Annotated in this window: 57 protein-coding genes and 2 riboswitches (2 of these 59 only partly in view); of the genes, 17 read left to right on the forward strand and 40 right to left on the reverse strand. The window is 73.3% G+C overall.

Annotated elements, in window-relative coordinates:
* The 10 genes from dinB to ACFYL4_RS00580 all read right to left on the reverse strand — a co-directional run.
* On the reverse strand, positions 1 to 76 hold the start of the coding sequence (gene dinB, locus ACFYL4_RS00535) for a DNA polymerase IV (RefSeq protein WP_357757084.1). Its footprint begins 1,211 nt before the window's first position; the window shows 76 of its 1,287 coding nt (coding positions 1-76); the start codon lies at positions 74 to 76; the stop codon falls past the left edge of the window.
* Between the two features lie 41 nt (positions 77 to 117).
* On the reverse strand, positions 118 to 915 hold the full coding sequence (locus ACFYL4_RS00540) for a methyltransferase domain-containing protein (RefSeq protein ID WP_357757087.1): 798 nt from the start codon (positions 913 to 915) through the stop codon (positions 118 to 120).
* A gap of 44 nt (positions 916 to 959) precedes the next feature.
* On the reverse strand, positions 960 to 1,373 hold the full coding sequence (nusB, locus tag ACFYL4_RS00545; protein WP_357757089.1) for a transcription antitermination factor NusB: 414 nt from the start codon (positions 1,371 to 1,373) through the stop codon (positions 960 to 962).
* Complete coding sequence (gene efp / locus ACFYL4_RS00550; protein WP_357757091.1) at positions 1,373 to 1,936, reverse strand: elongation factor P; 564 nt, start codon at positions 1,934 to 1,936, stop codon at positions 1,373 to 1,375. Before efp ends, nusB begins: the two co-directional genes overlap by 1 nt.
* Before the next feature lie 161 nt (positions 1,937 to 2,097).
* The gene (gene aroB / locus ACFYL4_RS00555; RefSeq protein ID WP_387515353.1) at positions 2,098 to 3,180 is read right to left on the reverse strand and encodes a 3-dehydroquinate synthase; all 1,083 of its coding nucleotides are present in this window, start codon (positions 3,178 to 3,180) and stop codon (positions 2,098 to 2,100) included.
* Entirely contained in the window at positions 3,177 to 3,680 is a 504-nt protein-coding gene (locus ACFYL4_RS00560; RefSeq protein WP_357757390.1) for a shikimate kinase, read from the reverse strand. Before ACFYL4_RS00560 ends, aroB begins: the two co-directional genes overlap by 4 nt.
* Positions 3,681 to 3,997: 317 nt before the next feature.
* Positions 3,998 to 5,179: a chorismate synthase gene (gene aroC / locus ACFYL4_RS00565; protein ID WP_387515354.1), complete on the reverse strand. Its 1,182-nt coding sequence runs from the start codon at positions 5,177 to 5,179 to the stop codon at positions 3,998 to 4,000.
* Between the two features lie 45 nt (positions 5,180 to 5,224).
* Positions 5,225 to 6,205 (reverse strand): prepilin peptidase, encoded by a 981-nt coding sequence (locus ACFYL4_RS00570; RefSeq protein ID WP_387515356.1) that lies wholly within the window; start codon positions 6,203 to 6,205, stop codon positions 5,225 to 5,227.
* A 67-nt stretch (positions 6,206 to 6,272) separates the two neighbouring features.
* Positions 6,273 to 6,980 (reverse strand): SseB family protein, encoded by a 708-nt coding sequence (locus ACFYL4_RS00575; RefSeq protein WP_387515358.1) that lies wholly within the window; start codon positions 6,978 to 6,980, stop codon positions 6,273 to 6,275.
* Positions 6,981 to 7,172: 192 nt separating this feature from the next.
* Entirely contained in the window at positions 7,173 to 7,622 is a 450-nt protein-coding gene (locus ACFYL4_RS00580) for a MarR family transcriptional regulator (RefSeq protein WP_357757106.1), read from the reverse strand.
* 162 nt (positions 7,623 to 7,784) lie between these two features.
* On the opposite strand from ACFYL4_RS00580, the gene ACFYL4_RS00585 reads away from it, so the two are divergent.
* From ACFYL4_RS00585 to ACFYL4_RS00600, 4 genes are all read left to right on the forward strand, one after another.
* Positions 7,785 to 8,327 carry a YceI family protein gene (locus ACFYL4_RS00585; RefSeq protein WP_357757109.1) on the forward strand — a complete coding sequence of 181 codons (543 nt, stop codon included), beginning with the start codon at positions 7,785 to 7,787 and terminating at the stop codon, positions 8,325 to 8,327.
* Between the two features lie 211 nt (positions 8,328 to 8,538).
* Complete coding sequence (locus ACFYL4_RS00590) at positions 8,539 to 8,796, forward strand: DUF2470 domain-containing protein (RefSeq protein ID WP_387515941.1); 258 nt, start codon at positions 8,539 to 8,541, stop codon at positions 8,794 to 8,796.
* Positions 8,797 to 9,049: 253 nt separating this feature from the next.
* Positions 9,050 to 11,800: a serine/threonine-protein kinase gene (locus ACFYL4_RS00595; RefSeq protein WP_387515943.1), complete on the forward strand. Its 2,751-nt coding sequence runs from the start codon at positions 9,050 to 9,052 to the stop codon at positions 11,798 to 11,800.
* A 42-nt stretch (positions 11,801 to 11,842) separates the two neighbouring features.
* The gene (locus ACFYL4_RS00600; protein ID WP_387515360.1) at positions 11,843 to 12,832 is read left to right on the forward strand and encodes an aldose 1-epimerase family protein; all 990 of its coding nucleotides are present in this window, start codon (positions 11,843 to 11,845) and stop codon (positions 12,830 to 12,832) included.
* Here ACFYL4_RS00600 and ACFYL4_RS00605 read toward each other — a convergent pair whose 3' ends face one another.
* The 9 genes from ACFYL4_RS00605 to rpe all read right to left on the reverse strand — a co-directional run bounded on the left by ACFYL4_RS00605 (position 12,833) and on the right by rpe (position 21,168).
* On the reverse strand, positions 12,833 to 13,684 hold the full coding sequence (locus tag ACFYL4_RS00605) for an SAM-dependent methyltransferase (protein WP_387515362.1): 852 nt from the start codon (positions 13,682 to 13,684) through the stop codon (positions 12,833 to 12,835). It abuts the gene before it with no gap.
* A 130-nt stretch (positions 13,685 to 13,814) separates the two neighbouring features.
* Positions 13,815 to 14,387, reverse strand: a complete 573-nt coding sequence (locus ACFYL4_RS00610) for an NTP transferase domain-containing protein (RefSeq protein WP_387515945.1) — start codon at positions 14,385 to 14,387, stop codon at positions 13,815 to 13,817.
* A 164-nt stretch (positions 14,388 to 14,551) separates the two neighbouring features.
* Positions 14,552 to 15,718, reverse strand: coding sequence for an XdhC/CoxI family protein (locus ACFYL4_RS00615; protein ID WP_357757120.1), 1,167 nt, complete (start codon positions 15,716 to 15,718; stop codon positions 14,552 to 14,554).
* Between the two features lie 133 nt (positions 15,719 to 15,851).
* Positions 15,852 to 16,361, reverse strand: coding sequence for a PH domain-containing protein (locus tag ACFYL4_RS00620; RefSeq protein WP_387515947.1), 510 nt, complete (start codon positions 16,359 to 16,361; stop codon positions 15,852 to 15,854).
* Positions 16,362 to 16,431: 70 nt separating this feature from the next.
* Entirely contained in the window at positions 16,432 to 16,905 is a 474-nt protein-coding gene (gene ribH, locus ACFYL4_RS00625; RefSeq protein ID WP_357757125.1) for a 6,7-dimethyl-8-ribityllumazine synthase, read from the reverse strand.
* A 65-nt stretch (positions 16,906 to 16,970) separates the two neighbouring features.
* Entirely contained in the window at positions 16,971 to 18,257 is a 1,287-nt protein-coding gene (locus ACFYL4_RS00630; RefSeq protein ID WP_357757128.1) for a bifunctional 3,4-dihydroxy-2-butanone-4-phosphate synthase/GTP cyclohydrolase II, read from the reverse strand.
* Positions 18,258 to 18,309: 52 nt separating this feature from the next.
* On the reverse strand, positions 18,310 to 18,954 hold the full coding sequence (locus ACFYL4_RS00635) for a riboflavin synthase (protein WP_387515365.1): 645 nt from the start codon (positions 18,952 to 18,954) through the stop codon (positions 18,310 to 18,312).
* 115 nt (positions 18,955 to 19,069) lie between these two features.
* Positions 19,070 to 19,200, reverse strand: a riboswitch (FMN riboswitch).
* Between the two features lie 70 nt (positions 19,201 to 19,270).
* Complete coding sequence (locus ACFYL4_RS00640) at positions 19,271 to 20,284, reverse strand: phosphatase PAP2 family protein (RefSeq protein WP_387515949.1); 1,014 nt, start codon at positions 20,282 to 20,284, stop codon at positions 19,271 to 19,273.
* A gap of 203 nt (positions 20,285 to 20,487) precedes the next feature.
* A complete protein-coding gene (gene rpe, locus ACFYL4_RS00645; protein ID WP_357757134.1) occupies positions 20,488 to 21,168 on the reverse strand; it encodes a ribulose-phosphate 3-epimerase in 681 nt (226 codons plus the stop codon).
* 69 nt (positions 21,169 to 21,237) lie between these two features.
* On the opposite strand from rpe, the gene ACFYL4_RS00650 reads away from it, so the two are divergent.
* Positions 21,238 to 21,624 (forward strand): hypothetical protein, encoded by a 387-nt coding sequence (locus ACFYL4_RS00650; RefSeq protein ID WP_387515367.1) that lies wholly within the window; start codon positions 21,238 to 21,240, stop codon positions 21,622 to 21,624.
* An 80-nt stretch (positions 21,625 to 21,704) separates the two neighbouring features.
* On the opposite strand, the gene ACFYL4_RS00655 is transcribed toward ACFYL4_RS00650, so the two are convergent.
* Both ACFYL4_RS00655 and fmt read right to left on the reverse strand, forming a co-directional pair.
* Positions 21,705 to 23,168, reverse strand: a complete 1,464-nt coding sequence (locus ACFYL4_RS00655; RefSeq protein ID WP_387515369.1) for an RsmB/NOP family class I SAM-dependent RNA methyltransferase — start codon at positions 23,166 to 23,168, stop codon at positions 21,705 to 21,707.
* 76 nt (positions 23,169 to 23,244) lie between these two features.
* Positions 23,245 to 24,180: a methionyl-tRNA formyltransferase gene (gene fmt, locus ACFYL4_RS00660; protein WP_387515371.1), complete on the reverse strand. Its 936-nt coding sequence runs from the start codon at positions 24,178 to 24,180 to the stop codon at positions 23,245 to 23,247.
* A gap of 109 nt (positions 24,181 to 24,289) precedes the next feature.
* On the opposite strand from fmt, the gene ACFYL4_RS00665 reads away from it, so the two are divergent.
* Positions 24,290 to 26,371, forward strand: a complete 2,082-nt coding sequence (locus tag ACFYL4_RS00665) for a primosomal protein N' (RefSeq protein WP_387515373.1) — start codon at positions 24,290 to 24,292, stop codon at positions 26,369 to 26,371.
* Positions 26,372 to 26,601: 230 nt separating this feature from the next.
* Here the strand turns inward: ACFYL4_RS00665 and ACFYL4_RS00670 are convergent, their stop codons facing one another.
* From ACFYL4_RS00670 to ACFYL4_RS00680, 3 genes are all read right to left on the reverse strand, one after another.
* The gene (locus ACFYL4_RS00670) at positions 26,602 to 27,171 is read right to left on the reverse strand and encodes a DinB family protein (RefSeq protein ID WP_357757148.1); all 570 of its coding nucleotides are present in this window, start codon (positions 27,169 to 27,171) and stop codon (positions 26,602 to 26,604) included.
* Complete coding sequence (locus ACFYL4_RS00675; protein ID WP_357757150.1) at positions 27,162 to 27,836, reverse strand: SAM-dependent methyltransferase; 675 nt, start codon at positions 27,834 to 27,836, stop codon at positions 27,162 to 27,164. The genes ACFYL4_RS00670 and ACFYL4_RS00675 overlap by 10 nt, the downstream gene beginning before the upstream one ends.
* A gap of 289 nt (positions 27,837 to 28,125) precedes the next feature.
* Complete coding sequence (locus tag ACFYL4_RS00680; RefSeq protein WP_387515376.1) at positions 28,126 to 29,514, reverse strand: aminotransferase class V-fold PLP-dependent enzyme; 1,389 nt, start codon at positions 29,512 to 29,514, stop codon at positions 28,126 to 28,128.
* A 60-nt stretch (positions 29,515 to 29,574) separates the two neighbouring features.
* Positions 29,575 to 29,689: riboswitch (SAM riboswitch) on the reverse strand.
* 217 nt (positions 29,690 to 29,906) lie between these two features.
* Between ACFYL4_RS00680 and ACFYL4_RS00685 the strand changes: the two genes are divergently transcribed.
* The 4 genes from ACFYL4_RS00685 (at position 29,907) to ACFYL4_RS00700 (ending at position 33,404) form a co-directional block, all read left to right on the forward strand.
* Entirely contained in the window at positions 29,907 to 30,317 is a 411-nt protein-coding gene (locus ACFYL4_RS00685) for a DUF3870 domain-containing protein (protein WP_357757156.1), read from the forward strand.
* A gap of 6 nt (positions 30,318 to 30,323) precedes the next feature.
* Entirely contained in the window at positions 30,324 to 31,604 is a 1,281-nt protein-coding gene (locus ACFYL4_RS00690; protein ID WP_387515378.1) for a CaiB/BaiF CoA transferase family protein, read from the forward strand.
* 59 nt (positions 31,605 to 31,663) lie between these two features.
* Positions 31,664 to 32,857 carry an acyl-CoA dehydrogenase family protein gene (locus tag ACFYL4_RS00695; protein ID WP_387515380.1) on the forward strand — a complete coding sequence of 398 codons (1,194 nt, stop codon included), beginning with the start codon at positions 31,664 to 31,666 and terminating at the stop codon, positions 32,855 to 32,857.
* A gap of 79 nt (positions 32,858 to 32,936) precedes the next feature.
* The gene (locus ACFYL4_RS00700; protein ID WP_357757164.1) at positions 32,937 to 33,404 is read left to right on the forward strand and encodes a nitroreductase/quinone reductase family protein; all 468 of its coding nucleotides are present in this window, start codon (positions 32,937 to 32,939) and stop codon (positions 33,402 to 33,404) included.
* A gap of 65 nt (positions 33,405 to 33,469) precedes the next feature.
* Here the strand turns inward: ACFYL4_RS00700 and ACFYL4_RS00705 are convergent, their stop codons facing one another.
* The 7 genes from ACFYL4_RS00705 to ruvC form a co-directional block, all read right to left on the reverse strand.
* A complete protein-coding gene (locus ACFYL4_RS00705; protein WP_387515382.1) occupies positions 33,470 to 34,387 on the reverse strand; it encodes a GNAT family N-acetyltransferase in 918 nt (305 codons plus the stop codon).
* A gap of 109 nt (positions 34,388 to 34,496) precedes the next feature.
* Positions 34,497 to 36,680, reverse strand: coding sequence for a RelA/SpoT family protein (locus tag ACFYL4_RS00710; protein WP_387515951.1), 2,184 nt, complete (start codon positions 36,678 to 36,680; stop codon positions 34,497 to 34,499).
* Positions 36,681 to 37,282: 602 nt separating this feature from the next.
* Positions 37,283 to 37,840: an adenine phosphoribosyltransferase gene (locus tag ACFYL4_RS00715; RefSeq protein ID WP_357757170.1), complete on the reverse strand. Its 558-nt coding sequence runs from the start codon at positions 37,838 to 37,840 to the stop codon at positions 37,283 to 37,285.
* A 149-nt stretch (positions 37,841 to 37,989) separates the two neighbouring features.
* Positions 37,990 to 38,355, reverse strand: a complete 366-nt coding sequence (gene yajC / locus ACFYL4_RS00720; protein ID WP_357757172.1) for a preprotein translocase subunit YajC — start codon at positions 38,353 to 38,355, stop codon at positions 37,990 to 37,992.
* A 278-nt stretch (positions 38,356 to 38,633) separates the two neighbouring features.
* Complete coding sequence (ruvB, locus tag ACFYL4_RS00725; RefSeq protein ID WP_387515385.1) at positions 38,634 to 39,707, reverse strand: Holliday junction branch migration DNA helicase RuvB; 1,074 nt, start codon at positions 39,705 to 39,707, stop codon at positions 38,634 to 38,636.
* 30 nt (positions 39,708 to 39,737) lie between these two features.
* Positions 39,738 to 40,355: a Holliday junction branch migration protein RuvA gene (ruvA, locus tag ACFYL4_RS00730; RefSeq protein WP_387515387.1), complete on the reverse strand. Its 618-nt coding sequence runs from the start codon at positions 40,353 to 40,355 to the stop codon at positions 39,738 to 39,740.
* Positions 40,356 to 40,447: 92 nt separating this feature from the next.
* On the reverse strand, positions 40,448 to 40,996 hold the full coding sequence (gene ruvC, locus ACFYL4_RS00735; protein WP_357757180.1) for a crossover junction endodeoxyribonuclease RuvC: 549 nt from the start codon (positions 40,994 to 40,996) through the stop codon (positions 40,448 to 40,450).
* 209 nt (positions 40,997 to 41,205) lie between these two features.
* Here ruvC and ACFYL4_RS00740 point away from each other — a divergent pair, with 209 nt between their 5' ends.
* The 5 genes from ACFYL4_RS00740 to ACFYL4_RS00760 all read left to right on the forward strand — a co-directional run bounded on the left by ACFYL4_RS00740 (position 41,206) and on the right by ACFYL4_RS00760 (position 46,193).
* Positions 41,206 to 42,033: an NUDIX domain-containing protein gene (locus tag ACFYL4_RS00740; RefSeq protein WP_387515390.1), complete on the forward strand. Its 828-nt coding sequence runs from the start codon at positions 41,206 to 41,208 to the stop codon at positions 42,031 to 42,033.
* Positions 42,034 to 42,098: 65 nt separating this feature from the next.
* A complete protein-coding gene (locus ACFYL4_RS00745) occupies positions 42,099 to 43,217 on the forward strand; it encodes a molecular chaperone DnaJ (RefSeq protein ID WP_387515392.1) in 1,119 nt (372 codons plus the stop codon).
* A gap of 125 nt (positions 43,218 to 43,342) precedes the next feature.
* Entirely contained in the window at positions 43,343 to 44,329 is a 987-nt protein-coding gene (locus tag ACFYL4_RS00750) for a hypothetical protein (RefSeq protein WP_387515394.1), read from the forward strand.
* On the forward strand, positions 44,326 to 45,720 hold the full coding sequence (locus ACFYL4_RS00755; protein ID WP_387515396.1) for an adenylosuccinate synthetase: 1,395 nt from the start codon (positions 44,326 to 44,328) through the stop codon (positions 45,718 to 45,720). Before ACFYL4_RS00750 ends, ACFYL4_RS00755 begins: the two co-directional genes overlap by 4 nt.
* 47 nt (positions 45,721 to 45,767) lie before the next feature.
* Positions 45,768 to 46,193 carry a PPOX class F420-dependent oxidoreductase gene (locus ACFYL4_RS00760; protein ID WP_387515398.1) on the forward strand — a complete coding sequence of 142 codons (426 nt, stop codon included), beginning with the start codon at positions 45,768 to 45,770 and terminating at the stop codon, positions 46,191 to 46,193.
* Between the two features lie 9 nt (positions 46,194 to 46,202).
* On the opposite strand, the gene ACFYL4_RS00765 is transcribed toward ACFYL4_RS00760, so the two are convergent.
* Positions 46,203 to 47,111 carry a LysR family transcriptional regulator gene (locus tag ACFYL4_RS00765; protein WP_387515400.1) on the reverse strand — a complete coding sequence of 303 codons (909 nt, stop codon included), beginning with the start codon at positions 47,109 to 47,111 and terminating at the stop codon, positions 46,203 to 46,205.
* Positions 47,112 to 47,194: 83 nt separating this feature from the next.
* Between ACFYL4_RS00765 and ACFYL4_RS00770 the strand changes: the two genes are divergently transcribed.
* A complete protein-coding gene (locus tag ACFYL4_RS00770; protein WP_387515402.1) occupies positions 47,195 to 48,094 on the forward strand; it encodes an alpha/beta fold hydrolase in 900 nt (299 codons plus the stop codon).
* Positions 48,095 to 48,144: 50 nt separating this feature from the next.
* The gene (locus tag ACFYL4_RS00775; RefSeq protein ID WP_387515403.1) at positions 48,145 to 49,203 is read left to right on the forward strand and encodes a tartrate dehydrogenase; all 1,059 of its coding nucleotides are present in this window, start codon (positions 48,145 to 48,147) and stop codon (positions 49,201 to 49,203) included.
* Positions 49,204 to 49,288: 85 nt separating this feature from the next.
* On the opposite strand, the gene ACFYL4_RS00780 is transcribed toward ACFYL4_RS00775, so the two are convergent.
* The 8 genes from ACFYL4_RS00780 to ACFYL4_RS00815 form a co-directional block, all read right to left on the reverse strand.
* Entirely contained in the window at positions 49,289 to 50,035 is a 747-nt protein-coding gene (locus tag ACFYL4_RS00780) for a YebC/PmpR family DNA-binding transcriptional regulator (RefSeq protein WP_357757204.1), read from the reverse strand.
* On the reverse strand, positions 50,032 to 50,640 hold the full coding sequence (pdxT, locus tag ACFYL4_RS00785; protein ID WP_387515405.1) for a pyridoxal 5'-phosphate synthase glutaminase subunit PdxT: 609 nt from the start codon (positions 50,638 to 50,640) through the stop codon (positions 50,032 to 50,034). The genes ACFYL4_RS00780 and pdxT overlap by 4 nt, the downstream gene beginning before the upstream one ends.
* A 45-nt stretch (positions 50,641 to 50,685) precedes the next feature.
* Entirely contained in the window at positions 50,686 to 51,597 is a 912-nt protein-coding gene (gene pdxS / locus ACFYL4_RS00790; RefSeq protein WP_387515406.1) for a pyridoxal 5'-phosphate synthase lyase subunit PdxS, read from the reverse strand.
* Positions 51,598 to 51,761: 164 nt separating this feature from the next.
* Positions 51,762 to 52,256, reverse strand: coding sequence for a hypothetical protein (locus tag ACFYL4_RS00795; RefSeq protein ID WP_357757403.1), 495 nt, complete (start codon positions 52,254 to 52,256; stop codon positions 51,762 to 51,764).
* Positions 52,257 to 52,279: 23 nt separating this feature from the next.
* Complete coding sequence (locus ACFYL4_RS00800; RefSeq protein WP_387515408.1) at positions 52,280 to 53,440, reverse strand: glycosyltransferase family 4 protein; 1,161 nt, start codon at positions 53,438 to 53,440, stop codon at positions 52,280 to 52,282.
* Positions 53,441 to 53,510: 70 nt separating this feature from the next.
* On the reverse strand, positions 53,511 to 54,449 hold the full coding sequence (locus tag ACFYL4_RS00805; RefSeq protein ID WP_387515410.1) for a phosphatidylinositol mannoside acyltransferase: 939 nt from the start codon (positions 54,447 to 54,449) through the stop codon (positions 53,511 to 53,513).
* 37 nt (positions 54,450 to 54,486) lie between these two features.
* Positions 54,487 to 55,116 (reverse strand): phosphatidylinositol phosphate synthase, encoded by a 630-nt coding sequence (gene pgsA / locus ACFYL4_RS00810; protein ID WP_357757406.1) that lies wholly within the window; start codon positions 55,114 to 55,116, stop codon positions 54,487 to 54,489.
* 132 nt (positions 55,117 to 55,248) lie between these two features.
* Positions 55,249 to 55,757 carry the 3' portion of an HIT domain-containing protein gene (locus ACFYL4_RS00815; RefSeq protein WP_357757217.1) on the reverse strand. The gene runs 67 nt beyond the window's last position, so the window shows 509 of its 576 coding nt (coding positions 68-576); its start codon lies off the right edge, out of view — the gene reads right to left on this strand; the stop codon is at positions 55,249 to 55,251.

Raw genomic sequence — 55,757 nt, forward strand, 5'->3', positions numbered from 1 at the left:
GCCCCAGGGGAGCGATCCCCTCGGAGGTGACCACACCCCGCAGAGCGGCACCGCGCTCCAGTTGACGTCGGCTCATACGCCCAGGCTATGCCCTGATCAGGACGGCCCGTTCCCGCCCTACGGCTTCAGCGCGACGACGTGCAGCTGGGTGGCGACGCCGGTCAGCTCCGGATGGTCGGCGGCGGCCCGCTCCAGCTCCACCAGCTGCTGCCCGGCCTGGGCGTCGCCCTCCCAGGCGTGCCCGGGCAGGATGTCGGCGAACACCCGCACCCCGCGCACACTCTCGCCGGTCAGACCCGAACGGCCGATCAGCTCGAGGAGCTGCTGACGGGTGAACCGGCGCGGCATGGGATCGGCGCCGCCCCAACGGCCGTCGGGGTCCTCCAGCAGGTGCCGTGCCTCGGTGATGTGCCCGGCCAGGACCCGGTGCAGGGCCCCGGCGACGGCGTTGGTGACCAGCAGGCTGACCGCGCCGCCGGGTCGGGTGACACCGGCGACGTCGGCCAACGCGGCGGCGGGGTCGTCGACGTACTCCAGCACGTTGTGCACCAGCACGAGGTCGGCGCTGGCGGCCGGGAAGAGCGAGGCCAGGTCCCGGGTCTCCCCCTGGACCCCACGCACCACGACGCCGCTCTCGGCCGCGCGGCGCTCCAGGGCCGCCAGGGAGTCCGGGCTGGGCTCGACGACGGTCACGCGGTGACCGAGTTCGGCGAGCGGAACGGCGACACCGCCGGTACCACCGCCCGCGTCGACGATCTCCAGGGGCTCACCATCGAAGAGACGGTCCAGCAACCGCGAGAGGGCGTCCCACACCACGGCGGTCCGGGCCGCGTTGGCCGCCCGCGCGGGGCCGGCCGCGCCGCCCGTACCGAAACCGCTCGCGGCGGTCGCGTGCGTGCCGCTCCTGTCAGTCACCTGCGTTCCCTCAATCAGCTAGTGCCCGGCCTCGGTGCGAGGTCTCAGAGCGAGAGCGTCGCCTTGTTCTCCATCAGCCTGGACAACAGTCCGCTGATGAAGTTGGGCGACTCGTCGGTGGAGAGCTCCTTGGCGACACCGACCGCCTCGGCGATCGCCACGCCGTCCGGGATGTCCTCGGCCCACAGGAGCTCGTAGGCGCCCATCCGGAGGATGTTGCGGTCGACGACCGGCATGCGCTCCAGGGTCCACCCGATGGCGTACTCGTCCAGGAGCGCGTCGATGCGCTCGCGCCGCTCGTCCACGGAGCGGGCCAGCAGCTCGGTGAACTCGTTGATCGGCGGTTCGGGCTGGGCTCGGCGACGCCTGATGACGTCCTCCACCGAGGTGGAGCGCACCTCGGCCTCGTAGAGGACCTCGACCGCGCGCCGACGTGCCTTGCGCCGTGCACCACTCATCAGTTGACACGCCCGAGGTAGTCACCCGTGCGGGTGTCGACCTTGACGCGCTCGCCGGTGGTGACGAACAGGGGGACCTGGATGGTGGCGCCGGTCTGGACCTTGGCGGGCTTGGTGCCGCCCGTGGAGCGGTCGCCCTGGACGCCCGGGTCGGTCTCGGAGATCTCCAGCTCCACGGCGGCGGGCATCTCGATGTAGAGCGGGTTGCCCTCGTTGGTGGCCACCGTGACCTTGGTGTTCTCCAGCAGGAAGCCCTTGGCGTCGCCGACCACGGCGTCGCTGACCGGGATCTGGTCGTAGGTCTGGGTGTCCATGAAGATGAAGGAGTCACCGTCGTGGTACAGGTACTCCATGTCGCGCCGGTCGACGCTGGCGAACTCGACCTTGGAGCCCGCGTTGAAGGTCTTGTCGACGATCTTGCCCGTGAGGACGTTCTTGAGCTTGGTACGGACGAACGCGCCGCCCTTGCCCGGCTTGACGTGCTGGAACTCCAGGACGTTCCAGAGGACGCCGCCGTCGAGCCGCAGGGTCGTGCCGTTCTTGATGTCGTTCGTCGTGGCCACTTCGGTCGTCTCTCCCAGGGGTGTGACACGTCGGAGACCGGACACGGTGGTCCGGTCGGTGGTCAGTGGGGCGAGGCGCGGTTCCCGTGGCGGCCCTCGGCCGTGCCGGTCCGGTGCCCGGGCACTCCTCGCCTTCGGTCAGTCTAGTGGCTTCCGAGGACTCAGGAACCGTCCACGACCGCCTGGTAGGCGCCGTCGAGCAGCTCGGGGGCGGGTCCGCTGAGGATCGCGGGACGGGCCAGACCGTCCAGGACGACGAAGCGGAGCGTGGCCCCGCGGGCCTTCTTGTCCACAGCCATGGTGGCGCGCAGCTCCGGCCAGGCCTCGGCCGAGTAGCTGACGGGCAGGCCCACCGAGGTGAGCAGGGAGCGGTGCCGCCGCACCAGCGCCTCGTCGATCCGACCGTCCAGACGGGCCATCTCGGCCACGAACACCATGCCGATGGAGACGGCGTGGCCGTGCCGGAACGTGTAGTTCTCGGCGCGCTCGACAGCGTGCCCGAGGGTGTGGCCGTAGTTGAGGATCTCGCGACGGCCGCTCTCCCTGAGGTCGCCGGAGACGACGTCGGCCTTGACCCGGATGGCGCGTTCGATGAGTTCGCGGGTGTGGCCTCCCTCGGGCCGGGCCGCGCCTTCGGGGTCGTCCTCGACCAGGTCGCAGATGACGGGGTCCGCGATGAACCCGGCCTTGATGATCTCGGCGACCCCGCCGACGTAGTCCGCCCGTGGCAGGCTCGGCAGGGTGGCCAGGTCGCACAGGACTCCGGCCGGGGGGTGGAAGGCTCCGACGAGGTTCTTGCCCTCGGGGGTGTTGATGCCGGTCTTGCCGCCCACGGCGGCGTCCACCATGCCCAGCAGGGTGGTGGGGACCAGGACCGAGCGCACCCCGCGCAGCCAGGTGGCGGCGACGAACCCGGCCAGGTCGGTGGCGGCCCCGCCGCCCACGCCCACCACCGCGTCGGTACGGGTGAAGTTGGCCGCGCCCAGCCGCGACCACAGGTCGGCGGCGACGGCGGCGGTCTTGGCGGCCTCGCCGTCGGGGACCGGCATGGGCCGGACGCGGTACCCCGCCTCCTCCAGGACCCCGACCACCGGGCGGGCGATCTCGCCCAGGCCCTCGGGGTGGATGACGGCCACCTGGGCGGCGCCGCCGACCAGGGAGGGGAGTTCGGAGAGGACGCCGGTGCCGATCACCACGTCGTAGCGTCCGGCGGGCTCGCCCACGCCGATGCGGGTGACGGTCACTGGGCGGCCCTCCCGGCGGGGAGGGAGGCGACGATGACGTCCACGATCTCCTCGGGGTGGTAGTCGGTGGTGGGGACGGTGACCGAGGCCAGGCCCTCGTACACGGGGAGGCGCTCGTTGAGGAGCTTGCGCAGCTGGGTGCGGGGGTTACCGGCCAGGAGGGGGCGGGCTACGTCCATGCCGACGCGCTTGGCGGCCTCGCCGAACTCCACCTGGAGGTAGACCACGTGGTGGTCGGCCAGGTCCCTGCGGGTGTCCTCGTCCAGGACCGCGCCGCCGCCGACCGCGATGACACCGTCCCAGGCGCGCAACCCCTCCGCGACGACCTCGCGCTCCAGGGCGCGGAAGCGCTCCTCCCCGTCCTGGACGAAGATGTCGCCGATGGGCTTGCCCGCACGCCTCTCGATCTCGGTGTCGGTGCACAACAGGTCGGTGTCCAGCCGACGGGCCAGGGCCTCGCCGACGGTGGACTTGCCCGAACCGGGCGAACCGATGAGCACCGCGATCGCTCTTGCCACGCTCTGCCTACCTCTGGGGGTCATCCCCGCGTGCGCGGGGAACGTTTCCGACCGCCTGCTCGAAGGCGCGCCTGACGGCGGGTCCCTCACCGCGCACGGGGAGCAGGCTCTGTCCCACCAACGCTACCGGTTGTCGCGGGGCGCGTCCCCACGTGCGCGGGGGACCACCAGAGCCGGCCCCGGGAGTGCTCGTTCCCGGGGACCACCCCTCAACGCGTGCGCGGGCCCCCGGGCGGTGGGCTCATCCGCCCAGCACACCGGCCCGCGCTCCGGGGAGGGCGGGCCGGTGTGGGGTGGTGCTAGCGGATCGCCAGCGCGTCCAGGTAGCCCCGGAGGTTACGGGCGGTCTCGGAGACCGAGTCGCCGCCGAACTTCTCGATGGCGGCCTCGGCGATGACCAGCGCCACCATGGACTCGGCGACCACACCGGCGGCCGGGACGGCGGTGACGTCGCTGCGCTGGTGGTGGGCCTTGGTGGGCTCTCCGGTCTCGGTGTCGATGGTGTCCAGCGCCTTGGGCACCGTGGCGATGGGCTTCATCGCGGCGCGCACCCGCAGCGGGTCGCCGGTGGACATGCCGCCCTCGACCCCTCCGGCGCGGTTGGTGCGGCGGCGGACGCCGTCGGGACCGGGCTCGATCTCGTCGTGGGCCTGCGAACCCCGGCGGGCGGCGGTCCGGAAACCGTCCCCGACCTCCACGCCCTTGATGGCCTGGATGCCCATGAGGGCACCGGCCAGACGGGAGTCCAGGCGGCGGTCCCAGTGCACGTGGCTGCCCAGGCCGGGCGGCAGTCCGTAGGCGAGCACCTCGACGACGCCGCCCAGAGTGTCCCCGGACTTCCTGGTGTCGTCGACCTCCTCGACCATGCGCGCGCTGGTCGCGGCGTCGAAGCAGCGCAGCGGGTCCTCGTCGATGGCGGCGAGGTCCTCGGGGCGGGGCTCGGGCGCGCCCTCGGGAACGCCGACGGGGCCCATGGAGACCACGTGGCTCAGGATCTCGACGCCGAGCGCCTCACGGCAGAACCGCCGGGCGACCTCGCCGACCGCGACCCGGGCCGCGGTCTCACGGGCGCTGGCGCGCTCCAGGATCGGCCGGGACTCCACGTGCCCGTACTTCTGCATGCCGACGAGGTCGGCGTGCCCGGGCCGGGGGCGGGTGAGCGGCGCGTTGCGCGCCATGCCGTCCAGTTCCTCGGCGGGAACCGGGTCGGGCGACATCACCTTCTCCCACTTGGGCCACTCGGAGTTTGCGACCTCGATCGCGACCGGCCCACCCTGGGTGAGGCCGTGCCGGATGCCCCCGATGACGGAGACCTGGTCCTTCTCGAACTTCATCCGGGCGCCCCGACCGTACCCGGCGCGACGGCGGAGCAGCGCGGCGGCGATGTCGTCAGAGGTGACGGACACACCGGCCGGAAGGCCCTCCAGGATCGCGACGAGTGCAGGTCCGTGGGACTCCCCCGCGGTCAGCCAACGCAACATGGCACCGATCCTCCCACGGATCGGGGGCGGGCGTGGTCACCGGGTTCAGGCTTGGGGAAGCAGGGGGTGACCGGCCAGGACGGTGGCGAGGGTGGCGGCGAGCATGAACGGGCCGAGCGGCAGGGGGTCGGCCCGGGTGATCCGGCGCAGGAGCAGCAGGGCCAGGCCGAGCAGGGAGAAGGCCGCGAAGGCCCAGAAGGCGGCGGCCAGGGCGCCGACCGGACCGGCGGCCCAGCCCGCGTACAGACCGGTGAGTCCGGAGAGCTTGACGTCTCCGAAGCCGAGCCCCCCGGGTCTGATCCGCCACATGAGCCAGTACAGGACCGTGACGAGCACCATGCCCACCAGGGCCCCGGACCCGCGCTCCGGGTCGGGCCCGGACGGCGGGAGGAGCACCGACGCGGCCAGCAGGAGCGCGGCGACCGGGTAGGCGGGGGCGACGAGGGCGTCGGGCAGTCGCATGACCCGCAGGTCGACGGCGGACAGCGGCACACCGAGGGCGACGAACCAGAGCACGGCGAGCAGGCCGAAGGGCGTCCACTCGGCGAGGTGGGCGGGGGCGACGGCTCCGACCAGCGCGAACAGCAGGGCCGTGGTGGCGACGACGGCCGGTTGGGAGCGGACGGGCACCGCGCAGTGGGGGCAGGGCCCACCGCGTCGGAACGCGCGCGCGGCGGGGACCGGCAGCCCGCGGGCGAAGGGGACGCGGATCAGGCAGTGCGGGCAGCGGGGCGGCGGGGGGCCGTCCGGTGTCGCACCGGGGTCGGGGGCGCTCGTGGCGGTGGCGGCGGACGCGCTCGGCGCGTCGGGCGCGCCTACGGGGTCGCCGCCCCCTCCTGTGGCAGCGTCCTGTTGGGGAGCGGCCCGCCCCGGCGGCCCGGCGGGTTCGGGCGGCCCCGCGGGGCCGAAGAGGTGGACCAGGCGACCGCCGACGCGGCCGACCGCCAGTCCCGCGACGAGGAGGACGGCGGCGGTGAGGGCCGCCCGCGCCGTGGGGGACGACGCGAGCTCCAGGGGGGTGGACATGTTCGGAAACTACCTGCTGGCGGCGGTCGGCGACAGGGTGTCGGGCCACCTGTGCACAACCCCGGGGTCAGGTGTCGTCGCGCCGGGCCCGCACGACCGCGCTCAGCTCCACCCCGCCGGGCAGCACGTGCTGGAGTTCGGATCCGAGCCGCTCGGCGACGCGGCGCAGCGACTCGTCGTCGCGCTCCTCCAGTTCGAGCCGGATGCCGAGGTCCGCGCGTTCGGAGGCGTGGACCCGCACGCGTTCCACACCGAACTCGGCGTGGGTGACGCGATAGATGATCGACAGCACCTGCGGGTCGTCCTGGGGTTCGGGAACCGAGCCCTTCTCAGCGAGCACGGTGAGGAAGCGCCCCTGGATCGTGTGCGGGACCGGCCCGGACACGTCGATCACCAGCGCGTCGGCGTTCTCCTCCAGGGTGGCCTTGCAGGCGTCCCGGGTGGTGAAGGGGACCGGCCGGGCGTCCGGCCGCCAGCGCCGGACCGCGTCCACGGAGGTGAAGGCCAGGACCCCCCTGCGACCGTCCTTGCCGGTCATGATGGGGATGGCCACCTCGCTGTTCTTGTCCTTGGTGAGCCCTCCCGCGCCCTCCTCGGTCTCGGTGGCCACCGCCACCACCGGGATGAGGACCCGGGACCCGCCGAGGGCGGTCAGGACCTGGCGGTCGCCGGTCCGGCCCGCCGCGTGCTCGCGCAGGGCCGTCTCGACGGCCGGGTCGGCGCTGCCGTCGTCGTCGCGGAAGTTCTGGGCGCCGGTGATCGATGGTCTGCTCACGTGTTCCGACTCTACCCGGGGCGCGTGTCCGTGCCGGGGTCCCCTCTCGGACAGAACCATGTGACCTCTCCCCTGTCGGCGCCGTGCGGGGCGGCCGCCCCGCGGGGGTGCGCGCGTTCGGCGGCCCGCCCCGGGTACCAGCCTGGCAGGGTCGCGCCCGGGGGACGGCGGTTTCGGGGAGTTCGGGCTGGATTAGGGCCGCGTGCCGCCGAGGGTGGCGACGATCCCCCTGAGCTGGCCGACCTGTTCCGGGCTGAGACGGTCGAACATCAGCGCCCGCACCCGGGTGGCGTGTCCGGGGGCGGCCTCGCGCAGGGCGGCGACCCCGTCGTCGGTGAGGACCGCCCACAGCCCGCGCCGGTCGTCGGCGCAGCTCTCCCGGCGCACGTGGCCGTCGCGTTCGAGGCGGGCGACCTGGTGGGACAGGCGGCTCTTGGAGACGATGACGGACTCGGCCAGGTCGCGCATGCGCATGCGCTGGTCGGGGGCCTCGGAGAGGTGGGCGAGGATGCCGTACTCGATGAGGGTGAGACCGTCGCGGGTCCGCAGGTCGTGTTCGAGCTCGTCGTAGATCCAGGCGTTCATGCGCAGGAAACCGCGCCAGACGTGCTGTTCGTCGGCGTCGAGCCAGGCCTTCTCCATGGCTCGATTCTAGGGCGTGGACCCCCGTGGCCCTTGCGTGTTCGAGAACGAACACCTAAACTACTTCCCAGGAAGATACTTCTCGGGTAGTTTGTTGCCAGTCAGGGAACAACTCGGAGAACGGCCCTCGACCGAGGCCGTCCGCACACAGGGAGAGACACCATGGCCGCTCAGGAACTCAAGCCCGGCACCTGGAAGATCGACGCCGCGCACAGCATCGTCGGCTTCTCCGTCCGCCACATGATGGTGAGCAAGGTGCGCGGCCGCTTCGAGAGGTTCGACGCCACGCTGACCGTGCCCGAGGACCCCACCCAGTCCTCCGTCGAGGCGAGCATCGACGCCAGCTCCATCAACACCGACAACGCCGACCGCGACAACCACATCCGGTCCAACGACTTCTTCGAGGCCGACCACCACCCGGAGTTCAGCTTCCGCTCCACCGGCCTGGAGGCCCGCGGCGAGGACTTCGTCCTCAAGGGCGACCTGACCATCAAGAAGAACACGCACCCGGTCGAGCTGGCCCTGGAGTTCAACGGCTCCACGGTCGACCCCTACGGCCTGGACCGCGCCGGGTTCGCCGCGACCACCACCATCAGCCGCAAGAAGTTCGGCGTCGACATCGAGATGCCCATGGACGGCGGCGGCGTGGTCGTCGGCGACAAGATCTCCATCGAGATCGACGCCGAGTTCACCCGAGAGGCCTGAGCCGCACCGGCTCCGGCCGGAACGGCGCCCCGACCCGGGGGTTTTGACGACACTCCGTCGTCAAGCCGGTGAGGGCTCGGATATCGTCGACGGGGGAGGGTCCAACGACCCTCCCCCGTCTCGTACGTACCGGCCGGTCCCGGACCGCAGGAGGAGCACCGTGCAGCCCCAACCCTTCGCCCCCGAGGTCGTCACCGCCGTCACCGCGCACATGAACGGCGACCACCCGGAGGACACCCTGGTCATCTGCCGCGCCCTGGGCGGGCGCCCCGAGGCCACCTCGGCACGCATGACCGGTCTCGACCGGGAGGGCGGCGACTACGCGGTGACCGTCGACGGCACCGAGGAGACCGTACGCATCCCCTGGTCCGCGCCGCTCACCGAGCGCGCGCAGATCCGCGTCGAGGTGGTCCGCATGTACCAGGAGGCCTGCGCCGCGCTCGGCACCACCCCGCGCGGACAGCACTGAACCGGCCCGCGCGCACCGCGCGGGCCGCGCCCGGAGCCGACAGGGAGAACGCGACGGAACCGGAACCGCGACGCCCCCGCCGGAGTCCCAGGAGGTGACGGGGAGGACGTCGTCCGCGCACCCGGTCAGTGGCGGGCTCCCGACGCCCCGACCGGGCCCGCGCACGACCTAACCTGGAGGGGTCCGCCCCGCCACGGCGAGCTTCCCGGACACCCGCAGACGACCTCCTATCCGAAGGATGGCTCCGGCCTCGATGGTCACGCCCGACCCCGGTGACGAGAACGCACCGACCCAACGGATCGACCCCACCGCGCCCTCCGGGCAGCACGGCCCGCCCACGGGCCCCACGCGCTGGGTCACACGCGTGTTCCGACCAGGAGCGTCACCGCCACCCGGGCCTGGGGCCCGCCCGGTCCCCCTGCCCGCCCCCGACGAGGCCGCCACCCGCGTCGTCCCGCCGACGCCGTCCGGTACGGACCGCACCACGGTCCTGCCCGCGGGCCCCGACCCCGCGGCCGCACCCGTCGACGGCACCCGGGTCCAGCCGCCGCCCTCCCCCACCGCCCGTCCCGGCGGGGGCCGCACCGGCCCCGGAGCGAACGGGCCCGGAGCACCCGCCCCCTGGTGGCGCGTCCTCCTCGGTCCTCTCCTGGACTGGATGGCCCGCCTGGTCTCCCGCGTGGTCGTGGGACCCGCGGGCGACCTCGACTACGCCGTACCCGCCGAACTCCGCCGCCGCTACCAGGTCCTGGACCACATCGGCGCGGGCGGCGAGGCCGTGGTCTACCTCGCCGAACCCGCCGACGCACCCGGACGGCGGCTGGCCCTGAAGGTGTACCGGCCCGGTCACGACATCAACCGCGAACTCCTGGACCGCCTGCGCGCCCGGGGTACCGCCTCCCCGCACACCCCGGCCATCCAGGGGTACGGGACCGCCGCCAGCTCCTGGGGCGAGGACCTGGCCTGGGAGGCCCAGGAGTACTTCTCCCTGGGCACCCTGCGCGAGGTCATCAACCAGGCCCCCCTGGACGACGAGGGCGCCCGGGCCGTGGTCCGCGCCGTCGCCGACTGCCTGCACCACTGGCAGGGCGAACTCCAGCACAACCACACCGACGTCAAGCCCGAGAACCTGCTCGTCCGCTCGCTGGACCCGCCGGTGGTCGCCCTCACCGACTTCGGCGGGGCCGTGCGCGCCACCATGAGCCGGGTCTACGGCAGCCAGGCCGTCACCGAGGCCTACGCCTCCCCCGAGGTGGTGGAGGGCCGCCGGGAGGCCCCCGCCGCCTGGTGGTCGCTGGGCGTCATGGTGCACGAGATCACCACCGGCCGCCGCCCCGACCGCGGCGGGAACTGGCTGACCGCCCGCAACACCGAGGTCGACGTCTCGGCCGTCACCGACGACCGCTGGCGCCTGCTCGCCCGGGGCCTGCTCACCCTGGCCCCCTCCGCGCGCTGGGGGTACGAGGAGGTCGCGGCGTGGCTGGCGGGCGAGCGACCGCCGATCCGCACCGCGAGCCGCCGACGCCCCATCAGTTTCGCGGGGACCTCCCACGAGGACCCGCCCAGCCTCGCCTTCGACCTGCTGGACCGCTCCGACACCGGGGCGATGTGGCTGCGCAGCCACTGGTCCGAGCTCCGCACGTGGCTGGACCGCGAGGTCAACGACTACACCTTCGACCGCGCCTATCTGACCGGGCTGGAGGGCCGCCCCGAGCTCGCGCACGTCGCGATCAGCGCCCTGGCCGCCCGCTACGTACCGGGGATGCCGCCCCGGTTCCGGGGTCACGAGATCAGCGCTGACGGGCTCCTGGCCCTGGCCTCGGGTGACGCCAGCCGCCACGCGGTGGTGCGCGAGGCCGTGGCGTCGGGGGCCGTGGGCCTGGGCGCCCAGCACTGGTGCCCGCACCCCGAGTGCCGCTCCGGGGGGTCGGGGCGCTGCGCCCGGCTGGAACGGGTCCAGCACGAGGTGCCGCTGCTGATGGCACGGGTCGAGCAGACCCTGGAGCGCGTGGTGGACGCGCGCCCCGACACCGCCCGCGACCCGGACGCCCCCCGGCACCCCGCCACCCACGAGATCGACTCGACCTGGGCGCGAGCCGTGGAGCTGGTGCTCTCGCCAGAGACCGTCGCCCAGCACCGCTCCCTGCTGCGCCGCCAGTCCTGGCACCCCCAGCAGCGCAGCGCCGCCCCGAGCGCGCCCTGGTGGTCCGAGCAGCGCCGCCTCGCCCTGCGCGACGGCGGCGACCCGCTGGCCAGCCGGGGAGCCACACTCACGGCCCTCCTGCTCCTGCCCGAGGCCGCCCGGATCGGCGGCTCCATCGCCGAGCGCGAGCGAGCCGACGGCCGGGCCCGCCGCCAGGACCGCTGGGCCGCGCTGGCCGGGTCGGCGCGGGCGCGCTGGGAGGGCGCACGGGAGAGGGTGGGCACGGCCCGGCAGCGGCGCGCGGCCGCCACCCGGCCCGACAACCCGGCGCTGCCCGGCGACCCCACCCGGCCGCAGGAGCCCGCGACCGCCAAGGAGCGTCGCCAGCAGGAACGGGCGTCGCGACGCGTCGAGCGCACCATGGGACAGATCCAGCGCGCGATGCGGGCCGGCCGCTGCCGCCGGTTCGCCTACCCCGCCGCCCTGGTGGGCCTGGTGGACGGCCTGGGCCGGGCCCTGCGCCCCGGGGAGGGCTTCTTCCCCGAGAGCGCGTTCGTGACCGACGCCTACACGGGTCTGCTGGAGTTCGGCGACAACCCGCTGACCGACGGCGCCGCCGCGCTGACCGACCTGCTGCCCGGCGGGATCGGCTCCGCGTGGTGGTTCCCGGTACTGCTCTCCTTCGCCCTGTTCGTGCTGGGGCGCACCGCCGCCAGGTCCACGGTCAAGGCCCGGCGCCGCCTCGGCGCCTTCCGCCTGGCCGTGGCGGGATCACTGCTCATGCTCGTGGTGGTGCTGTCCACGGGGCTGCTGGCCCTGGGGTCGGGCGTGCTCATCCCGTTGGACGGACTGCTGGGCTGAGCGTCGGCGGGCCGACACCCCTGGTGAGGCGCCGGACACGCTATGATCTCCCGGTTCGGCGCCGTGCCGGGCCAGGCGGAGAAGGGTGGACGGGTGGCTGAGGTGTTCGAGCTGCGTGCCGGGGAGTACCGGGCGCGCGTGGACCGGACCGGAGCCGGGTTGCAGGCACTCACGTGGCGGGGCCGCGACCTGGTCTGGCCCTACACCCGGCAGTCGGGCCCCATCGCCTCCCAGGGGCAGCTGCTCGCGCCCTGGCCCAACCGGGTGGGCGGAGCCCGCTACACCTTCCAGGGCACCGAGTACGTGCTGGACGTCAACGACCCCGAGACCGGTTCGGCCATCCACGGCCTGGTCAGCGAGGTCGCGTGGTCCACTCAGGAGCGCTCCGAAAAGGACGTGACCCTGCGGTTGGACTTCCCCGGCACCCCCGGCTACCCGTTCCCGTTGGAGCTGACCGCCGCCTACCACCTGAGCCCGCCGGACGCCCCGGCTCCCGGGCTCACCGTCACCGTCACGGCGCGCAACGCCGGCCGGACTGACGCCCCGTACGGTCTGGGCTTCCACCCCTACCTCACGCTGGGCGCCCCCCTGCGGGACCTGGTCGAACGAGGCGAGGTCCGGTTGGAGGCCACCGCACGGAGCCGCCAGCCCGCCGACGCGTCGCTGCTGCCGGTGGGCGACCCGGTCCCGGTGGCCGGCACCGGGTTCGACCTGCGCCCGCCCGGCCGCGACCCGGGCGCCACCGAGCTGGACACCGCCTTCACCGACCTGGACCGCGACGCCGACGGCCGGGCCTGGGTGCGTCTGAGCGGCCCCGATCACCGGGTGAGCCTGTGGTCCGGGCCCGGCTACGGGTGGCTCCAACTGTTCAGCTCCGACTCGCTCGGCGGCGAACTCCACCGGGCGCACCTGGCCGCCGAACCCATGACCTGCCCGCCCGACGCCCTCAACAGCGGCACGGACCTGATCGTCCTGGCCCCGGGTGCGAGCGTGGAGCACTCCTTCGGCATCCTCGCCGAACCGCCGGCCTGATCAGTCGAGCGGCCGGGCCCGCACGGCGAACTCCCCCGAGGCCGGGTCGTAGGGCGCACCGGTGAGGTCACCGAGGACCTCCTCAACGACGAACCCGCCCGCGGTGAGCTCGGCGGCGAGCGTGTCGGGTGTGAAGTAGCGGACCCAGGTGTGGAACACCCGTATCCCGTCCTCCGTGACGATGGTGTAGCGGTCCACGCTCACCCGTTCGTCGTCGTAGCGGAAGGTGTGCCGGAAGCCGTGGTAGGGGCGGGCGGACCAGAACCCGTCCATCAGGTTCGGTGCGTACGTCCGCCCCTCCCGAACCCGCTCCAGCGCCGGTTCGGCGTCCACGTCGAACAGGAGGGACCCGCCGTGCGCCAGGTGGCGGCGCACCACGTCGAGCAGCCGGGCCCGGTCCGCTGGGGACATGGCGCAGTAGTCACGCATCACCATCACGACCAGGTCGAAGCGCTCGTCCAGGTCCAGTTCCAGGTAGTCGCGGCACAGGTGACGGGCGTCGAGCCCGTCCCGGCGCGCGGTGTCCTCGGCGTACTCCACCGATCCCGGAGAGAAGTCCACCCCCAGCGCGCTCGCCCCGGCGCGCGCGAGTCGCGTGGTGTACAGCCCGGGTCCGCAGCCGAGGTCGGCGACGCGGGCACCCGGCCCCAGGGCGAAGCGCTCCACCATCCAGTCAACGGAACGGTCGACGAACTCGGTCCGGTGGGAGGCGGCTTCGACCTCCGGGTCCAGGTGGTGGCGGAGCATCCGCGTGGAGACGTGCGGATCGGTCCACAGGTCGGCGGTGCTGACTCGGGCGTAGGGCTCGGGGCGTTCGGACATGGCGCGGAGCGCGGCGTAGACGGGGTTCACTGAGGGTTCCTCGGGGTCACGTGCGGGACCACCGGCGCGCGGACGCGGGAGCGGCGGCGCTGGGGCGGTGGGCGGAAGGGGTGGGCACGCGTTCAGGAGGACATGGGGACCACTTTACGCGAACCCGGACTCACACCCCGCCGAACATCTCCGTGACCCGGGCCAGGTCCTCCTGGGTGTCGATGTCCTCCGGGCTGGCGACGTCGTCGCAGGACACCGTCGTGACCAGGTGGGAGTAGGCGCGCAGGAAGGGTCGGGCGCCCACGTCGCGCTGGGCCATCGAGTAGACCGTGGACCAGTGTTCCCGCCCCAGCAGTACCGGATTGCGCGGGTTTCCGTGGTAGGTGGCCACCGCCGCTCGCGCGCCCTGCTCGTAGGCCTCCACCAGGCGCCGGACCGCCTCGGGCGTGACCAACGGCTGGTCGGCGAGGGCGATCAGGAGTGCGTCGGCCGTGCCCGGCACGGCGTCGATACCGGCACGGACCGAGGAGCCCATGCCCGTCTCCCAGTCCGGGTTGCGCACGGTCAGGGCGCCGGTCACGGACGTGTCGGCGGCTCCCAGGACCACCAGCAGCGGGGCGCAACCGCCCTCGGAGAGGGTGCGCACCCCGCGGTCGACCAGACGTTCGCCGGCGAGTTCGACCAGGGCCTTGGGGCGGCCGAGTCTGCTGCCCGAACCCGCCGCCAACAGCAGGCCCGCCACCGCACCCGAACGCTCGTCCCCTCGCTCCCCCGTGTCCATGACGCGATGATGCCACGGACGGGGTCTCCGGGTGGGCCGCCTGGACGAGGTCACCGGCACCGCCGCGCAGCCAGAACCCGGACCACCGCTCCGACCTGGCACTTCACCACCGGACGGGTTTCGGATCACCCCTGGGTCTGGCCGAATCCGGCCGGAACCAGCGGCACCGCGGGCGTGTCGTGGTGAATCCTGCCCCGGGTCCGGCTCAACGCCCGGCCGGTGCCACCCCACCGGCTGCGCACCAGCTCCGCCGCGATGGACACCGCCGTCTCCTCCGGTGTGCGCGCCCCCAGGTCGAGACCGATCGGCGAGTGCAGGCGCTCCAACGCCGCCTCCTCCACCCCGGCCTCACGGAGCCGCTCCAGACGGTCCTCGTGCGTACGCCGCGAACCCATCGCGCCGATGTACCCCGCGCCCGTGGCCAACGCCCGCCTGAGCACCGGCACGTCGAACTTGGGATCGTGGGTGAGGACACAGATCGCGGTCCGCGCGTCGATCTCGTCGGCGACCTCGTCCAGGTACACGTGCGGCCACTTCACCACCACCTCCTCGGCGGTCGGGAACCGCTTGGCGGTGGCGAACACGGGACGGGCGTCGCACACCGTCACCCGGTACCCCAGGTAGGAGCCGAGGTCGGCGACGGCCGCGGCGAAGTCGATCGCGCCGAACACCAGCATGCGGGGGGCCGGGGCGAACGACTGGACGAACACCTCCAGTTCGTCGCCGCGCCGCTGGCCGTCCACACCGTAGTGCAGCAGCCCCGTACCGCCCTGCGCGAGCATGCCGCGCACGTCGTCGTCCAGCGCCGCGGCCAGGCGCTCGCCGCCCTCTCCCAGGTCGCCCTCGGCGTGACCGGGCCACACGATCCGGCGGCGGCCCACCCTGGAGGCGTCGGAGGGGTCGGCCACGACGGTGGCCACCGCCACCGGCTGGTGCTCGTCCACCGCCCCGAGCACCGCGCCCAGTTGGGGATAGGTCGCGCGACTGACCGGCTCGACGAACATGTGCAGCGTCCCACCACAGGTCAGCCCCGCGCCGAACGCGTCGTCGTCACCGACACCGTAGGTGCGGCGCACCGGTGCGCCGGTGCGGATCGCCTCCAGGGCCTCCTCATAGACGGCCCCCTCCACGCAGCCGCCCGACACACTGCCGACGACCTCGCCGGAGGCGCTCACGACCATCGCCGCCCCCGCGCCACGCGGTGCGCTCTTGAAGGTGTCGATCACCGTGGCCACCGCGAAGACCTCACCCGAGGCGTACAGCTCGGACACGCTCGCTCGGACATCTCGCACGCGGCACCTCTTCCACGACTCCCCACGCGGACGGCGGCGGTCCGCTCATGGGCCCTGGTACCAACCTATGTGCCCCACGCAACACGCAAGAGCCCCCGTTCCTCCAGGAAACGGGGGCCCGATTCGGTCGCACCTACGAACGCGCGCCGCCGGGGGACTCGGGCTCGCGGCCCTCCCCCCGCCCCAGCAGCGACCGGAACTCCTCCAGCCCCCGACGGGCGTACTCGCCGTCGGTGCTCTGGATACCCATCACCGGCAGCGACGTTCCGTCCGACAGGTCCAGGCAGGGCCACGGCTCCCCCACCGGCATCCGGATGTCCAGAACCTCCGGCCAGGCCAGGTGGTGGGTGCGGATGCCGTTGACGACCACCACGTCGCGCTCCGTGGCCACCAGCCGGGGACGGCCCAGCATGTGCAGCCCGGCCGCCACCGCCAGCCCCAACAGGACGACCAGGAACCGGTCCATCACCCGCCACTCACTCGGCAGGATCACCGCCAGCACGACCATGGTCGCCACGATCAACAGGCCCAGGCCGTAGGCCACCAGGCGCACCGCGCGGGGCCGCCAGGTCCTCGGCAGGGTCGTCTCGCCCGAAACCTCGTCCACAGGTAGTTCCCTCGTCCGCACCAGCTGCTCCCTCATCCACGCGCCCAAGGCGTGGCTCTCCCCGATCACCGTCGGCCACGCGCGGGCGCGCCCCGGGCGGGTGGGATCAGCGACGCAGTCCGCGCAACGCGACCGCCGTGTCCAGGGCGGCCAGCGCGGCCTCGGCGCCCTTGTCCTCGACGCTCCCCGGAAGTCCGGCGCGGTCACGCGCCTGCTCCAGGGTGTCACACGTGAGCACACCGTTGCCCACGGGGGTGGATTCCCGCAGGGCCACCTCGGTGAGCCCGTGGGTGACCGACTGGCACACGTAGTCGAAGTGCGGGGTGCCGCCGCGGATGACCGCGCCCAGCGCGATCACCGCGTCGTGCTTGCGCGCCAGCTCCTGGGCGACCACCGGGATCTCCACGGCCCCGGCGACCCGCACCACCACGGGCTCGGCCGCGCCCGAGGCCTTCACCACCGCGAGCGCGTTGGCGAGCATCGGTTCGACGATCGCCTCGTTCCAACGGGTGACGACGAGGCCCACCGACAGCCCCGAGGCGTCGACCTGGTGTTCGTCCGGACGTCCTGTGCCGCTCATGACCGGCCTTTCGTGATGGTGTGTACGGGTGTGGGGGGTGGAACGGGGGGCGGGGCGGGCGGGGCCTACCGCGCCACACCGGCCAGGTCGTGACCCATGCGGTCGCGCTTGGTCAGCAGGTAGGAGAGGTTGTCGTCGGTGACGAAGGAGGCCATGGCCACCCGCTCGTTCACCCGCACACCGTGGTGCTCCAGCCCCTCGGCCTTGGCCGGGTTGTTGGACAGGAGCCGCACCGAGACGACCCCGAGGTCGGCGAGCACGGCCGCACCGGCGCCGAACTCGCGCGCGTCGGCGGGCAGACCGAGGTCCAGGTTGGCGTCGACGGTGTCCGCGCCCTCGTCCTGGAGGCGGTAGGCGCGCAGCTTGTGCAGGAGCCCGATCCCGCGGCCCTCGTGGCCGCCCATGTAGACGATCACGCCGCGCCCCTCCTCGGCGACGGCCTCCATGGCCGCGTCCAGTTGGGCGCCGCAGTCGCACCGGTGGGAGCCGAAGGCGTCGCCGGTCAGGCACTCCGAGTGCAGACGGGCCAGGACGTCCTCGCCGCCGGACAGGTCGCCCAGGACCAGGGCGACGTGCTCGGCGCCGTCGGCGGTGCCCTTGAAACCGACCGCCCGCCACTCGCCGTGCCGGTTGGGCATACGGGTCTCCACCATGCGCGTCACCAGCGCGGGCCGGGCCTGGTCCTCGGTGAGGGTGTCACCGAGCGAGGCGCGGTGTGCGGCCAGCTGCTCCACCGACACCAGTTTCAGGCCGTGCTCGTCGGCGAACTCCCGCAGGCGGGGCAGACGGGCCATGGTGCCGTCGTCGTTGACCACCTCGGCGAGCACCCCCGCGGGGCGCAGACCGGCCAGGCGGGCGAAGTCCACGGAGGCCTCCGTGTGGCCCCGGCGGGCCAGGACACCGCCCGGGCGGGAGCGCAGCGGCAGGATGTGGCCCGGGCGCACGAAGTCCACGGGGCGGCTGTCGTCGGAGGCGAGCAGGCGGATGGTGCGGGCCCGGTCCGCGGCGGAGATGCCGGTGCTGACCCCTTCGCGGGCGTCGACCGTCACCGTGTAGGCGGTGCGCAGGCTCTCCTCGTTGCGCGCGGTCATCAGCGGCAGGTCCAGGCGGTCCAGGTCCTCGCCCTCCATGGGCACGCACACCACGCCGGACGTGTAGCGGATCATGAAGGCCAACAGCTCGGGGGTGGCGAGTTCGGCGGCGAAGATGATGTCGCCCTCGTTCTCGCGGTCCTCGTCGTCCACGACCACGATGGCCCTGCCCTGGGCGAACTCGGCGATGGCGTCCTCGATGCGGTCGAGGACGACGGCCTGTCCGGTGTCGGCGGCCGGGGTGGTGTCGGTGACGGTCATGCCCGCTCCTGAAGGTGCGTCGTGGGTGGTTCGGGGTGGGTGGTGGGGCCCGCTAGGAGCGGGTGCCGTCCTGAGCGCGGGCGAGGGAGACCGCGGTGATGCGCTCCACGTACTTGGCGATGACGTCCACCTCGATGTTCACGGTGGCGCCCACCGCCAGGCCGCCCAGGGTGGTGGCCTCGAGAGTGGCGGGGATGAGGCTGACCTCGAAGAACTCCTCGTCAGCGCCGGGGGCGCTCACCGCTGACACGGTGAGGCTGGTGCCGTCCACGGTGATCGAGCCCTTCTCGACCACGTAGGGGGACAGCCTCGGGGACAGGCCGAACCGGAGGACGTCCCAGTTGTCACCGGGATCGCGGGACAGGAGGGTGACGGTGCCGTCGACGTGGCCCTGCACGATGTGCCCGCCCAGGCGGCCGTCGCTGCGCGCGGCGCGTTCGAGGTTGACGGGAGAGCCCGGGACGAGGGCGCCGAGGGAGGAGCGGTCCAGGGTCTCCTTCATCACGTCGGCGGTGAAGGTGCCCTCACCGAGCTCGACGACGGTCAGGCACACGCCGTTGACCGCGATGGAGTCGCCCCGACCAGCGTCGGAGCTGACCAGGGGGCCGTCCACGGTGAGCAGGACGGCCTCACCGCTGGTTCCGGCGGCCGCGACGGAGACGACCCTGCCGAGTTCCTCGACGATTCCGGTGAACACGCCCTACATCCCTTCGCCTGGCACGGCTCCGGGGAAAAGGGTGTGGAACACGGGTCCACGACAGGAACGGACCACGGAGCCGTCACCGAGGAACGGCACGGCTCGGACCGCCCCAACGCGCACTGCCTCCCATCCGGACTTTCACCGTCGGTACCGGAATTCCACCGGTTCAACCGGTCGATGGAATCGACCGGGTCGCGGACTGTCACCGCCGGTTCGGACTTTCACCGACCCCGGAGCACGCGTTTGACTGTTGTCTAACGACACGATCCTATCCCCTCCCCCACGCGCCGCAAAGCTCGTGTGACCGGGGTCATCAACGGGCGGGACGGTCGGACCGCACCGTCGGGGGACGCTCGGGCCGCAGCGCCAGCCCCGCGCGCACGAACATCTCCGGCGCCCCGAAGGTCGCCCAGAAGGCCACCGCGCCGTACACCGCGAAGGACACCAGGGCCGAGGGGAAGGCGCCCAGGTCCCGGAAGAGGACCCGCTCCACGGCCAGGACGAGCACCACCACGGAGACCCCCAGGGCGAGCCGCGCCGCCCGCGCCGTGAGCGTGCCCGCGGCGCTGTACCAGCCCCGCCGGTACAGCAGTGTGAGGCCGAGCGCCCCGCCGAGCAGCGCCCCGCAGGTCGTGTAGAGCCCGAGCAGGGAGTGCCCGGCCGGATCGGCGGGGACGGCACCGATCCACTCGCCCGCGGGGACCGCCCAGCTCCCCCGCACGACCGTCTGCCAGACGGTCGCCGCCGCGCACGGCACCAGGGAGGCCGCCAGCAGCAACGGGACCCAGCGCGTCGCGTCCAGGGAGAGCCACCACGCCAGGGCCCGCTCCTCATAGCGCAGCACCAGCCACAGCAGGGCCCCGCCCACGAGGAGGCCGACCACGACGTCGCTGAAGTAGTGCACGCCCAGGTAGACACGGGAGAAGGCCACCACGGCGACCACCGCGACCGCCGCCCACGGCACCCACCGGCGGCGCGCGTGCGCCGCGAGATAGCCGTACGCCACCACCGCCGCCTGGCTGTGCCCCGAGGGCATGCCGAAACTCCCGTGCTGCGCGTATCCGGTGATCCGCGGGTCGTACCAGTAGGGCCGGGGGCCGTAGAGCACCGACTTGAGCAGGTTGTTGAGCACCGCCGAGGCGACGACGGCCACGAAGAGTCGGGCGCCCAGACCGGCGTGGACGCACCAGAAGACGGTCACCATCAGGGCGATGAGCACGCCCTGCGAGCCGAGGAGGGTGAGGGCCTCCAAGGGCGGGGCGAGCCACGCTCCGAGTTCCTGCAACCAGCGGATACCGGCGTGCTCCGCCTCCCGCAGGGTGTCCATGGCCAGGTGCTCGGTGGTCCAAGCGTTCACGCGTACTCCACGGGGTCCGCGCCTGGCAACGCGCTCACGCCGCGCCGCTCCCCCGGGCACGCGCGTGCAGGGGAAGACGGAGCCGCGACCAAGCGGAATCGACGACTACAGCGGGCAGCTTAGGCGGACCGCCCGTGGTGCGCCAGGCCCCGGGGCCCGGCGCGCCGCGATCGTTACCGGTGGGTTCGGGTCAGTGGGCTCACCCCGTGGGCCCGGGCGCGCAGCGCCTCGACGGCGCCGTCCGGGTCCTGTGCCCCGTAGACGGCCGAACCCGCCACGAACACGTCCGCCCCGGCCTCGGCGGCGCGCTCGATGGTCTCGTCGCTGACCCCGCCGTCGACCTGGAGCCAGACCGAGGCCTCACGGCTGTCCAGGAGCTCGCGGGCGCGGCGGATCTTGGGCAGCACGAGATCCAGGAAGCGCTGGCCGCCGAAACCGGGCTCGACGGTCATGAGCAGGAGCATGTCCATCTCGCCGATCAGGTCCTCGTAGGGGTCGACCGGTTCGGCGGGGTTCAGGGCCAGGCCGGCGCGCGCGCCGTGCCGGCGGATCTCCCGCAGGGTGCGCACGGGGGCGTCGGCGGCCTTGGCGTGGATGGTGACGCTGCCCGCGCCGACCTCCGCGTAGGCGGGCGCCCAGCGGTCGGGCTCCTCGATCATCAGGTGGCAGTCCAGCGGTGTGGGGGTCGCCTTGAGGAGGGACTCCACGATGGGCAGGCCGAGGGTGAGGTTGGGGACGAAGTGTCCGTCCATGACGTCGACGTGCAGCCAGTCCGCGCTCGGGACGCGGGCCGCCTCGTCGGCCAGGTGCGCGAAGTCGCTGCTGAGGATGCTGGGAGAGATCTGGATTGCCACGTCGGGCAGTGTATCGGGGCTGGTTCGGGGCAGGGGTTCCAAGGGGGCGGCACCGATCGAGGGGGAGCCATGCTGGACGAGGACGGGCTGCGGGACTTCCTGGAGGGCTACGGCCGCGAGCTGGTCGGGGGCGACCTGGAGGGGGTCGCGGCCAGGTACGGGTATCCGGCCTACGTGGCGGGTGACGTGGAGAGCGTGGCGGTGGCCTCTCCGGCGGACGTCCGGGAGGCCTTCGCCGGGGCGGCGGAGCGGTATCGGGAGCGCGGGATGGTCGACGCGGTTCCCGAGCTGCGGGGGATGGAGGAGCTCACCGAGCGCCTGGTGTGGGCGGCCGTGCGGTGGTCGTACCGCGACGCGCGCGGCGACGAGGTCCTGGCGGAGTCGCACCGGTACCTGCTGCGCGAGGCGGGCAACTCGTGCATGATCTGCGCGGTGGTCTCCCTCGGCACGGACTGACCGCGACCTTTACGACGTAGATTCGTGATGACCCGGGTCCCGCCCCCGGGCGTGGACCCCGGGGGCGGGAAGCAGTTCGGCTACTCCGGCGTGCGGCGCAGCAGGGCGAGGAACATGGCGTCCGTGCCGTGCACGTGCGGCCAGAACTGCGCGTACTTCCCCTCCGGGCCCGCCGCGAGGTCGGGGACCTCGTCCAGGTAGTCGGGGGCGCGCAGCAGTTCGAGGTCGTCGCGCTCGGCCAGCACCGCACGCACGATCCCGTCGGTCTCGTCCAGGTGCGGGGAGCAGGTCACATAGGCGACCACACCGCCGGGACGCACCGACTCGACCGCGCGGGTGAGCAGGTCGCGCTGGAGCGGGGCGAGCTGGGTGACGTTCTCCGGGGTCCGGCGCCACCGGGACTCGGGACGGCGGCGCAGCGCGCCCAGGCCCGTGCACGGCACGTCCACGAGGACGCGGTCGAACACGCCGGGCCGCCAGGCGGGACGGGTGCCGTCGGCGACCACGGCCCGGCCCGCGTCACGGGGGGCGCGGCGGACCGCCTTGGCCACCAGTCCGGCACGGGCGGGCTGGACCTCCGACGCCACCAGCCGGGCCCCGCCCTGGCCCGCGAGGCTGGCCAGCAGACCCGCCTTGCCTCCCGGGCCCGCGCACATGTCCAGCCACAGCGCGTCCCTGCCCCCGGCGTCCACCCGGGTCAGTGCGAGGGCGACCAGCTGGCTGGCCTCGTCCTGGACGGCGGCCCGGTTCTGGCGCACCTCGCGCAGGAGCCCCGGGTCGCCTTCGGGGAGGTAGGCGGCGAAGGGCGAGTAGCGGCCCGGCAGCGCGCCGGACTCCTCCAGGTCCGCGACCTTGGCCCGACCCGGCTTGGCCACGAGGGTCACCCGGGGGCGTTCGTTGTGGGCCGTGAGCAGCCTCTCGGTCTGGACGAGGCCGTCCCTGGACCGCTCCCCCAGCGCCCGGGCCAGCTCCTTGACCACCCAGCGCGGGTGGCTCTCGACCACCGACAGGTAGCCGCTCGGGTCGCGCTCGCGGTCGGGGGCCACGATCGCGACCCACGCGTCCAGGTCGCGTGCGCTCACCTTGCGCAGGATCGCGTTGACGAACTTGCCCCGGTGCTGGCCGACCACCCGGCGGGCCAGGTCCACGGTCTCGCTGACGGCGGCGTGCGGCGGGATGTTGGTGGACAGCAGCTGGTGGGAGCCCATGCGCAGCAGTGGCAGCACCTCGGCGTCCACGGAGGACAGCGAACGGTCGACGCAGGTCCCCAGGATCGCGTCGTAGGTGCCCTGGCGGCGCAGGGTGCCGTAGGTGAGCTCCGTGGCCAGCGCCGCGTCCCGCCCGTGGATGCCGCGCTCGCCCAGCAGGACGGGCAGCAGCAGGTTCGCGTAGGCGTCGCGCTGTTCCACCGCGCGCAGCACGTCGTAGGCGACGCGGCGGGCGGGATCGCGGGGCTGGGGCGGCCCGGACCGGTGCCCACCGCCCTGCCTGGGCCTGCCGCCCTTACGGGGACGCTGGTGCCGGGACCGGGACTGCTCGCTCAACGTGTGCTCTGCCTCAACAAGCCGGGGACGGGTACCGACGCGCGTTCACGCACGCCAGGTCCGAGAGTACGGCAGCTCAGCGGCCGAGTCGGTCGTCCTCGGCGAGACGCACGCCGCGGGCCCAGTCCACGGCGTCCATCTCCTTCTTGCCCTGGGGCTGGACCCGACCCAGTTCGACCGGGTGGGTGCTGGTGCCGACCACCACCCTCCTCTTGTCCGCGAACGGCTGACCGGGTTCGAGGTCGGGCCGGTCGGCGTCGGTGACCGGACGGACCGGGCCCAGCTTCAGGCGGGTGCCCCGGAACGTGGTCCAGGCGCCCGGCGCGGGCGTGCAGGCGCGGGCGACGCGGTCCACCCGCTGAGCGGGCGCGGTGAAGTCGAGCTCCGCGTCCAGGGAGGTGAGCTTGCCCGCGTACGAGACGTCGGTGTCGGGCTGCGGCACGGGGGCGAGTTCACCGGAGGCGATGCCGTCGATCGTGCGGAGCAGCAGACCCGCCCCGGACTCGGCGAGACGCCCCAGGAGTTCGCCGCTGGTGTCGGTGGGGCGGACCGTCTCGGCGAGCGTGCCGTAGACCGGCCCGGCGTCGAGTTCCTTGACGATGCGGAAGGTGGACGCGCCGGTCACGTCGTCGCCGTGCAGGACGGCGTGCTGGACCGGGGCCGCGCCGCGCCAGGCGGGCAGCAGGGAGAAGTGCAGGTTCACCCAGCCGTGCGCGGGAACGTCGAGCGCGGACTGCGGCAGGAGCGCGCCGTAGGCCACCACCGGGCAGCAGTCGGGGGCGATCTCCGCCAGGCGCGCCAGGAACTCGGGGTCGCCCGCCTTGGCGGGTTTGAGAACCTCGATGCCCTCGCTCTCCGCGACCTCGGCGACGGGGCTCGCCGAGATCCTGCGCCCCCGACCGGAGCGGGCGTCGGGTCGGGTGACCACCGCGGCGACCTCGTGCTCGGAGGCGATGAGCGCCCGGAGCGAGGGCACCGCCACCTCTGGTGTTCCGGCAAAGACGAGCTTCATGTTCGGTTCCCCCTCCGCTGCGCGTACGGGTCACTGTTCTACCAGTACCCGAGGGGGCTCCCGAGCGGGAACGGCGGTGTTGTCGGCGGCTTCTGGTAAACCAAGGGTGATGACTGCACAGCCCGGCCCACCCGACGACGACGGCCTCTTCGACGTGTCGGAGCTGCTGGACCCCAAGGCGCTCGCCAAGGCTCGGGCCCAGGAGGCCGCCCGGCCCGAGGCGCGGCGGCCCGCCGGGAGCCTGTCGGTGGCGCGCGTCATCGTCGACACCCCGCTGCCCCACCTGGACCGCTACTTCGACTACCGGGTGTCCGCCGACCAGGACGCGCAGGCCGTCGCGGGCTGCCGGGTGAAGGTGTGGTTCCACGGGCGCCTGCTGTCGGGGCTGATCGCCGAGCGGGTGGAGACGTCCGACTTCGGCGGCCAGCTGTTGTACCTGGACTCGGTGGTCTCCGCCGAGCCGGTGCTCTCCCCCGAGGTCCTGGAACTCGCCCGGGCCGTGGCCGACCGCTACGCGGGCACCCTCAACGAGGTCGCCAAGCTGGCGATACCGCCGCGCAGGATCAGGGTGGAACGAGAGGAGCCGCCGGAGCCGCCCGACCCCCCGGAGCGGGAGGACGCCGACACGGGCCCCGGCCCCTGGGCGGACTATCCGGACGGGCCGGGGTTCGTGGCCGCCCTGCGCGAGGGGCGTGCGGCCCGCGCGGTCTGGAACGCCCTGCCCGGGCCGGGGTGGGACGACGCGATCGCCGTGGCGGCCGAGGCCGCGCTGGACGCCGGTCGCGGCACCGTGATCGTGCTCCCCAACAGCCGCGACGTGCGGGCCGTGGACGCCGCGCTGACCCGCCGCCTGGGTGAGGGGCGCCACGCCGCCCTGCCCGCCGACCTGGGCCCCACGCCGCGCTACCGGCGCTGGCTCTCGGTGCTGCACGGGCGGACCCGGGTGGTGGTGGGCTCGCGTCTGGCCCTGTTGGCTCCCGTGCGCGACCTGGGGCTGGTGGTGCTGTGGGACGACGGCGACGACGTCCATGTGGACCAGAGCGCGCCCTATCCGCACGCCCGCACCGTCCTGGCGATGCGCGCGCACATGTCGGGAGCCGGGGCGCTCTTCGGCGGACACACCCGCTCCACCGACACCCAGCTGCTGGTGGAGTCGGGCTGGGCGCAGCCGCTCGTGGCCGACCGGGCGACGCTGCGCGGGCGGGCTCCGGTGATCCGGCCCGCCGGGGACGACCACGAGCTGGCCCGGGACGAGGCCGCGCGCACCGCGCGGTTGCCGAGCCTGGCACTCAAGGCGGCGCGTGAGGGCGCCCGCGAGGGTCCGGTGCTGTTCCAGGTACCGCGCCGGGGCTATCTCAACGCCCTGGCCTGCGCCGGCTGCCGTGAACCGGCGCGCTGCGAGGCCTGTCGCGGGCCGCTGGCGATCCGTGACGCGCACGCCGTCCCCTCCTGCGGGTGGTGCGGTCGGGTGGCCGGACGGTGGACCTGCTCCGAGTGCGGCTCGCCCCGTATGCGCGCCGTGGTGGTCGGCGATCGCAGGACCGCCGAGGAGCTGGGCCGGGCCTTCCCCTCGCTGACCGTGCGCACCTCCGGTCGGGACGAGGTCCTGGCCCAGGTGCCGAACAAGCCGTCGCTGGTGGTGTCCACCCCGGGTGCCGAGCCGGTGGTTCCGGACGGCGGATACGCCGCGGCCGTGTTGTTGGACGGCTGGGCGCTGCTCAACCGTCCCGACCTGCGCGCCTCTGAGGAGGCGCTGCGCCGCTGGCTGAACGCCGCCGCGCTCGTGCGGCCGGGCGGCACCGTGGTGGTGGCGGCCGACGCGTCCGTGCCGGTGGTGCAGTCGCTCGTGCGCTGGGACCCGGCCGGGTTCGCGGAGCGCGAGCTCGCGGAGCGGCGCGGGCTGGGGTTTCCCCCGGCGGTGTCGATGGCCTCGATCACCGGCGCCCCTGAGCACGTGCGGGAGCTGCTGGACCAGATCCGGTTGCCGGAGTCCGCCGAGGTACTGGGACCGGTTCCGGTGGACACGCGGACCGGAGACGACGGCGGGGTGACCGAGCGGGCGCTGCTGCGGGTGCCGCGCGGCGCGGTGGGCGAGCTGTCCCGGGCGCTGAAGGCGGCCGCGTCAGCGCGCAGCGCGCGCCGGGACGAGCACCTGGTGCAGGTGCGGGTGGACCCGCTACAGGTGCTCTAGGGTGTGTTTTGTGGATGCTTTCGCCTTCTGGCGGCGGAGCCGCCAGCACCGCGAGCGGCCGCCAGGCCATCTCTCGCAAGACGATGAGCGACGGTCAGCCCGGGTTTGGCTGTCCGAGCTCCATCGGCGCAGCGAGAGGCAGCCTGGCACCGTGAGAACACCGCGCCGCCAGGCGTCCCTTGAGGGTGGTGGAGGGCGACGGGCGGGCGGAATGATCCACACAACAGGCCCTAGGTGACCGGCGCGGGCCCGGTGTCGGGCGCCTGCCCGTAGCGGGCTCGGTAGAGGTCGCGCAGGAGGGCGACCTCGGCACCGTGGTGGATGAACTCGCGGTTGAGGTGCAGCAGGAGCACGACCAGGGGGAAGTCGGCCCACTGGGGCGCCTCCGCCCCGCCCACGGGCGCGGCCAGCGCGTCGTCGTCGAGCTCCTGGACGTGCGCGACCCACGTGAGGTAGGCCCTGCGCAGACGCTGTCGGGCCTCGGCCGCGGTGGAGGGCCAGTCGATGGTGTCGCGGTTGGCGGTGCGGTCGCCGAAGTGCCAGTTGATCCGGGCCTCCAGCACGTCCACCACGATGTGCCCCAGGCGCCAGGCGATGGTGGTGACCGGCGGCGGATCGGGCTCGGGGTAGGAGCCGTCCGGGGCGTGGCGGCCGTCCGGCAGCTGGCGCACGGTCCAGCAGTCCGGGACCGGCTCCCAGTGGAACTCGGCGTCGGTCAGCCCCTCCAGCCGAGGCCACAGGGAGAAGTCCCAGTAGAACTGTATCTGGGCCAGGATCTCGGCGTTCCAGTTCAGCGCCATCGCGGCTGTCCCCCTCCTCGCCCGGGCACGCGGCCCAGCCCGCCCAGGGTCCCGCACCCGGGGTCGGACACGTCATCATCCGGGTAGGGCCACCAGGTGAGGTCGGCGACCCCCGGTTCGACCGGGAGGAAGGGGGCGAAGGCGCGTTCGGCGACGACGCGGGGGGCCGTGGAGGTGAGGGCGACGTATCCGCCGCCGCGCATCATCGAGTGCAGGGTGTCCAGGCCCCTGGGCGGGTCCTGTTCGGTGTGAGGTCGGGTCATCAGCACGGCGACCGGCTGGTCGAAGTCGACCAGGCCGCTGCCGTGCAGGCGCCGGAGCGCGGCGTCGGCCCCGCCGGTGGTCTCCCCTGCCAGGACGGCGCTGTTGCGCGCGGGGGCGGCCAGGACACCGGCGGTCCCGGTCGGGGCCAGGTGGACGACGGTGGCGTCGGCGTGGGCACCGCGGACCCGTTCGGCGGTTCCGGGCACCGGACACCCCCAGTCGACGAACTGGCGTACGCGGGCGTCGGCGCAGAGGTAGTCGACGACGCGGCCGAGGAAGGCCTGGTGGAGACGGACCCGTTCCGTCTCGGCGGGGTCGGGCGGTGGGCAGCCGCGCGCGCCGAGGCTGACCACCCGGGAGGGCTGCTCGGGCACGCGCGGGGGCTCGGTGGTTCGGAACACGGCCGTGAGGGGCCCTGCCTTGGGTCCTCGGACGTCCGTCACGATCACGCTCCCCCAGCCGGTTCGCTCGCGGGAGGCGGGACGCGGTGCCGGTGCGGACCGGTCGGGTCCGGCGACGGCGCGCCCCACCGTCAGGGCCCGATAGTACCGCCTGGGAACGTGATCCCCGGCACACCCCGGCGTGAAATGTGGCCTAGTGCGTCGTATGTGGGTTCATGCGTCGCATGGCCCCTTGGGTACGAGGTCCCGAAACACCTCATTCACGACACACCGGACACGGGCGGACGCGTCAGAGGACGTTGCGGGGGTCCGGAACGGGGGCGAGTCGGCCGTCGCAGTCGGCGTACTCCCAGCGCGGGCCCCGCGCCACGAGGTCGGCGACCGCCCCGACCAGCCGGTCCACGTGCTCCTCGGTGGTGCCCACGCCCAGGCTCGCGCGCACGGCCTGGTCGTGGCCCTCGGGGAGCAGGTGGGTGGTGAGCGGGTGGGCGCAGAAGAGGCCGTCGCGTACCCCGATCCCGTACTCGGCCGACAGCGCCGCCGCCAGCAGGTCGGCGGGCAGTCCGTCGACCACGAACGACACGATGCCGACCCGGGGGTGCTCGGCGTCCCACAGGGACAGCTCGTGCACGCCCGCGATCTCGTCCAGCCCCGCGCGCAGCCTCTCCAGCAGGGCCGCCTCCCGGATGTGCTGGAGGGAAAGCGCCTCGGTCGTGAAGGTGTCGCAGGCCGCCGCCAGGGCCACGGCCCCCAGCACGTTGGGGCTGCCCGCCTCGTGCCGAGCGGGCAGGTCGTTCCACTTCACGTCGTGCTCGGTCACCCGGCGGGTCGCTCCCCCGCCCGCGAGGTAGGGCGCGGCCTCGCCCAACCAGTCGGCGCGACCCGCGAGCACGCCCGAGCCGAAGGGCGCGTAGAGCTTGTGTCCGGACAGCGCCACGTAGTCGGCACCGGTTCCGGAGAGGCTGAAGGGCAGGTGCGGCACGTACTGGGCGGCGTCCACGACCACACGGGCCCCCTCGGCGTGGGCCGCCTCGACCAGTTCCTCCACCGGCCAGATCTCGCCGGTGACGTTGGAGGCGGCGGTGACGCACAGCAGCCGGGGACCCTCGGGGGCCGCGGCGAGCGCGGCTCGGGCCGAGGTGACGGCGGCCTCGGGCGAGGCGGGAAGCGGCAGCCGGACCACCTCGCCCGCGCGCGACGCCGGGTGCTCCCAGGGGAGCAGGCTCGCGTGGTGCTCGGAGGCGAAGACCACCACGGTGCAGCCCTCGGGGGCGGCGCGGGCCAGCAGGTTGACCGCGTCGGTGGTACCGCGCACGAACACGACGGCGTCGGCGGAACCGTGCTCGTCGGCCTCGGTGCGCACGCCCAGGAACCGGGAGACGCTGCGGCGGGCCCGCTCGTAGGCGTCGGTGCTCACCTGCGAGTGGTGTCCGGCGCCCCGGTGGACGCTGGCGTAGTACGGCAGGGCGGTGGCGAGCGCCTCGGCAACGCTGGTCAGGCAGGGGGCGCTGGCGGCGTAGTCGAAGTTGGCGTAGTCGACGCGCTCACCGGTGACCAGGGGGACCCCGTCCTGCGCGGCGACGATCGAGCAGCCGGTGCGGGCCTCGGCGCCACGGGCCGCCGCGCGAGCGGCGGAACGGCTGGAGCGGGTGGAGTCGAACGGGATGACGGTGGTCATGGGGCACCTCTTCGTGGGTCGGGGGACCCACGGGGTGGCCGATGACGGCCGCTCCTCAGGGGTCCGCGCTTGTCTGACACGGTCGTGTCGGGACCTGGTCCTCACCCGGGGCACCCCACCGCGGAAGGAGGGTTGCCGACCAGCTAGCCGGGGCTTGTCGCTGGTACTCGTGACCTGTGCCGAAATGTAACACAGGGTTCCCGAGGCGCGCATCCGCGTGTCCGTGTGCTCTGGACCACCCCCGCCTTGACACCGGAGGTCCCGGCTGGGCCATACTGATCGAGAACTGCCCTCACGTCGCGGGTGTCCGGTTTCCCCCGGCCGCCCTTCAGACGCGAGACTCCAGTCCGTTGGAGTTTTCGCGTGCCCGCAGACAAGAGGTGCATCTTCCGTTGTACGGCGACGACCGTGTTCAGCAGCTTCTCCGCAACCCCAGGGTTGTGCTCATCTCCGGCTACGCCCGTCTTCCCGACTCGGTGGCGAGCCACTCCCAGTACCAGCGGCTCGGTGTCGTGCTCGCGGTGGACTCCGCGGACGGCCGGATCGTGGCCGCGGACACCACCCTGCTGACCGACCTGGCCCGGGACTTCTTCCGCGCCCTGGTCGAGGGCGCCTCGGTGACCGAGGACATCGCGGAGATCGTCCGGCGGGTCCAGACGCGCTACGCGGGCCAGTCCGGCGCCGCGCTCACCACCGCCCTGCGCCGCTGCCTGGAGACCTACTACCAGCTCCGGGACGGCGACCAGCTGCCCGGCGGCTCCGTGGAACCGGACGGCACCGTCCGTCCCGACGGCGAGGAGTGACCCCCCATGAACGAGAACGGCCCCCAGCCCGCCCCCGGCTCCGGGGATGGCGCGCCGCTCCCCCTGGCCGGGGTGCGCGTCGCCGACCTGTCCCGGGTACTCGCCGGGCCCTACGCCACCATGCTCCTCGCGGACATGGGCGCGGAGGTGGTCAAGGTGGAGCAGCCCGGCCGCGGCGACGACACCCGCTCCTGGGGCCCTCCCTACGCGGAACCCACCGAGGAGCACCGTGCGGACCACTCCCCCGGTGAGGCCGCCTACTTCCTGTCCGTGAACCGGAACAAGCGCAGCCTGGCCGTGGACCTGAAGGACCCCGAGGGCCTGACCGCCGTCCGGGAGCTGTGCGCGGCCTCGGACGTGGTCATCCAGAACTTCCGGCCCGGGGTGATCGACCGGCTGGGTCTGGGCTACGAGCGGATCAGCACCCTCAACCCGGCGGTCGTGTACTGCTCGGTGAGCGGGTTCGGGCCCGAGCACGAGCCCTCGACACGACCGGGCTTCGACATCGTCGTGCAGGCGGAGAGCGGGCTGATGGCGACCACCGGCCCCGCCGACGGTCCGGCCAGCAAGGTGGGGGTGGCGCTCACCGACGTCCTGACCGGCCTCAACGCCGCCGTGGGCATCCTCGGCGCGCTCATGAGGGCCCGGCAGACCGGTCGGGGCGAGAACATCAGCGTCTCACTGGTGAACTCGACGCTGTCCAGCCTGGTCAACCTCGCCCAGCAGGCGCTGGTGACCGGCACCGAACCGGCGCGGGTCGGCAACGCTCACACGACCATCGTCCCCTACCAGGTGTTCCCGACCCGGGACGCGGAGGTGGTGATCGCCGCCGGGAACGACGCCCTGTACCAGCGCCTGTGCACCGCTCTCGACCGCCCCGACCTGGGGCGGGACCCCAGGTACGCCACCAACCCGCAACGGGTGGCGCACCGCGACGAACTGGTCGGGGAGCTGTCGGCCACCCTGCGGGAGCGGCCCGCCGAACACTGGATGGGAGTCCTGGTCGAGGCCGGGGTCCCCGCCGGGCGGGTCCGGGGCGTGCTGGACGCCCTGCGCACCGCCGACGCCAGGGGCGACGACGTCCTGCGCACGGTGGAGCACCCCACCGCGGGCCCCCTGGAACAGGTGCGGGCGGGCTTCCGGATGGAACGCACTCCCGTCCCCATGACCGCCCCTCCTCTGCTCGGGCAGCACTCCACGCAGGTCCTGGCCGAACTCGGCCTGGACCCGGACCACGTCACGGCGCTGCTCGCACGCGGCGCCGTCCAGCAGACCGACGTCGGCTGAGCCGGGCCCGCGCCCCGGCACCGACCCCGTACACACAGCACCACGAAGGGACACCCACCATGAGCGACTCCCAGCGCAAGGCCGCCGCCCCCGACCCCCTCGACTTCCTGGCGGTGGACGCCGAACTCTCCGACACCGAGCGCGACATCCGCGACGCCGTCCGGGAGTTCTCCTCCCGGGAACTCCTGCCGCAGGTCGCCGACTGGTTCGAGGCCGGGACCCTGCCCGACCCGCGCGGCCTGGCCAAGGCCTTCGGCGACCTGGGCGTGCTCGGTATGCACCTGGACGGGTACGGGTGCGGCGGGTCCAGCGCGGTCTCCTACGGCCTGGCCTGCCGGGAGCTGGAGGCGGTGGACTCGGGTCTGCGCAGCTTCGTGTCCGTGCAGGGCTCGCTGGCCATGGCCGCGATCCACAAGTTCGGTTCGGAGGAGCAGAAGAACGAGTGGCTGCCGAGGATGGCGGCCGGTGACGCCATCGGCTGCTTCGGCCTGACCGAGCCCGACTCCGGGTCCGACCCGGGCTCCATGCGCACCCGGGCCCGCCGCGACGGCTCCGACTGGGTCCTGAACGGCACCAAGATGTGGATCACCAACGGTTCGGTCGCCGACGTCGCCGTGGTGTGGGCCGCCACCGACGACGGCATCCGCGGCTTCGTGGTGCCCACCGACACCCCCGGGTTCTCGGCCAACGTCATCCACAAGAAGCTGTCGCTGCGCGCCTCGATCACCTCCGAGCTGGTCCTGGAGGACGTGCGCCTGCCCACCGACGCCGTCATGCCCGGGTCCCGGGGGCTCGGCTCTCCGCTGTCCTGTCTGAACGAGGCCCGCTACGGGATCGTGTGGGGCGTGGCGGGCGCGGCCCGCGCCTGCTACGAGGCGTCCCTGGACTACGCGCGCACGCGTGAGCAGTTCGGCAGGCCGATCGGCGGGTTCCAGCTCACCCAGCGCAAGCTCGCCGACATGGTCGTGGACGTCAACCACGCCGGGATGACGGCGCTGCGGATCGGACGGCTCAAGGACGAGGGGAACTGCCACCACAACCACGTGAGCTTCGGCAAGTTCGCCAACGTCGCGGCGGCCCAGCGGGTGGCGCGGACGGCGCGCGGCATCCACGGTGCGAACGGGATCACCCTGGAGTACCCCGTGATGCGGCACATGGTGAACCTGGAGACGGTGGCCACCTACGAGGGCACCGAGGAGATCCACGCGCTGAGCATCGGTCAGTCCGTGACCGGCGTCTCGGCGTTCCGCTAGGACGGGCCGGTTCGCCCGGGTGCCATCGGCGGCCGGCAACCCTCACAATGGGAACATCCGAACGAGGGAGTTGCCGAAGATGGTGAACGAACCGACGAAGCGGTTCGAGATGACGAAACTGCGGCGCACCGCCAACGCCTTCGTCAGCGGGTTCGTCAAGTACGGGGCCTGCCCGCCCGAGCTGCACCTGCTCACCACGCGTGGGCGCACCTCCGGCTTCCTGCGCACCATCCCGCTCATCGTCCTGGACAGTGAGAGCGGCCGCTACCTGGTCTCCCCGTACGGGGAGGTCGACTGGGTGCGCAACCTCCGCAAGGACGGTTTCGCGACCCTGCGCCAGGGCGGCTGGATCGAGCTGGTGAGCGTGGTGGAGCTGGGCCCGGGCGAGGCGGCGCCGGTGCTCAAGGAGTACCTGGACCACCCGCGTTCCGCGGTGGTGGGACCGTATTTCGACGCCCCTCCGGAGGCGCCGGAGGAGGCGTTCGAGGCCGAGGCCGACCGGCACCCGGTCTTTCGGATCGTGCGGTCCACGACGATCCGGCTGTAGCCCCGCGCCGGTGAGGCGCACGGAGCCCCGGTTCCCCTGGTCGGGGGCCGGGGCTCCGTCGCGGGTCAGCGCGCGGGGCGGGTCAGGGCCGTGCCCCGGTCGGCCACCGCGTAGTCGACGGTGGCGTAGGTCCGGGCCGGGGTGGGGTAGGACTCGTTGGGGGTGGTGTTGATGTAGACCCGGTCCCCGCCGCGCCTGGCGGTCAGGGCGCACGCGGTGAGGGCGAGCGCGACGGCCAGGCCCCGGCGCCGGTGCGCGGGCACCACCCCGAGGGGTTCGATCTCCGAGCAGCGGTTCTCGGCGTCCCACCACACCACGCAGCAGGCGGCCAGTGAACCGTCCGGGGCCTCCACTACCAGGTCGAGTTCGGGGTCGTACAGCAGGGAGGCGCGGGTGTTGTCGTAGCGTTCGCGGCTGAACCGGCTGTTCAGCGCGGGGTCGAACTCGCGTCCGGGCCAGGGCAGGTCGGAGGGCTTCCAGGCGGCGCGGTGGCACTCCACCCGGGCGTCCTCCTCGCCCTCGCGCACGGGGCGGATCAGGTAGCCGTCGGGCAGGCGGATCTCCTCCTCTGTGGCGGCGCGGCCCATCCACTCGCCGAAGACGTTGGCGTCGCCGAGGGTGAACCCGGCGGCCTCGGCCAGGTCGCGGAGCACGGGGTCGCCCTCGAACACCAGGAGCTCCAGGGCGGCGTCGCCGGTCCGCTCCAGGACGCGCTCCAGCAGGGCGGCCCCGGCGCCGGGGTCGTCGGAGGCGCCCACGAGCGAGATCGTCGCCAGGCGCTGAAGGACGTTGGGGCCCTCGACGACGGCCCAACCGGCCAGAGCGCCGTCGCGTTCGGCCACGATGGTGTTGTCGGCGGTGAAGTCCTCGATGGCCAGCTGCCAGCCGAGCCCGCCCGGGTGCGGGGCCGCGGGCCACAGGCGCCGGGCCAGCTCCTCCAGGGGACGCGCGTCCCGGGACAGGAACGGGCGGATGTCGAGCATGATGGGGGGCTGCCTTCCGTCGGTGCGGTGCCAGGCGCACACGCTAGCGCCGGGAACCGCACCGCATCCACCGGTTTTCGGGCCCGGTCGGCCCGCTCGGGGAGGCCGGTCAGTTGCGGACGCGGAAGACGTCGTAGACCCCGTCCACTCCGCGCACCGCGCGCAGCACGCTGCCCAGGTGGGTGGGGTCGGCCATCTCGAAGGTGAAGCGGCTCTGCGCCACCCGGTCCCGGCTGGTCTGCACCGTCGCGGACAGGATGTTGACGTGCTGGTCGGAGAGCACCCGGGTGATGTCGGACAGCAGCCGAGAGCGGTCCAGGGCCTCCACGTGCAGCGCCACCAGGAACATGGAGTCCTCGGTGGGACGCCACTCCACGTCCACCATGCGCTCGCGGTCCAGGCTGGCGGCGTTGACGCAGTCAGCGCGGTGCACCGAGACCCCGTTGCCCCGGGTCACGAACCCGACGATCTCGTCGCCGGGCACCGGCGTACAACACTTGGACAGCCGGGCCCACACGTCGGCGTCGCCCCCGGCCACCACCACGCCAGGGTTGCCCGCCCGCTGGCGGGTGCCGCCCGTGCGGGTCGGCAGCGACGACTCCGCCAGGTCCTCGGTGTGGCTGTCCAGCCCGCCCATCGACTCCACGAGCTTGCCGACCACGCTCTGGGCGCTGACCTGGCGCTCGCCCACCGCCGCGTACAGCGAGTCGACGTCCGGATACCTCAGGTCGCGGGCGAGGGCGATGATGGCCTCGCCGTTGAACAGGCGTTTGACCGGCAGCTCCTGCTTGCGCATGAACTTGGCGATCTCGTCCTTGCCCTGCTCGATCGCGGCCTCACGGCGCTCCTTGGTGAACCAGTGCCGGATCTTGTTGCGGGCGCGGGCGCTCTTGACGAAGTTGAGCCAGTCGCGGCTGGGCCCGGCGTCGGGGTCCTTGGAGGTGAGGATCTCCACGGTCTCGCCGTTGTGCAGCTCGTTCTCCAGCGGCACGAGGCGGCCGTTGATCCGGGCGCCCACGGTGCGGTGGCCGACCTCGGTGTGCACGGCGTACGCGAAGTCGACGGCCGTGGCCCCCTGTGGAAGCGAGATGACGTCGCCGCCGGGGGTGAAGACGAACACCTCCTGCACGGACAGGTCGAAGCGCAGCGACTCCAGGAACTCGCCCGGGTCCTTGGTCTCCTGCTGCCAGTCGATGAGCTGGCGCAGCCACTGCATGTCGGTGCTGCCCTTGGACCTGGCCTCGGTCCCGGCCGAGTTGCGGTCCTCCTTGTACTTCCAGTGCGCGGCGATGCCGTACTCGGCGCGGCGGTGCATGGCCCGGGTGCGGATCTGGAGTTCGACCGGGTTGCCGGAGGGGCCGATGACCGTCGTGTGCAGCGACTGGTACATGTTGAACTTGGGCATCGCGATGTAGTCCTTGAACCGGCCCGGCACCGGGTTCCACCGCGCGTGGATCGTGCCCAGGGCCGCGTAGCAGTCCCGGACGCTGTCCACCAGGACCCGTACCGCGATCAGGTCGTAGATCTCGTCGAAGCCCACGTTGCGGGCGATCATCTTCTGGTAGATCGAGTAGTAGTGCTTGGGCCGTCCGCGCACGGTCGCCTTGAGCTTGGACTCGCGCAGGTCGGCCGAGACCGCCTCGATGACCTCCTGGAGGTACACGTCGCGACGGGGGGCCCGCTCGGAGACGAGTCGGGCGATCTCGTCGAACCGTTTGGGATACAGGGTGGCGAACGCGAGGTCCTCCAGCTCCCACTTGATGGTGTTCATGCCCAGGCGGTGGGCGAGCGGGGCGAAGATCTCCAGCGTCTCGCGCGCCTTCTTCTCCCGCTTGGCCCGGGCCGGGAGGTAACGCAGGGTACGCATGTTGTGGAGGCGGTCGCACAGCTTGATGACCAGCACGCGGATGTCGCGGGCCATCGCCACGACCATCTTGCGGACCGTCTCGGCCTGGGTGGCCTCGCCGTACTTGACCTTGTCGAGCTTGGTGACCCCGTCGACCAGCTCGGCGATCTCGTCGCCGAAGTCCGCGCGGAGCTCGTCGAGGGAGTAGTCGGTGTCCTCGACGGTGTCGTGCAGGAGCGCGGCGGCCAGGGTGGCCTCCTGCATGCCGAGCTCGGCGAGGATGGTGGCGACGGCGAGCGGGTGCGTGATGTAGGGGTCGCCGCTCTTGCGCTTCTGGTGGCGATGATGGTGGGCCGCGACCTCGTAGGCCCGTTCGATCAGCCGCACGTCCACCTTGGGATGGGTGGCGCGCACGGTCTTGATCAGTGGTTCGAGCACCGGGTTCATCGTCACTCCCCGCTGGGCCCCGAGTCGGGCGAGCCTTCGGCGTACTCGCACGGTGGAGGGTGTGGTGGCGGCCGCCGCCCCGGGGGCTCCCGGCCCCGAGACGTCGGAGGGCGCCGCGTCCCGCGCGGCGCCCTCCGGGCGGTCCTTCCGTGGTCTGTCGGCGGTCTGCGCACCGCGCTCGTCCGCGTGCTCCGCGCGCGCGGCGGGTTCCTGGGGGGTGGCGGCCGTGGGCGCCTCGGGGGTCCGGCGGCCCGGCCCCTGCTCGGACACCGCCCCGGTCGAGACCACTTCGCTTGGCATGCCTACCTCCCGCGGTTCCTCCCGGTGGAGCCGACGTCGCCGTCCGGCTCGCCTCCGGTGCACGTGCGTGTCATCAGGGCCAGTCGTTGACGCGGCCGCCGCGGTCCCCTCTCCCGCCAGTCTAGTGGGACCGCCCCCACCTGCGCGGGGAGCGGTCCGGCCCCTGCTGTCCGGGCACCGGCCCGCGGGTACGCCCGGTGACACGGACCACCAGGAACGTCACACCGAGTGCCGGAGTACGTCAACAAGGACGGGTGCTCGAGCTATTCCCCCGAAAGGGCGACAGCCGGGCAGGGTCGGCCTCAGACCGAAAGGAGGGTGCGCGGCTCCACGTCGGGCATCTTCTCCCGTCCCCGCAGCGCGGAGAGCTCCATCAGGACGGAGAATCCCACGACCGTACCACCCGCCTTGCGGACCAGGTCCACCGCGGCCCTGCCGGTCCCGCCGGTGGCGAGGACGTCGTCGACGACGAGCACACGGCCGCCCGGGGTGATCGCGTCGGCGTGAATCTCGACGGTCGCGGTGCCGTACTCCAGATCATAGGCCTGGTCGATGGTGTCCGAGGGCAGTTTCCCCGCTTTGCGCGCCGGAACGAATCCCGCGCCGAGCGCCATCGCGACGGGCGCGCCGAAGATGAACCCGCGCGCCTCCAGGCCGACGACGTGGTCGACGCCGCTGTCGGCGTAGGGCGCGGCCAGCGCGCGCACCGTCGCGGCGAACGCTTCCGGGTGGTTGAGCAGGGGCGTGATGTCCTTGAACAGGATGCCCGGGTGCGGGAAGTCGGGGACGTCGCGGATGTGCGCCTCGATCAGGGCGAGGTCGGCGGCGTCCGGGACGTCCGGGGTCGCGGTGTGGGACATGGTGGGGCGGGGCCTTCTGTCGTGGGTCCGGTCGGGCGGCGGCCCAGACCGGCGCGGGTCGGTGGCCGGAAAACAGCGGTACCGGCCCCCCGGTGGGGGCCGGTACGGAGTCTGTGCTGAGCCGGGGCGCGCGACGGCGCCCGGCCCGGTTAACCCTTGGGCTTGTCGTCGTCGCCGAAGTCGGGACGGTCCTCGACGGGAGTGTCGTCGGCGGCGGGCGTGATGACCTCGCCGACACCGGCCTTCAGCATCCTGATCCGGGTGCCGGGGGAGATCTCCAGCAGCACGTCCTGGTCGTGGACCTCCACCACCGTGGCGAAGATACCCGCCTTGGTCATGACCTCCACACCGGGGACCAGCGAGCTCTGCATCTGCGTCTCCTGCTGGCGGCGCTTCTGGTTCGGGCGCCAGAAGAGGAGCCAGAAGACCAGGAGGATCAGCACGAACGGGAGCATCATGCTGAAGATGCTGCCCTCCTGCTGGGCCGCGTCGGCGAGAGTGTAAATGCCCTGCACGGGGGCGTCCTTCCTGACGTTTCCTGTGGCCGACGTCTGTCGGCTCCGACACCGCGACGACCACCTTCTCGGGCCGACCGACCTCGGCGGCCGGAGTCGTCCCGACGCGTACAACGCGCAGGAGGGCCAACTCGTTCCGCCGGTGTCCGACGACACCACACGGGGCGCTCGCCCCGTCCTGGCTGGTTCACCCCAGTTTACGTGGCGCCGGTCACCGGCGGCCCACCGCCCGGGGTCGGAGCGCTAACGGTTCGGACCCGGTTCGCGCACACGCCAGGTCAGGGGCCCGCGGTGCCCTGGACGGCGGTGCCGGAGCCGTTGGCGGCGGGCGCGGCCGCGCCGAAGGCGGCGTCGGGGGGCGGGGTGAGCCCCATGTGCGCCCAGGCCATCGGGGTGGCCACCCGGCCGCGAGGGGTGCGGGCGAGGAACCCGGAGCGGACGAGGAAGGGTTCGGCGACCACCTCCACGGTCTCGGCCTCCTCCCCCACGGACACCGCGAGCGTGGACAGACCGACGGGGCCGCCCCGGAAGCGGTTCATGAGCACGTCCAGGATGGCCCGGTCCAGGCGGTCCAGGCCCAGGGCGTCCACCTCGTAGAGTTCCAGCGCCGCCCTGGCGTTGTCCAGGGTGAGGCGGCCGCCGCCGCGTACCTCGGCGTAGTCGCGCACGCGCCGCAGGAGGCGGTTGGCGATCCGGGGCGTGCCGCGCGAGCGTCCGGCGATCTCCGCGGCGGCGTCGCCCTCCAGCGGGGCGCCGAGGAGCCCGGCCGAGCGGTGCAGGATCAGCTCCAGTTCGCCGGGCTCGTAGAAGTCCATGTGCGCGGTGAAGCCGAAGCGGTCGCGCAGCGGCGCCGGGAGCATACCCGCCCGCGTGGTCGCCCCGACCAGGGTGAACGGGGCGATGTCGAGGGGGATAGCGGTGGCGCCGGGGCCCTTGCCGACCACGACGTCCACCCTGAAGTCCTCCATGGCGACGTAGAGCATCTCCTCCGCGGGCCGGGCCATGCGGTGGATCTCGTCCAGGAAGAGGACCTCTCCCTCCTGGAGCGTGGACAGCACGGCGGCGAGGTCGCCGGAGCGTTCGATCGCCGGGCCCGAGGTGATGCGCAGCGGCGCGCCGAGTTCGGCGGCGATGATCATGGCCAGGGTGGTCTTGCCCAGGCCCGGGCCGCCGGACATGAGGATGTGGTCCGGTGCCCGGCCCCGGCGCTGGGCGCTGTGCAGGACCAGGGAGAGCTGTTCGCGCACCCGGTGCTGGCCGACGAACTCGTCCAGGTTCTTCGGGCGCAGCGCTCCCTCGATCTGGTGCTCCTCGACGTCTGCCTCGGGCGAGACGGCGTCACGCTCGTACACGGGTGTTCTCCCTTCCGGTTCCGGTGGCGGCTAGGCGCGGCTGAGCCTGCGCAGGGCACTGCGCAGCAGGACGGCGACGTCGTTGGTGTCCTCGGCCTCGGCGGCGACGGCCGAGGCCGCGGCCTCGGCGTCCTTGGCCGACCATCCGAGGTTGACCAGACCGGAGACGACCTGTCCGCGCCAGGCGCCGTTGGGGACGGCGCCCGCGGCGGTGTCGACGGGGGGCAGGGTGCCGTCGGTCGTGACCGGGGCGTCGAGCTTGCCGCGCAGTTCGAGGACGATGCGCTGGGCGCCCTTCTTGCCGATGCCCGGAACGCGGGTCAGCGCGGCCGTGTCCTCGGTGGCCACGGCCTGGCGGAGGCTGTCGGGACTGTGCACGGCGAGCATGGCCAGGGCGATCCGGGGCCCGATACCCGAGGCGGTCTGGACCTGTTCGAAGAGGGTGCGCTCGTCGTCGTCGGCGAAACCGAAGAGGGTGAGGGAGTCCTCGCGTACGACGAGGCTGGTGGCGACGGTGCCCTCCTCCCCCACGTGGAGCCGGGAGAGGGCCGCGGGGGTGCACCGCACGGTCATGCCGACCCCGCCGACGTCGATGACGGCGCTGGTCGCGCCGCGTGCGGCCACCCGGCCGGTGAGGAACGCGATCATCTGGTGTGGACACCGGGAGGGGTGCCCGTCTCCTTCCTGGGGGCGGCTTGCTGGGGGCGGTGGGGTCGCGCGAGCCCGACCGCGCGGCGGTGTCAGCGGCCGCGTGCGCGGCGGGCCAGTTCCACCTTGCGGGCGAAGTCCTGTTGGGCCTGGGCGACCCGGGCCTGGGCCCCGCCGCGCCAGATGTGGCAGATGGCCAGGGCCACGGCGTCCGCGGCGTCGGCCGGTTTCGGCGGCCCGTCGAGTCCGAGGATACGCGCGACCATACCGCCGACCTGCTTCTTGTCGGCGCGGCCGCTGCCGGTGATGGCGGCCTTGGCCTCGCTGGGCGTGTGGGTGGCCACGGGCAGGCCGCGCCGGGCGGCGCAGACCAGGGCGATACCGCTGGCCTGGGCGGTTCCCATGACGGTGCTGAGGTTGTGCTGGGCGAAGACGCGTTCGACGGCGACGGCGTCGGGTTCGTAGGTGTCCAGCCACTGCTCGATGCCGCGCTCGACCTCGACCAGGCGTTGCGGGAGCGGCGTGTCGGGGCCGGTGCGGATCGCGTCGGCGGCCAGCAGGCGCAGCGGGCGGCCGATGGCTCCCTCCACGGCGCCGACGCCGCAGCGGGTCAGCCCCGGGTCGATCCCCAGCACGCGCACGTCGCCACCCGGTCCTTCGTCTCGTCGTCCAGCGGCCGCCGGTCTCGAACGCCCGTTCGCACCATGCTAGCGGCGGGCACCGACGGATCGGCCGCCGTGCGCGGCGTGTCGGGCCCGCGCGGGTCTCGGGGGTGGACGCGAAGCCCGCACGGTGCTATGTTGATCTCAGATCGAGAAAAACTCACAATGAGAACAACTTGGGAGGCGCGGTGTCCGAGGGGATCGACGGACCGGCCGACACGCCACACGGCCGGGAGCACGACGCCGACGACGAGCGCAGGTTCCTCGCCGGGTACGACCCGCACGCGTTCGCCCCCGTCGCCGTGACGGTCGACGTGGTGGCGCTCACCATCCGCGACACGGTCCCCCACGTCCTGCTCGGCCGACGCGGCCAGCAGCCCCAGAACGGACGGTGGGCCCTGCCCGGCGGGTTCGTCAGGGCCCAGGACGGACCGAACGGACCGGCCGACCCCGACCTGCCCGACGCCGCCCTGCGCGTGCTCACGGAGAAGACCCCCCTGCCCGCCGAACTCCACCTGGAGCAGCTCGGCACCTACGGGGCGATCGACCGCGACCCTCGTATGCGGGTGGTCTCGGTGGCGTACATGGTGCTCGCGCCCGACCTGCCCGACCCGCGCACCGGCCGCGACACCACCGAGGCCGCGTGGGTGCCGTGGACCGCGCTCGGCCACGGGGACGGGGCCCGGGAACGGTACGAACTCGCGTTCGACCACGCCCGCGTACTCGGCGACGCGATCGAACGCGCCCGCTCCAAGCTGGAGTACACCTCCCTGGCCACGGCCTTCCTTCCGGGCACGTTCACCGTCTCCGCCCTGCGCGGTGTGTACGAGGCGGTCTGGGGGCGCACCCTGCACGCCGCCAACTTCCACCGCAAGATCCAGGCCACCCCGGGGTTCGTGGAGGACACCGGCGCACTGGCCGAGCGCGGCGGCGCGGGGGGCGGGCGGCGGGCCCGGCTGTACCGGGCGGGCGGCGCGGCCCTGCTGCACCCGCCGCTGTTGCGCGGGGCCCCGTGAGAGGACCCCTGGGGCACGGAACCGACGAGGACACGACGACCGCGAGCACGGGCGAGGGGAGCACAGTGGACACCGAAGGAGACTCTCGGGACGGACTCGACGAGGCCCTGCGTGAGGTCGGCCTCGCGGCCGACCCCACCGACCTGTTCGGCCCCGTGCCGGTCGACGGCGGCCCCCTCCCCGCGGCCGCCGCCTCCGCGTACCGTCGCCTGGCGCGGCGGCTGCATCCGGACACCGCGCCCCCGCTCCGCGCGGCCGAGGCCGCGGACGGGTTCACCCGGCTCACCGAGGCGTGGCGGCGCTACCAGAGGGCCGCCGAGGGCGGCCCCGGCCTCGACGACGTGACGCTGGTGACCCGGGAGCGGACCTACCACGTGAGCCGGGGAGGTCCTCTGGCCAGCGGTGACGTGGCCGACCTGCACCCGATGCGGTGGAGGGGGGACGACCCCGCCGCCCCCGGCGGCGGCTGGCACGACGGGGTGCTCAAGCTCCCCCGGGCCCCGCGCGACAACGACCTGGTCCTGGCCGAGGCCACCGCGCTGCGCCGCGTCCGCGAACACGGCCAGGAGCGGTACCGCGCCTTCGTACCCCGGCTGGTGGAGTCACTGCGCCACCGCGACGCGGCCACCGGAGTGGAGCGGCGCGGCAACGTGCTGGACCGCCTCACCGGCTTCCACAACCTGGCCGAGGTGCGACGGGCCCGCCCCGAGGGGATCGACCCGCGCGACGCCGCCTGGATGTGGCGGCGGCTCCTCGTCGCGCTCGGCAACGCGCACGGAGCCGGGGTGGTGCACGGGGCGGTCATCCCCGAGCACGTGCTGATCCACCCGGAACAGCACGGACTGGTGCTCGTGGACTGGTGCTACTCCGTCACCTTCGCCTCGTCGCGCACCGCGCCGCACGTCCCGGCGATGGTGCCGCACCGCCGTGACACCTACCCTCCCGAGGTCGCCGACCGGCGCCCCGCCGTTCCCGCCACGGACGTGTACATGGCCACCCGCTGCGTGGAGTTCGTGACCGGCGGCCGCCTGCCCGGGCCGCTGCGGGCCCTGGCACGGGGGTGCACGCTCCCCTCGCCCGAACGGCGGCCCGCGGACGCGTTCGCCCTGCTGGGCGAAGTGGACCGCGCGCTGGAGCGCTGTTTCGGACCGCGCCGGTTCCGGCCCTTCTCCATGCCCGGCTGACCCGGCCCGTTGCCCGGACGCCGCATCCCCCGCACCGATCCGCAGACCCCCTCCCCCAGACCCCGGGCCCCACGCCACGCCACGCCACGCCACGCCACGCCACGCCACGCCACGAGGAGACCACCATGGGAAGCAGCAGCTGGTCCACCGACGCCTACCGCGCCCGACGGGCCTACCAGTCCTCCGCCGGAAGCAGCGGCTTCGACTACCACGACGACGTCACCGGCACGCCGCGCGACCAGTGGCGGGCCCACCCGTCACTCGACCCGCACGGCGTCAACGTCCGCGAGAGCCGCGACTCCGACGCCCACCCGAACTCGCTCGCCGTCTCGGTGCTCTTCGACGTCACCGGTTCCATGGGGCGTGTGCCCCGTTCCCTCCAGGCCAAGCTCCCCGACCTGTTCGGGCTGCTGCTGCGCCGGGGGTACGTACAGGACCCGCAGATCCTGTTCGGCGCGATCGGCGACGCCACCTGCGACCGCGTCCCCCTCCAGATCGGTCAGTTCGAGTCCGGCAACGAGCTGGAGGACGACCTCGGCAACATCCTGCTGGAGGGCGGGGGCGGAGGCCAGATGACCGAGTCCTACGAACTGGCCATGTACTTCATGGCGCGCCACACCGCCCTGGACTGCCTGGAGAAGCGGGGCAGGCGCGGCTACCTGTTCATCGTCGGGGACGAGATGGCCTACGGCGCGGTCAAGGCGCGCGAGGTCCGTGACGTGGTCGGAGACGACCTCGCCGAGGACGTCTCCCTCCCGGCGATCCTGGACGAGCTGCGGCGCAAGTACGAGGTGTACTTCCTCATGCCCACCGGCAGCCACCACTTCGGCAACGACCGGGTCCGGGAGTTCTGGAGGCGGCACCTGGGCCAGAACCTCGTCCTGCTGGACGACCTCGACGCGGTCTGCGAGACGATCGCGGTCACGGTGGGGCTGGGCGAGGAGGCCATCGACCTGGAGGAGGGTCTGCGGGACCTGGCCGACGCCGGTTCCGACCAGGCCGACGTGGTCGGTCGGGCGCTGCGGCCGCTGGCCCGCGAGCGCGGCGCGGTCGTGCCCGCCACCGTCCTGGAGGAGCTGGCCGGCGAGGGCCCGGGGGTGGAACGGCTGTGAACGGGCCGAGGGCGCGCGACGCCGAACACACGATCGTCGTGGACCTGGGGTTCGGCGACGCGGGCAAGGGCGTGACCGTGGACCTGCTGTGCGCGGGCGGCGGGTACGGAGCGGTGGTGCGCGCCAACGGCGGCGCCCAGGCGGGCCACAACGTGGTCACCCCGGACGGGCGGCACCACACGTTCGCGCAGTTCGGGGCGGGCACGCTCGCCCCGGGTGGCCCGGTGCCGACCCACCTGTCCCGGTTCGTGGTGGTGGACCCCTTCGCGCTGGCGGCCGAGGCCGAACACCTGGCGGGTCTGGGGGTGGCCGACCCGTTCTCCCTGGTCACGGTGGATCGGCGCGCTCTGGTCAGCACCCCGTGGCACGCGGCCGCCAACCGCGCCCGGGAGCGGGCGCGGGGCCGCGACCGGCACGGATCGTGCGGGATGGGCGTGGGCGAGACGGCGGCCTACGCCCTGGAGTACCCGGACGACGCCCCCACGGCGGGCGACTGCGCGACCCCCGCGGTGCTCCGCCGCAAGCTCGACCTGCTGGCCGAGCGGCTGGAGCCGGTCCTGACCGCGCCGAGCGGTCCGGACCGGCCGGGCGGCGGCGAGGCCGCCGTTTCCGGCGCCGGGGCAGCCGAACGCCTTCCCGACCCCGGCGTCTGCGTGGAGGCCTACCGGGCGTTCGCCGACCGGGTGGAGCTGGTGGACGAGCGGTACCTGCCCCGGCTGCTGGCCCGGACACCGGTGGTGTTCGAGGGGGCCCAGGGGGTGCTGCTGGACGAGTGGCACGGCTTCCACCCGTACACGACCTGGTCCACGACCACCTCCGTGAACCCGTTGGCACTGCTGGCGGAGGCGGGGATGGAGGGCCGGGCACGGCGGCTCGGGGTGACCCGGACCTTCGCCACCCGGCACGGCGCGGGGCCCCTGGTGACCGAGGACGCCCTGCTCACGGAGCGTCTGGCCGACCGCCACAACCGCACCGGCCCCTGGCAGGGCGGGTTCCGGGTGGGTCACCTGGACCTGGTCGCCCTGCGGTACGCGCTGGAGGCCACGGAGGGGGTGGACGCGCTGGTGGTCACGCACGCCGACGCCCCCGCCCGCCTGGGGCGGGACCCGCTCTGGTGCGTGGGGTACGAGCTGGCGGACGGCCGCCCGGTGCGGATGGCCCCGGGGACCGCGCCGGACCTGGCCCGCCAGGCTCGGCTGACCGGTCTCCTGGGCGCGGCGCGTCCTGTGCTGGAGTCCGTCCCCGGACCGGTGCCCGCCACCCTCGCCGACGCCCTCGGGCTGCCGTTGGAGGCGGTGTTCTCGGGGCCGACCCGGGCCGACGCGCGCGTTCCGGTGCGACGCGCGCCCCGAGTGGGGCCCTTCCCCCGGCGCCTGCCCGCCACCGCGTGAGCGTGTCGGACCCCGGGGAGCGGTCGGAGGCGGCCTACGTTGGGGCCATGAGCTCCCTGACTGACCCCGAGGTCCACGACTTCCTGACGTACGGAACGCGAACGGGCAAGGTGGCCTACACCGCCGAGGACGGCCGCCCGTTGGCGGCTCCGATCTGGTTCGTCGCCGACGGCGGCGACCTGGTGTTCAACACCGGCCGCGACAGCGCGAAGGGCCGGGCTCTGGCCCGCGACCCCCGGGTGACGCTCGTGGTGGACCGTGAGGAACCGCCGTACGGCTTCGTACAGGTCCAGGGGGTGGCCGAGGTGTCCGAGGACCCCCGCGAGCTGCTCCGGACCGCCACCGAGATCGCCCGCAGGTACGTGGGTGAGGATCAAGCCGAGGAGTTCGGCCGACGCAACGGGGTCCCCGGCGAACTGGTCGTGCGTCTGCGTCCAACCCGGGTCGTCGCGCAACTGGACATGACCGGCTGAGCGCGCGGTTCAGGCCCCCGAGGCCGCGTGGTCGACGAAGGCCCGGGCGGCGGCGGTGAGCGGCCCGCGTCGGCTGATCAGGGCCACGTCCAGGTGGTCGGTGGGCTCCAGGTCCAGGACGAGCGCCCCGGCCTGTTCGGCCAGGCCGCGCCAGGCGTCGGTCACCACCGCCAGCCCGGCCCCGCCCAGGACCAGGGGCAGGATCGACACCCGGTGCTCGCTCTCCACCACGATGCGGGCGTCCAGGCCCTCGGCCAGCAGGCGGTCGGCGAACCTGCGCATGCCCGAGCCCTCGTGACCGACGATCAGGCGGTGCCCGGTCAGCGCGGCGGCCGGGACGGGGGCACCCGGGCGGAAGGGGCCGTCCGCGGGCGCGAGGAGGACGAAGGCCTGCCGGACCAGCGGGAGGACGTCCACCCCGGGGTCTCCGAGCGGGTCCCCGGTCGCGACCACGCCGAGCTCGCAGGCGCCGGTACGGACCATCTGCACGGCGTCGCGGTTGGTCAGGGCGCCCCGGATGGACACCGACACGTCGGGGTGGCGTTCGGTGAAGCCCGCCACCAGCCCGGTCAGCGGTTCGATGGACTGGGTGGGCAGGGCCGCCACGTCCACCCGTCCCCGGCGCAGCCCGCGCACCGCCTCCACCGCCGATCGGGCCAGGTCCAGCCCGCGCACGGCCTCACGGGCGGGTCCGACGAGCGCGTGACCGGAGTCGTTGAGCACCAGGCGGCGACCGATCCGGTGGAAGAGGTCGCTGCCCAGGTCACGTTCCAGGGTCCGCAGGGCCTGGGAGAGGGAGGGCTGGGACAGGTGGAGCGCGGCGGCCGCGCGGTTCACGCCGCCGTGGTCGACGACGGCCAGGAAGTACTCCAGTTGTCGCACGTCCACACCGCAGCCCCGTCCGCTTCGTCCCGTCACGTCCGATCCTATAGGCGGCGCCTATCAGGGCTATCGGCAACCGGTCTTGGACGCGCGCGGGGCCGGGCTGCTGTGATCGTGGCATGAACGACGGCCTACTTCCCGGATTCGCCCGGAGCAGCGTGGAGGTCGAGGGACTGCGCGTCAACGTCCGCACGGCCGGGGAGGGGCCCCCGGTCCTGTTCCTGCACGGGTACCCGCAGACCCACCTGATCTGGCACCGGGTCGCCCCGCTCCTCGCCGACGGGTTCAGCGTCGTCCTCGCCGACCTGCGGGGCTACGGCGACAGCGGCAAACCTCCCTCCGACCCCCTGCACCTGACCTACTCCAAGCGGGCGATGGCCCGCGACCAGTACCTCCTCATGCGCAGGCTCGGATTCGACCGGTTCGCGGTCGTGGGCCACGACCGCGGCGCTCGGGTCGGGCACCGGCTGGCCCTCGACCACCCCGAAGCGGTGTCCGCATTCGCGGCCCTGGACGTGGTGCCCACCCGGTACGCGTTCGAGCACGCGGACGCGGAGTTCGCCTCGGGCTACTACCACTGGTTCTTCCTGACGGCGGGCCACGGCATCCCCGAACACCTGATCGGCCTGGACCCGGGGTTCTGGGTCCGCACCCGGATGAACGCGCGCCACCACGGCGGGTCCGCCTTCGACCCGGCGGCCGTGGACGAGTACGTGCGCTGCTTCAGCGACCCGGCGGCCGTCCACGCCTCCTGCGAGGACTACCGGGCGGCCGCCACCGTCGACCTCGAACACGACCGGGAGGACTCCGGGCGCCGCCTGGAGTGCCCGGTCCTGCTCCTGTGGGGCGAGCACAGCTTCGTGGGACGCCACTACGACGTCCCCGACGCCTGGTCCGCCTACGCTTCCGACCTGCGGGGGCACGCCCTGGACTGCGACCACTACGTGCCGGAGGAGGCGCCCGAGGCCACCGCCGCGTCCCTGCGCGCGTTCCTGACCGGAACCGCCCCCACGGCCTGACCCCCGCTCCCCCGCCCCTCCCCCCTCCACCTCTCACCCGACGGAGACCCATGAAGCAGTACCGCATCGCCACGATCCCCGGCGACGGCATCGGCGGCGAGGTCCTCGCCCCCGCGACCGCCGTCCTGGACCGGGTGGCCGCCCACCACGGACTCTCACTCGCCTACGACGAGTTCGACTGGTCGTGCGAGCGCTACGCGCACACCGGCGCGATGATGCCCGAGGACGGCCTGGACCGCATCCGCCACCACGACGCCGTCCTCCTCGGCGCGGTCGGCTGGCCCGGCGTGCCCGACCACGTCTCCCTGTGGGGCCTGCTGATCCCGATCCGCCGCGCGTTCCACCAGTACGTCAACCTGCGCCCGATCACCGTCCTGGAGGGCGTGCCCAGCCCCGTGGCCCGGGCGCTGCCGGGCGAGGTGGACTTCGTGGTGGTGCGGGAGAACAACGAGGGCGAGTACTCCCGGGAGGGCGGCCGCTTCGACCGGGGCACCCCCGACGAGCGGGCCGTGCAGGAGTCGGTGTTCACCCGGCGCGGCGTGGAGCGGGTGCTGGAGTACGGCTTCGACCTCGCCGAGCGGCGCGGCGGACGGCTCACCTCCGCCACCAAGTCCAACGGGATCGTGCACACCATGCCGTTCTGGGACGAGCTGGTGGCCGAGCGGGCCGCACTGCACCCGGACGTGGTCTGGGACCAGGAGCACATCGACGCGCTGGCGGCCAAGATCGTGCTGGACCCGGCGCGGTTCGACGTGATCGTGGGCTCGAACCTGTTCGGCGACATCCTCAGCGACCTGGCCGCGGCGGTCGCGGGCGGGATCGGAATCGCCCCCTCCGCCAACCTCAACCCGGAGCGCGACTACCCCTCCATGTTCGAGCCGGTGCACGGCTCGGCCCCCGACATCGCGGGCAAGGGCGTGGCCAACCCGCTGGGGGCGCTCTGGTCGGCGTCGATGATGCTGGACCACCTCGGCCACCCCGAGGCGGGCGGCCAGATGATGGACGCGGTCCGCGCCGTCCTGGCCGAGGGCCGGGTGCGCACCCGCGACCTGGGCGGCGAGGCGGGGACCGACGAGTTCACCGCCGAGGTCCTGCGCCGTCTGCCCTGACCGGACCCCGGCAACGCCCGTGGCCGCGTCCCCCGAGGGGACGCGGCCACGGGCGTTCACGCGTGGTCCCGGACGGGTCCCGGCCTCAGAGCTGGGCCATGACCTCGTCGGGGATGTCGGCGTTGGTGAAGACGTTCTGGACGTCGTCGGAGTCCTCCAGTGCGTCGACCACCCGCATGACCTTCTTGGCGGCCTCGGCGTCGACCGGAACCTCCATGGTCGGCAGGAAGCTGGAGTCGGCGGACTCGTAGTCGATGCCCGCCTCCTGGAGCGCGGTACGGACCTGGACCAGGTCGGTGGCCTCGCAGACGATCTCGAAGGCTTCGCCGATGTCCTCGACGTCCTCCGCCCCGGCCTCGAGAACCGCCATCGTCACGTCGTCCTCGGAGGTGCCCTCCTTGGGCACGATCACGACGCCCTTGCGGTTGAACATGTACGACACCGAGCCGGCGTCGGCCATGTTGCCGCCGTTGCGGGTGACGGCCACGCGCACCTCGGAGGCGGCGCGGTTGCGATTGTCGGTCAGGCACTCCACGAGCAGCGCCACACCGCCGGGGGCGTAGCCCTCGTACATGATGGTCTGCCACTCGGCGCCGCCCGCCTCCTCACCGGAGCCGCGCTTGCGGGCGCGCTCGATGTTGTCGGAGGGCACCGAGTTCTTCTTCGCCTTCTGGATGGCGTCGTAGAGCGTCGGGTTCCCTTCGGGGTCCCCGCCACCGGTACGCGCGGCCACCTCGATGTTCTTGATCAGCTTGGCGAACAGCTTGCCGCGCTTGGCATCGATGACGGCTTTCTTGTGCTTGGTGGTGGCCCACTTGGAGTGGCCGCTCATGCATGTCCTTTCGCGATGTCGACGAAGAGGCGGTGGATACGCGTGTCGCCGGTCAGTTCGGGATGGAAGGACGTCGCCATCAGGCCGCCCTGTCGTACGGCGACGATCCTACCGGCCCCACCCGTTCCGTTAACGCTTCCGAGGACCGTCACCCCCGGTCCGACCGACTCCACCCACGGGGCGCGGATGAACACCGCGTCGAACGGGTCGCCGCCGACGCCGTCGATCCGCACCCCGGTCTCGAAGGACTCCGCCTGCCGACCGAAGGCGTTGCGGCGAACGGTCATGTCGATACCGCCGAGGGTCTCCTGGTTGGCGGTTCCCCCGAGGAGCCGGTCGGCCAGCATGATCATGCCCGCGCACGTCCCGTAGACGGGCATCCCCAGGGCGACGCGTTCGCGGAGCGGACCCATCAGCCCGTGGCGGACGGCGAGTTTGGAGATGGTGGTCGACTCGCCGCCGGGGATCACCAGCGCGTCGACGGTGGCGAGCCGTTCGGCGGACAGCACCCGCGCGGTGGGCACGCCGAGGTCGTCGAGCATCCGGACGTGTTCGGCGACGTCGCCCTGGAGGGCGAGGACACCGATGGTGGGTTTGGCGGTCACGTGCTGCCTCGTCGTCGTGCGTTCGGTGGTCGGCGGGACGTCCGTCTACCAGCCGCGCGCGGCGTAGCGCTGGGAGTCCGACAGTTCGTCCAGGTTGATGCCGACCATGGCCTCGCCCAGGCCGCGCGAGACGCGGGCGATCACCGCGGGGTCCTCGTAGTGCAGGGTGGCCTGCACGATGGCGTCGGCCCGCCTGGCCGGGTCGCCGGACTTGAAGATGCCCGACCCCACGAAGACGCTCTCCGCGCCGAGCTGGCGCATGAGGGCGGCGTCGGCGGGGGTGGCCACGCCTCCGGCGGAGAACAGCGGAACGGGCAGCTTGCCCAGGCGCGCGACCTCCTTGACGATCTCGTACGGGGCACGCAGTTCCTTGGCCGCGCCAAACAGCTCGGGCTCGTCGAGGGTGCCCAGCCGCCTGATCTCACCGCGGATCGAGCGCATGTGCCGGGTGGCCTCGACGACGTTGCCGGTCCCGGCCTCGCCCTTGGAGCGGATCATCGCGGCGCCCTCGGCGATCCGCCGCAGGGCCTCGCCGAGGTTGGTGGCCCCGCAGACGAACGGGACGGTGAACGCCCACTTGTCGATGTGGTACGCCTCGTCGGCGGGTGTGAGGACCTCGGACTCGTCGACGAAGTCCACGCCGAGCGACTCCAGGACCTGGGCCTCGACGAAGTGTCCGATCCGGACCTTGGCCATGACCGGGATGGAGACCGCCTCGACGATGCCGTCGATCATGTCGGGGTCGGACATGCGCGCGACGCCGCCGTCCCTGCGGATGTCGGCGGGGACCCGCTCCAGGGCCATGACGGCGACCGCGCCGGCGTCCTCGGCGATCTTGGCCTGCTCGGGGGTGACGACGTCCATGATGACGCCGTTCTTGAGCTGTTCGGCCATACCGCGCTTGACGCGCTGGGTGCCGACGGCGTTGTCGGAGGTGTTCGCTGCGTTGGTGGCCACGGTGGTGGTCTCCCGTTCCTTCGGTTGGGTGGGGCCGGGCGGTCGGTTGCGCGCACCGGTCGACCGGCGTCCCATCCTAGTTCCACCACCTTTTTTGGTCTGACGCCGGGCCCGATAATTGGGGTGTGACGTCAGACCACTTCGCTCCGGGGCGTGCACCGGGGTCAAAGGCGGGGCTGCCGGTCGTCCATCTCGAAGTAGTCGGGCAGCGCGGCGGTGCCCGCCAGGCGCAGGACGCGGACCAGGCGGGACCGGCGCGCGCGCCGGGTGTCGGACACGGCGTCGTTGTGGAAGACCCGTGCCAGGTGGACGCCGCGCGCCGCCACGGCGACCTCGCCGAGGCGGTCCGTGGACGCGCCGGTCGGCGTGCCGTCCAGGGTGGCGCGCAGCACCCTGGAGAGTCCGCTCTCGGCGAGTTCGCGCTCCCCCTCCCCGGCACGGCGCGCGTCGTTGGCCGCGGCCGCCAGGAGCGCGGCGGTCGCGCGGTCCAGTCCGGGGTCGGCGGCCAGGTCCAGGACGGCCGCGGCGCGGCGCAGCAGCGCGGCGTCCAGGGCCGCGCCCGCGGTCTCCACGCGGTGGTGGAGGCGGTCGAGCCGGGTGGCGCGCCACGAGAGGTAGAAGCCGAGCAGGACCAGCGCGAGCAGGAGCCCCGCGACCAGACCGACGAAGCCGACGTCCTCGATCAGGGCGACTCACCCCGCGCGGGCGGACGCCGGGCGCCCAGCCTCACCCCGGCCCGGTCGTCCCATGACAGCACGGTCGCGTACACGTGGGCGATGTCGGCGGCGACGGTGTCCCAGTCATAGGCTCGGACGGCCCCGCGTGCGGCCTCCGACAGCCGGGTTCGGCGTTCGGGCGCGTCGAGCAGGGCCCCGGCCCGTTCGGCGAGGTGGTCGGGGTCGCCCGCCCGGAAGAGCTCACCGGCGGTGCCGCCGCCCAGGACGGCCGCGAACGCGGGAATGTCGCTGGCGATGACGGCGGCCCCGGCCGACATGGCCTCGGTGAGGACGATGCCGAAGCTCTCCCCGCCCAGGTTGGGGGCGCAGAACACGTCCGTGGAGTGGTAGGCGCGGACCTTGTCCGCGTCGTCGAGACGGCCGAGGAGGACCACGCGCTCGCGCAGGTGGTCCGGTACTCCGGACAGGTCGGCCTCCCCCGGCCCGGCGACGAGCAGGCGCAGTCCGGGCCGGTGCGGCGCCATCCGGGCGAAGGCCGCAAGGAGGGTGGCCAGGCCCTTGCGGGGTTCGTCCAGGCGTCCGAGGAACCCGATGGAGCCGCCCCGCCCCGGCCACCCGGGCAGCGGCGCGGCGTGCGCGAAACGGCGCACGGCCACCCCGTTGGGGATGAGCACGGCGTCACCGCCCACGTGTTCGACGAGGGTGCGCCGGGCGGCCTCGGAAACCGCCACGCGGGCGTTGATCTTCTCCAGGGCCGAGCGCAGCGCTCCGGAGCCCGCCGCCATGGCACGCGAGCGCGGGTTCGAGGTGTGGAAGGTCGCCACGATGGGTCCGTCCGCCGCCCAGCAGGCCAGAAGGGAGACGCTGGGCGCGGCGGGTTCGTGGACGTGCAGCAGGTCGAAGCCGCCCCCGCTGATCCACCGGCGCACCCGGCCCGCCGTGCGCGGCCCGAAGCTGAGCCGGGCCACGGAGCCGTTGTAGGGCACCGGGACGGGCCGTCCGGCCGGAACCAGGTAGGGCGGGACCGGGTGGCCGGGGTCGCCCAGCGGGGCGAGCACGGAGACCTGGTGGCCCATCGCCGCGAGCGCCTCGGCGAGGTCGCCCACGTGCTGCTGCACCCCGCCGGGCACGTCCCAGGCGTAGGGGCAGACGATCCCGACGCGCATCCCGCTCCTGTCCTTCTCGGAGACCGTGTCCGGGGGGACGGTCCGGTCCGGTGGCCGGATCACCGGCCGATCACCGGCCCCGTTCCGCGAGCGTCCCGTGCCGGTGGCGTCGGGCCCGGTCGGCCTCGTGGTCGGCGCTGAAGACGGGCTGGAGCATGTGCCAGTCCTCGGGGTGCTCGGCGATGGCGCCCTCGAAGACCCGAACGAGTTCCTGGGTGGTCCGGTGGATGCGCCGGGTGCGGGTGGCGCCGGTCGCCACGGGCACCTCGTCATGGACGCGGATGTTCCAGTACGGGCCGTCGTACCAGAGGGAGACCGGCATGAGGGCGGCGCCGGTGTTCAGGGCCAGCGCGGCGGGCCCGGAGGGGACGCGCGCACGCTCTCCGAACAGGTCCACCTCCAGACCGGTGCCGTTGATGTCGCGGTCGGCGAGCAGGCAGACGAGCCCGCCCGCGCGCAGACGGCGGGAGAGGACGCCGACGGTGTTGGCGGCCCCGCCGTCGAGCGGCAGCACCTCCATGCCCAGGGACTCGCGGTGGGCGGTGAACCTCCGGTACAGGCTCTCGGGCCGCAGCCGCTGCGCCACGGTGGTCAGCGGGGTGCCGCGAGCGGCGATCCAGGCTCCGGCGTGGTCCCAGTTGCCCATGTGCGGCAGGGCCGCGACCACGCCGCGCCCGGAGCGCACGTGTTCCTCCAGCGCCTCGATCCCGGTCTGGCGGGTCCGGCCGAGGATCTGCCCGCGGCTCAGGGCGGGCAGGCGGAACATCTCGTGGTAGTAGCGCATGTAGGAGCGCATACCCGCTTTGGACAACGCCCTGAGCTGGGCGTCCGTGGCGTTCGGGCCGAGCGGCCTGCGCAGGTTGCGTTCCAGGCCCCGGGTGGCGTCGTCGTGGGCGCGCCAGGACCGGTCGGCCAGCACGCGGAACACCGCCCGGCCCGCCCCGTCCGGTGCGCGGCGGACCAGCGCCCATCCCGCCGAGTAGGCCAGATCGGCCATGCGTTCGTCCACGTCGCTTCCTCGTCCGTTCGTTCCCTCCGGGGCGCGCTCAGGCGCCGTTGCTGGTCTTCTCGTCCTCGCCGTCGCCCCGGGTGAAGCCGGGGTCGTTGAGGCGGGCCCGTGTCTCCACGAGGCGCTGGAGGACGGTGAGCAGGCTCATGACGGCCAGGAGCCACAGGCCGCCCGCGAGGATGTAGGGGACGCCGAGCTCGCTGAGGCCGACCGCGACCAGCACGATGATGAGGCGTTCGGTGCGTTCGGCCACGCCGACGTCGCAGTTGACGCCCAGGCCCTCCGCGCGCGCCTTGATGTAGGAGACCATGAAACCGCTGATCAGGCAGAACAGGGTGAGCCCCGCGAGCACGGGGTCGTCACCGTCGCCCACGAACCACCACATGAGCCCGGCGAGGATCGCGGCGTCGGCCACCCGGTCGAGGCTGGAGTCGAGGAAGGCGCCGAACGCGCTGGCGCTGTCCTTGGCCCGGGCCACCGCCCCGTCAAGCATGTCGAAGAGCGCGAAGACGGTGATGACCACCGAACCCGCGTAGAGCTGTCCGCGGGGGTAGAAGTAGAGGGCGCTGACGACCACACCGGCGGCACCGACGATGGTGACGATGTTGGGTGTCAGGCCGATACGGGCCAGGCTCCGGCCGAGCGGGGCGGTGACCCGGGAGATCATGGGGCGAAGGATTCTCAGCATGTCTTCTAGTGATCGTAGGGCGGGAACGGTCGTCAGGGTGGGATCAGCCCCCGCTGGGGGTGGCGTCGCCCCCGGGGTCGGGCGGGGCGGGGTCGGGCGGCGGTCCCGGTCTCACTCGCGGGGCCAGAGTTCGGCCAGTCGGGCGCGGGTCCGCTCCAGCATCTCGGGCAGGACCCTGGTCTGGCCGATCACGGGCATGAAGTTGGTGTCGCCTCCCCATCGGGGCACGACGTGCTGGTGCAGGTGGGCGGCGATCCCGGCACCGGCCACGGTACCGAGGTTCATGCCGACGTTGAACCCTGCGGGCTGGTAGGCCTCGGTGAGCGTGCGCAGGCCCCGCTGGGTGAGCGCGGCGACCTCGGCGGTCTCCTCCTCGTCCAGCGCGGAGTACTCGGCGACGTGCCGGTAGGGGCACACCATGAGGTGGCCGCTGTTGTAGGGGTAGAGGTTGAGGACGACGAAGGCGGTGCGGCCGCGGGCCACCACCAGCCCCTCCTCGTCGGTGAGGCCGGGGGCACGGCAGAAGGGGCAGCCGTCGTCAGCGCCGGGACCGGTGGGGCGTCCCTCGCCCTTGACGTAGGCCATGCGGTGCGGCGTCCAGAGGCGTTCGTGGCCGTCCG

The organism is Nocardiopsis sp. NPDC006938 (assembly GCF_042869555.1).
Taxonomy (GTDB): Bacteria; Actinomycetota; Actinomycetes; order Streptosporangiales; family Streptosporangiaceae; genus Nocardiopsis.

Bases quoted from the DNA above. Each gene is read 5' to 3' on its own strand.
- ACFYL4_RS00590 (WP_387515941.1), top strand. From the start codon at position 8,539: ATGAACGGCGACCACCCGGAGGACACCCTGGTCATCTGCCGCGCCCTG.
- ACFYL4_RS00800 (WP_387515408.1), bottom strand. From the start codon at position 53,440: ATGCGCGTCGGGATCGTCTGCCCCTACGCCTGGGACGTGCCCGGCGGG.
- ACFYL4_RS00630 (WP_357757128.1), bottom strand. From the start codon at position 18,257: ATGACCGTCACCGACACCACCCCGGCCGCCGACACCGGACAGGCCGTC.
- ACFYL4_RS00585 (WP_357757109.1), top strand. From the start codon at position 7,785: ATGGCCGCTCAGGAACTCAAGCCCGGCACCTGGAAGATCGACGCCGCG.
- ACFYL4_RS00595 (WP_387515943.1), top strand. From the start codon at position 9,050: ATGGTCACGCCCGACCCCGGTGACGAGAACGCACCGACCCAACGGATC.
- ACFYL4_RS00570 (WP_387515356.1), bottom strand. From the start codon at position 6,205: ATGTCCACCCCCCTGGAGCTCGCGTCGTCCCCCACGGCGCGGGCGGCC.
- ACFYL4_RS00680 (WP_387515376.1), bottom strand. From the start codon at position 29,514: ATGACCACCGTCATCCCGTTCGACTCCACCCGCTCCAGCCGTTCCGCC.
- ACFYL4_RS00760 (WP_387515398.1), top strand. From the start codon at position 45,768: ATGAGCTCCCTGACTGACCCCGAGGTCCACGACTTCCTGACGTACGGA.
- pgsA (WP_357757406.1), bottom strand. From the start codon at position 55,116: ATGATCTCCCGGGTCACCGCCCCGCTCGGCCGGAGCCTGGCCCGTATC.
- ACFYL4_RS00580 (WP_357757106.1), bottom strand. From the start codon at position 7,622: ATGGAGAAGGCCTGGCTCGACGCCGACGAACAGCACGTCTGGCGCGGT.
- aroC (WP_387515354.1), bottom strand. From the start codon at position 5,179: ATGTTGCGTTGGCTGACCGCGGGGGAGTCCCACGGACCTGCACTCGTC.
- nusB (WP_357757089.1), bottom strand. From the start codon at position 1,373: ATGAGTGGTGCACGGCGCAAGGCACGTCGGCGCGCGGTCGAGGTCCTC.
- ACFYL4_RS00775 (WP_387515403.1), top strand. From the start codon at position 48,145: ATGAAGCAGTACCGCATCGCCACGATCCCCGGCGACGGCATCGGCGGC.
- ACFYL4_RS00670 (WP_357757148.1), bottom strand. From the start codon at position 27,171: ATGGCGCTGAACTGGAACGCCGAGATCCTGGCCCAGATACAGTTCTAC.
- ACFYL4_RS00690 (WP_387515378.1), top strand. From the start codon at position 30,324: ATGAACGAGAACGGCCCCCAGCCCGCCCCCGGCTCCGGGGATGGCGCG.
- ACFYL4_RS00665 (WP_387515373.1), top strand. From the start codon at position 24,290: ATGACTGCACAGCCCGGCCCACCCGACGACGACGGCCTCTTCGACGTG.
- ACFYL4_RS00780 (WP_357757204.1), bottom strand. From the start codon at position 50,035: ATGAGCGGCCACTCCAAGTGGGCCACCACCAAGCACAAGAAAGCCGTC.
- ACFYL4_RS00650 (WP_387515367.1), top strand. From the start codon at position 21,238: ATGCTGGACGAGGACGGGCTGCGGGACTTCCTGGAGGGCTACGGCCGC.
- ACFYL4_RS00640 (WP_387515949.1), bottom strand. From the start codon at position 20,284: ATGGACACCCTGCGGGAGGCGGAGCACGCCGGTATCCGCTGGTTGCAG.
- ACFYL4_RS00700 (WP_357757164.1), top strand. From the start codon at position 32,937: ATGGTGAACGAACCGACGAAGCGGTTCGAGATGACGAAACTGCGGCGC.
- ACFYL4_RS00600 (WP_387515360.1), top strand. From the start codon at position 11,843: ATGATCTCCCGGTTCGGCGCCGTGCCGGGCCAGGCGGAGAAGGGTGGA.
- ACFYL4_RS00620 (WP_387515947.1), bottom strand. From the start codon at position 16,361: ATGAGGGAGCAGCTGGTGCGGACGAGGGAACTACCTGTGGACGAGGTT.
- ACFYL4_RS00695 (WP_387515380.1), top strand. From the start codon at position 31,664: ATGAGCGACTCCCAGCGCAAGGCCGCCGCCCCCGACCCCCTCGACTTC.
- ruvA (WP_387515387.1), bottom strand. From the start codon at position 40,355: ATGATCGCGTTCCTCACCGGCCGGGTGGCCGCACGCGGCGCGACCAGC.
- ACFYL4_RS00710 (WP_387515951.1), bottom strand. From the start codon at position 36,680: ATGAACCCGGTGCTCGAACCACTGATCAAGACCGTGCGCGCCACCCAT.
- ACFYL4_RS00715 (WP_357757170.1), bottom strand. From the start codon at position 37,840: ATGTCCCACACCGCGACCCCGGACGTCCCGGACGCCGCCGACCTCGCC.
- ACFYL4_RS00750 (WP_387515394.1), top strand. From the start codon at position 43,343: ATGGGAAGCAGCAGCTGGTCCACCGACGCCTACCGCGCCCGACGGGCC.
- ACFYL4_RS00705 (WP_387515382.1), bottom strand. From the start codon at position 34,387: ATGCTCGACATCCGCCCGTTCCTGTCCCGGGACGCGCGTCCCCTGGAG.
- ribH (WP_357757125.1), bottom strand. From the start codon at position 16,905: ATGAGCGGCACAGGACGTCCGGACGAACACCAGGTCGACGCCTCGGGG.
- fmt (WP_387515371.1), bottom strand. From the start codon at position 24,180: ATGAAGCTCGTCTTTGCCGGAACACCAGAGGTGGCGGTGCCCTCGCTC.
- ACFYL4_RS00770 (WP_387515402.1), top strand. From the start codon at position 47,195: ATGAACGACGGCCTACTTCCCGGATTCGCCCGGAGCAGCGTGGAGGTC.